The organism is Stappia taiwanensis (assembly GCF_014635285.1).
GTDB classification, from domain to species: Bacteria; Pseudomonadota; Alphaproteobacteria; order Rhizobiales; family Stappiaceae; genus Stappia; species Stappia taiwanensis.
In genome coordinates, this window is the sequence record NZ_BMCR01000001.1 from 685,275 (window position 1) to 742,945 (window position 57,671).

Sequence of the window (57,671 nt, forward strand, 5' to 3'; positions counted from 1 at the left end):
CAGCACCGCCGCTCCTTCCGGCTTGCACTCGGCCAGGAAGGTGAAGTGATGCGCCGGCTTGACCACCACGCGATGGGCATTTGCAAGACGTCCGGCGAGATTGCTTCCCGCCGGCCCGACATCCGCCGCCTTCCAGAGGTTCTTTTCCCCGAGGCTGATCAGCAGCACCGGCATGGAGAGATCCGCAGCGCTCGCCTCGGTGATCGCGTAGCTCATGCCCGGATCCACGGCGATGGCCGCGCTGATACGCGGATCGCGCATGTCCGCCGCAAACCCTTCCGGCAGGGCCGCCACATCCACGCCCCCCTTGGCGAAGAAGGCGCAATCCTCGGCCAGATCGCCCATGCGCGCGCAATAGGCCCGATAGGCCTCCCGGTCCCACCGGGCGCCGGCCAGATTGAGCGCCGTCGCTCCGCCGAGCGAAAACCCCAGCGATGCGATGCGGGCGGCATCCACATGGGCCGCGAAGTCCGGCTCGGCCAGAAGGTGATCCAGCGCGGCGGTCAGATCCGCCGCACGCTCATCAAGCCGCAAGGAGCGGCGCGGCGAGGAATCGCCGGAGGTGCTGCCCGGGTGATTGACCGCAAGCACCATGGCACCGCGCAGCGCCAGCCCCGACGAGATCCAGGAGATTGCATCCATGTTGCCGCCGGACCCATGCGACAGCACCACGAGCGGAAACCGCCCCTCGGCAATGGCCGCGCCGACCAGCCCGGACGTCCCCTTGAACACTGCATTGTCGCCGATCAGCCCGCGATAGGTGCGCCGGCCCGCCGGATACCAGAGGGAGGCGTCGAGCGGCCGGGCCCGGTGCGGCGCGTCGATCTCCAGCCGGTCGTATCCGGCAATCGGCGCCATCGTCGGCTCGGCGGCGGCGGACGGCAGGGCGAACCCGCAGGCAAGGGAGACAGCAAGCAGAAGACGTTTCATCGGGACATCCTTTCGACTGAAAAAACTCCAGCGAAAGAACCCCATCCCATCATTTTGGCGTCCTCAAACCGGTATCAGGTCGCCCGAAACCGGATTTCGGACTATTCAAGCGGAAACAACCGAAGGCCGCCCATGCTTGCCCTGCCGATCCCAATGATCGTTGCCCTCGTTCTGGGCTTTCTGTTTATACGCGCCGTGCTAAGCGGCGACCGCCCGTACCTCTTTTGCGCGCTGCTCGCCATCTGCGCCCTGCAAGGTGTGGTGGTGTCGCTGCATCAGCATTACGGGATTGCCGCCCTGTTGGCGGTTCAGCCGATCACGGCGACGGTGATCCCGCCGCTTGCCTGGGTCGCCTTTCAGGCAACCGCCATTCGCCGCTTCGATCTCGCGCGCGATGCCGTCCATCTCGCCGTGCCGGTGTTCACCGCCTTCTGCATGGCCTTCGCACCGGACACGCTGGATGTGGTCGTCCCGGCGGTCTTCCTGGTCTATGGCGGGGCGATCCTGCTGCGGCTCCGGCAGGGGCCGGACGGGCTGCCCTTGATGCGCCTTGAAACCGGCCCTCTCCCCGGCCTCGTCTGGAGTGCCATTGCGCTCGCGCTGATCCTGTCAGCGGTCAGCGATGGGCTCATCGCCGTTGCCCTCGCCACCGGCCGGGGCTGGCTTCAGCCCTGGATCGTCAGCCTCTTGTCTTCCGCCGCCCTCTTCAGCATCGGCCTGCTCAGCCTGTCACAAAGCGTCGTCGGCGCACCGGAAGAGCGCACGGCCCCGCAAGCCCCGCGTCCGGATACGGGCGACCCGGCCGCCGAAAAGGACTTGATGGCCCGGCTTGATACGCTGCTGCGCGACAGCGCGCTTTATCTCGACCCCGGCCTGACTCTCGCGCGCCTTGCCCGCCGGCTGCAGGTGCCGGCCAAGCAGCTTTCCGCCACCATCAACCGCGCCACTGGCGACAACGTCTCACGCTATGTGAACGGCTTCCGCATCGCCCATGCCTGTGAGCGCCTGCGGGCCGGCGACAGCGTCACCGCCGCCATGCTGGCCAGCGGCTTCAACACGAAATCCAACTTCAACCGCGAGTTCGCCCGCGTCACCGGCATGAGCCCCAGCGCCTGGCAGACCCGGGACACCACCTGACATTCGCGGGCGGGCGAAAGGCGCGGGCGCTTAGGCCAACCGCACCCACACCGCGGTGTCGTGAAAGGCGGCCCCGCCATAGGGCGCGACGGCATCGCCGCCGGTCAACGTGTTGATGCCCCGACCGTCCGGATAGGCCTCGTTCGGCCAGATGCCTTCGGCGATCACCACCCCCGGCTTCAACCCGTCGAACAGCCGGGCCTGCAGCCGAACGGCGCCGCGCCGGTTGCCGACCAGGATCGCCGCGCCGTCCGTGATACCGAGCCGTCCGGCCTCATCAGGCCGCATCATCAGTGACGGTTTCCCTTCTTTGGCAAGGGATTCGGCCGTGTTGTTGAAGGTTGTGTTGAGGAAAGACCGTGCCGGCGCCGTGACCAGCCGGAACGGATGAGCGTCGTCGGCCTCTTCGATCACCGGCCAGAAATCGGGCAAGGCCGGAAGGTCGGCCCAGGGGCCCATCGGCCCGTCATTGGGCGCCGGAATGCTCGGCCAGTCGGGCTTGAACCGGAACCGCCCATCCGGCCAGGCAAAGCCCTTGAGGTAATGCGCGGTCTCGAAATCCGGCTGGCAATCGATCCAGCGGTCCGCCTCGATCCGCTCCAGCGTGCCCAGACCGGAGGCTTGCAGCATCCAGTCGATATGGGCGCGGGCGTCCATCTCGAAGCCGGGATGCTCGGCGGCACCGACCCGGCGGGCGAGCTCGTTGAGAACGACGAGATTCTCCCGGGTCTCGCCGGGGCCGTCGGTCAGTTTCGGTCCGAGGATCAGATACTGGTGCCCACCGCCCTTGTAGATGTCGTCGTGCTCAAGGAACTGGGTCGCCGGCAACACGATATCGGCCATCTTCGCCGTTTCGGTCATGAACTGCTCATGGACGCAGACGAAGAGATCGTCCCGGGCAAAGCCCTGCTTCACCAACTCCTGCTCCGGGGCGACGGAGACCGGATTGGTGTTCTGGATCAGCATCGCCGTCACCGGCGGTCCGCCCTGCAGGGCCGCCGCATCGCCGGTCAAGATCCGTCCGATCTGGCTCTGATCGAGCTGGCGCGTGCGCCCGTCGCACAGCTCCGGCGCCTCCACCCGGCTCTTGTCCAGCTCATAGATCGCGCCGTTGTTGTGGAACGCCCCGCCGCCTTCCACGGCCCAGGCGCCGGTCACGGCCGCGATCGAGGAGGCCGCATGCATGGACACCGCCCCGTTGCGCGACCGGGTGAAGCCGTAGCCAAGCCGGAAATAGGTCCGCTTGGTCCGGCCGACCATGGCCGCGAACTGTTCGATCTCGTCGGTGGAAAGCCCGGTGATCCCCGCCGCCCATTCCGGGGTGCGGGTCGCCAGATGCGCCTCCAGCTCCTGCGGGCAATCCGTATGCGCGGCGAGATACGCCCGGTCGGCCAGATCATCACGGAAGAGAACATGCATCACCGCGCAGGCAAGCGCCGCATCGGTTCCCGGCTTGAGCACAAGTCCGAGGTCCGCCTGCTTCACCGTTTGCGTGCGATAGACATCCACGGCAATGATCTTCGCGCCGCGTTTCTTGCGCGCGGTCATCGCATGGGTCATCACATTGACCTGGGTTGAAACCGGGTTGGTGCCCCAGATGACGATCTGGTCGGACAGCGCCATCTCGCGCGGATCGGGGCCGGCAAGCCGGCCCGTGCCGGCAATGAACCCGGTCCAGGCCGGATTGGTGCAAATGGTGTCGAATTGCCGCGAATAGCCCTTGGCGTGCCGCAATCGGTGAATGGAATCGCGCTGCACCAACCCCATGGTCCCCGCATAGTGATAGGGCCAGACCGTCTCCGCCCCATGCCGGGCTTCGGCGGCGAGAAAGCGCTCGGCGACCGTATCCAGCGCCTCGTCCCAGGAGATCGGCTCGAACCGTCCTTCCCCCTTGGCGCCAACCCGCCGCAGCGGCGTCAGCAGCCGATCCGGATGATAGAGCCGGTCCGCATAGCGCGCCACCTTGGCGCAGATCACGCCGGCGGTATAGGCATTGCCGCGCGCGCCCCGCAGTCGCCCGACCCGGCCGTCGGCCAGAAGCTCCACATCGAGCGCGCAAGTGGAAGGGCAATCATGCGGGCAAGCGGAGGATTTCAGGACGGGCGCGGTCATCAAGCCACCTTGCGTAAACGGAATGCGGGGATCGGCAAGGTCATCGGCACACCCCGCCCTGTCAAGCCCCGGCGCCCCGCGGTGCGCCCGCCCCCTGAAACGCAACAAGGCCGGCTTGCGGGCCGGCCTTGTGCATATCAGATAGGTCCGGCGGCAAACCGCCGGAGAAGACGAGTGGCCTCAGCCGACGATCTCGGTCTCGGAGAACCAGTAGGAAATCTCCTCGGCAGCGGTCTCCGGAGCGTCGGAACCATGTACCGAGTTCTCACCGATCGACAGGGCGAAGGTCTTGCGGATCGTGCCCTCGGCGGCATCGGCCGGGTTGGTCGCGCCCATCACTTCGCGGTTCTTGGCAACGGCGTTCTCGCCTTCCAGCACCTGCACGACGGTCGGCGCGGAGGACATGAACTCGACCAGTTCGCCGAAGAACGGACGATCCTTGTGCACCGCATAGAAGCCCTCGGCCTCGCGGCGGGACATCCACACGCGCTTGGAAGCGACGACGCGCAGGCCGGCCTCTTCCAGCTTGGCCGTGATGGCGCCCGTCAGGTTGCGCTTGGTGGCATCCGGCTTGATCATCGAAAAGGTGCGTTCAATCGCCATAATCTGCTGTCCTGTGGTCTGTTGCGCCCGGACCGGCGGTCCGGCGCGGGTATCCGTGAATTCCAGATCCGGCGGGCCGCGCCGCCGGGCGCGAAGCCACGGCGAACGGCCAGCGGCCGGTTGCCGCATGCGTATAGCGGCGCAGCCGCCTCCCCGCAAGGGCATGCCGAACGCGATCTCCAGGAAACACGCGCCTGTTTCCGGCAAGCAAACCTTGGGTCCAGACCATCCGCGCGGATGGTCGCCGGGTCGCAAATCGGCTCCTTTGAACCCGCCCGGCAGCGCGAAATCCGCGAACCAGATCCATCGCCTTACGCAACACACCAGGCAAAGACGCACCCTTACGCAGAGGCAGATTGCGCCAAGCAGGTTTTCAAGGCCCTGCCCCGCCCCGCCCTGCCGCGCTCCGAACGTCCGCCAAAACAAATCTCCCCTGCAACACGGCTATAGAAACCATTTCTTAACCGCAATTTATCAACTGATAAAAATCATTTTGGGAATTGAAAGCGAAAAGACATGCCGCAGGCGCTCCCACCATGAAGAGCGCGGAAAAACAGCTTGCGTAGGGAAATTTCCGGAGAGACCCGAAGTAGTTACAAAATTCATCATTCTGAAATTTTACCAAAGATTTAGAAGAAACCGGTTCTCTGGCGACATAGCTCGTTTCAAGAGGTCGCATTTCCATGTCCATCAAACAGAAAATGCTGGTGCTGGTTGCCGGCTCGCTTGCCGCGCTCCTTCTGGTGCTCGGCGTCCAGACCTACACGTTTTACGGATCCATGATGGAAGGCCGCCGCGACATGGTGCGCTCCCAGGTCGAGACCGCCCATTCTCTGGTCACCAAGCTGGCGGAGGACGCAAAGGCCGGCAAGATGACCCTGGAAGAGGCACAGGAGGCCGCGCGCGAAACGCTGCGTGTGCTGCGCTACAACGAGACAGACTACTTCCTGGTCATCGACTCCAGCCCCGAGCGGGAAGGCTTCGTCGTGATGCATCCCAGCCCCAGCGTCGAGGGCAAGAGCCTCTTGAGCATGAAGGACGCCAATGGCGTGGAACTCGTCGTCGGCCAGCTTGAGGCGGCCCGAAAGGGCGGCGGCTATACGGAGTTCGTCTTCCCCCGGCTTGGCGAGACCGAACCCGCGCCGAAGGTGAGCTACTCGCTGAATTTCGCCCCCTGGCAGTGGACCATCACCTCGGCCCTTTACGTCGATGATGTGAACCAGGCATTCGCGGCGGAGATGACCCGCACCGCCATGTGGGTGGTGCCGATGCTGGCGCTGATCATCGCCGCCGGGCTTTTCCTGTCGAACAGCATCACCCGTCCGCTGGCGGCGATCACCGATGCCATGCGTCAGCTCGCCGATGGACAGATGAACATCGAAATCCCGGGTGAAGGCCGCAACGACGAGATTGGCCACATGGCCTCGGCGACCGGTGTCTTCCGCGACAACATGATCCGCGCGCAGGAACTGTCCGCCGCCCAGGCCGATGAGCAGAAGTCCCGCGATGCCCGCGCCCTGCGCATCCAGTCCCTGACCCAGAGCTTCGATGAAAGCGCCGCTGCCCTGCTGCGGACGGTGACCGCCTCCGCCGACGACATGGAGCGCAACGCGCGCAACATGTCCGATACCGCCGACGACACCAACGCCCGGGCGACCACCGTCGCCTCCGCCGCCCAGCAGGCGGCCGCCAATGTGCAGACCGTGGCATCCGCGACGGAGGAACTCAGCTCCTCGATTCTGGAAATCGGGTCTCAGGTCTCCAAATCCTCCGAGATCGCCTCGCAGGCCGTTTCCGAGGCCGAGCGCACCAACCATCAGATCCACGGCCTCGCCGAGGCGGCGGAGAAGATCGGCCAGGTCGTGAACATGATCGCCGCCATTGCCGAGCAGACCAACCTTCTGGCGCTCAACGCCACCATCGAGGCCGCCCGCGCCGGCGATGCGGGGCGCGGCTTCGCCGTGGTTGCCGCCGAGGTGAAGGAGCTCGCCAGCCAGACCTCGAATGCCACGGAGGAAATCACCGCGCAGATCGGCTCGATCCAGCGGGAGACGGAAACCGCCGTCGGCGCGGTGCAGTCGATCGGCAAGACCGTCGAGGAAATGAACGCCATTGCCTCGGCCATTGCCGCAGCGGTTGAGGAACAGGGCGCGGCGACCGGCGAGATCGCCCGCAACGTGGAAGAGGCCGCGCGCGGCACCCAGGACGTGACCGGCAACATCCTCGGCGTCTCCGATGCCGCCAACGAGACCCGGGCGGCGGCAAATGATGTCACCAACGCGGCGACCGCCGTCAGCCGCGATGCCTCCGCCCTGAAAACCGAGGTGGAGCGCTTCCTGCAAGATGTGCGCGCCGCCTGATCGGATCAGCGCGACCTTTTCGGCAAACCTGAACCGCCGGCGCCCAATGGCGCCGGCGGTCTCGTTTCGGGCTCTTCGTGGCATCGGCCGATTTCGAGGTCGCCCTCGTGCTGTTCGCGCTCGCTCCGCCGCCCGCGCCGGGCTATTGTGCGCCCCTCACCTGACACCCTTTTTCAAAACACAGAACGAGCGAAGAGGACTGGCATGGACCCGTCGACCGATGACTTGCTGACTGGATTGCTGAGATGGGTTCGTATCGAGACGCACACACCGGATGTGGCCGGCATCAACAGCCTGATGGATCTGGTGACCCAGGAGGCCGAGGCCTTCGGCGCCACCTGTGAGCGGTTTCCCGGCGCCACCGGCTATGGCGACCATCTGCTGGTCCGCTCGCCCTGGGGCGATCACAGCCAGCCCGGCATCCTGTTCCTGAGCCATCTGGACACGGTGCACCCCAAGGGCACCATCGACAAGGATCTGCCGATCCGCATCGACGGCGATGCCTGCTATGGACCCGGCATCTGCGACATGAAGGGCGGCGCCTACAACGGGCTTGCGGCCATGCGCACCATCACGGCGGCAATTGCCGGCGGCGCCCAGGCCCCGGCCCTGCCGATGCGCATTCTCTTCACCTCCGACGAGGAAGTCGGCAGCCCGACCTCCCGGGGCCTGATCGAAGAGCAGGCGAAAACCGCGAAATACGCGCTCGTCACCGAGCCGGCGCGCAATGGCGGCCATATCGTCACCGCCCGCAAAGGCGTCGGCCGCTTCACCCTGCGCGCCGAAGGCCGCCCGGCCCATGCCGGCGCCCGTCATTGGCAGGGACGCAGCGCGGTCACCGAACTGGCCCATCAGATCATCGCCCTGGAAGCGATGACCGACTATGACCGGGATATCACCATCAATGTCGGCCAGATCACCGGCGGCAGTGGAACCAACGTAGTGCCGCAGCATGCCAGCGCGGAAGTCGACCTGCGCGTGCCGACCGTTGCGGCGGCGGAGGAAATGGTCGCCCGTATCACCGGCCTGACGCCGAAGACCCCGGATGTGACCGTCACGGTGACTGGTGGCATGAACCGTCCGCCGTTCGAGAAGACGCCGGCCATCACCGCCCTGTTCGACCATGCGGCGGGGCTTGCCGCCGAGATCGGTTTCGAGCTGATCGACGAGACCACCGGCGGCGGCTCAGACGCCAACTTCATCGCCGCCAACGTGCCCACCCTCGACGGGCTTGGGCCCGACGGCGACCATGTGCATACGCTCAACGAGCACATCTACATCTCGTCGCTGCTGCCGCGGATGCAGCTCATGCGCCGGCTGGTCGAAACGCTCGACTGACGCCATTCCGGCGGCCGCGACACAACGCGGCCGCCGTTTTTTGGGCGACCTCAGTCGATGCGCTTTTCGTCGGTGCCGAAGAAATGCAGCTTGTCGGCCTCGCAAGTGACATGCACCCGGCTCTCGCCCACCGGCGCGGTCCGGCCACCATCCAGCCGGACGATGATCACCTCGCCATCGTCGAGCCGCACATGGGCCAGCGTTTCCGCCCCCAGCGCCTCGACGATCACCAACTCGCCGCTCCAGGCCGCCTGCCCCTCGCCGCAGAAGCTCAGATGCTCCGGCCGCACGCCGACCGTCTTTGCCAAGGTCGGCGCCGCCTCGCCGAAGGAGGCGGCAAGACCGCTGCCCTGCAAGCGCTCCACCGACAGGAAATTCATCGGCGGCGAACCGATGAAGCCGCCCACGAAGGTGGTCGCCGGCTTTTCGTAAACGGCGAGCGGCGTGCCGATCTGCTCCGCCACACCGCCGTTCATGACGATGATCCGGTCGGCCAGGGTCATGGCCTCGACCTGATCGTGGGTCACGTAGAGCGAGGTCACGCCAAGGCGCCGTTGCAGGGTCTTGATCTCCACCCGCATCTGCACCCGCAGCTTGGCATCGAGGTTCGACAGCGGCTCGTCGAACAGGAACACCGCCGGCTTGCGCACGATTGCCCGGCCCATGGCCACGCGCTGACGCTGGCCGCCGGAAAGCTGGCGCGGCTTGCGCTCCAGGAAGGGCTCCAGCTCCAGCATCTTCGCCGCCACAGCCACCCGCTCGCGGATCTCCGCCTGCGGCACCTTGGCGATCTTCAGCCCGTAAGCCATGTTGTCGAAGACGCTCATATGCGGATAGAGCGCGTAGTTCTGGAACACCATGGCGATGTCCCGCTCGCGCGGCTCCAGATCGTTGACCACCCGGCCATCGATGCGGATCTCGCCGGAGGTCACGGTCTCCAGCCCCGCGACCATGCGCAGCAGGGTCGACTTGCCGCAGCCGGACGGGCCGACGATGACGATCAGCTCGCCATCGTTGATATGGGTGTCGACCCCGTGGATGACCTCGGTCTTGCCGTAGGACTTGCGCAGGTTGGAAAATGCGATTTGCGCCATCGGAACCCTATTTCTCAGTATCCACGAGGCCCTTGACGAAAAGCCCCTGCATGAAGACGACAACGGCGACCGGCGGCAGCATCGCCATCAGTGCGGTTGCCATGATGACCGGCCATTCGGCCACATCGTCGCCGGATGGGAACATCTGCTTGATGCCCATGACGATGGTGTTCATTTCCGGCTTGGTGGTGATCAGCAGCGGCCACAGGTACTGGTTCCAGCCGTAGATGAACAGAATGACGAACAGCGCCGCGATGTTCGTGCGCGACATCGGCAACAGGATATCGATGAAGAAGCGGATCGGCCCCGCCCCGTCGACCCGCGCCGCCTCGATCAACTCATCGGGCACCGTCAGGAAGAACTGGCGGAACAGGAAGGTCGCCGTCGCCGAGGCGATCAGCGGCAGGATCAGACCGGAGTAGGAGTTGAGCATCCCGAATCCGGCGGCGACCTCGTATGTCGGCACGATCCGCACCTCCACCGGCAACATCAGAGTGAGGAAGATCAGCCAGAAGAACACCATCCGGAAGGGGAAGCGGAAATAGACGATCGCATAGGCGGACAGGATCGAGATGGCGATCTTGCCGATGGCGATGCCGAGCGCCATGATGCTGGAATTCATCAGCATCAGCCACACTGGCGAGTTGATGCCCTGGGACAGCGCCGTGCCGTAATTTTCCAGGAAATGCGATCCCGGAAGCAGGGGCATCGGCGGCCGGGCGATTTCCGGCTGGGTCACCGTCGAGGCGACGAAGGCCACATAGATCGGGAAACAGATCGCCGCGATGCCGGCGATCAGGCTCAGATGGGTCAGCCAGGTGCCGATCCCGCGTTTTTCGACCATGCCGCTCATCAGTAATGCACCTTGCGTTCGACGTAGCGGAACTGAACCACCGTCAACAGGCCGACGACGACGAGCAGAACCACCGACTGGGCGGCGGAGGAGCCGAGATCCTGGCCGACGAACCCATCCGCGTAGACCTTGTAGACAAGGATCGTCGTCGCCTGCTGCGGCCCGCCGCCGGTGATGGTGTGGATCACGCCGAAGGTCTCGAAGAAGGCGTAGACGATGTTCACCACCAGGAGGAAGAAAGTGGTCGGCGACAAGAGCGGAAAGACAATGGTCCAGAACCGCTTCCAGAAGCTTGCCCCGTCGATCGCCGCCGCTTCGATGACGCTGCGCGGGATCGCCTGCAGGCCGGCGAGGAAGAACAGGAAGTTGTAGCTGATCTGCCGCCAGGCCGAGGCAACGACCACCAGCCCCATGGCCTCGCCATCGTTCAGCACGTGGTTCCAGTCATAGCCGATGGCGTTGAGGTACCAGGCGACAAGCCCCACGTTGGGGTTGAACATGAACAGCCACAACACGCCGGCAATCGCCGGGGCGACCGCATAGGGCCAGATCAGGAGCGTGCGATAGGCGCCCGAGCCCTTGATAATCCGGTCGGCCATCACCGCCAGCCACAACGCCGCCCCCATCGACAGGAGGGTGACGGCGGCGGAAAACACCGCCGTGGTCTGGAAGGAGGCCAGATAATAGGGATCGGAGAACAGGAATTCGAAATTTCCGAAGCCGACGAACTGCGACTTCAGCCCGAACGGATCAGGAATGAAGGCTGACTGGTAGATCGCCTGCCCGGCCGGCCAGAAGAAGAACACCGCCGTGACCAGGATCTGTGGCGCCAGCAGGGCATAGGGCAACAGGCGATTGTTGAATACGACGCGTTTTTGCATGTCCCGATCACCGGAAGCGGTCGCGGCGCGCCTGAGCGGGCCGCGCCGGAAAATGGGAAGACGCGCGCCCCGGGAAGCCCCCGGGCCGCGCGCGCTGTTCTCGGGGCCGCTGGCGTCAGGCCGGCCGGAGACCGGCCACCGTCAACGGCGATCCCGCGTCCCGCCTCAGCGGTTGGCCTGCTCGAAGCGGCGCAGCAGCTGGTTGCCACGGGCGACCGCGTTGTCGAGGGCGGCCTGGGCCGTCTTGTCGCCGGACCACACAGCCTCCAGTTCCTCGTCGATGATGCCGCGGATCTGGTCGAAGCTGCCGAGACGCAGGCCCTTGGAGTTGGCCGTCGGCGCCTTGCCGGTCATCTGCAGAATGGCGATGTCGGTGCCCGGGTTCTCCTTGTAGAAACCGGCGTCCTTGGTCTGCTCGTAGGCAGCCATGGTGATCGGCAGGTAGCCGGTGTTCTGGTGCCAGGAGGCCTGGATGTCGGCGCTCGACAGGAAGTTGAGGAACTCGGCGACGCCGGCGTATTCCTCATCCTTGTGACCGGCCATCACCCACAGCGACGCACCGCCAATGATGGTGTTCTGCGGTGCACCCTCGGTGCCCGCCCAGTACGGCAGCGGACGAATGTCGAAGGCAAAGTCGGCTTCCGCCTTCACGCCCGCGTAGCCGGCGGAGGATTCGGTGAAGAAGGCGCATTCGCCAGCGCGGAAGCGGGCGCCGCCCTCATTGCGGCGGCCGGCATAGATGAACTTGCCGTCCTTCGCCCACTGGCCCATGGCCTCGATGTGCTTCACCTGAACCGGACCGTTGAACGACAGCTCGGTGTCGAGGCCGGCAAAGCCGTTTTCCTTCGTCGCAAAGGGCACGTTGTGATAGGCGGAGAGGTTCTCAAGATGCACCCAGCTCTGCCACGCGGTGGTCAGCGGGCAGCTCGACCCGGAGGCCTTCACCGCATCCATCGCCTCGTTGACCTTGTCCCAGGTCGACAGATCCATGTCCGGATCGAGGCCGGCCTTGGTCAGTGCATCGCGGTTGACGTAGAGCACCGGGGTGGAGGAGTTGTACGGCAGCGACAGCATCTTGCCATCGGTGGTGGTGTAGTAGCCCTTGACGGCGGCCAGATACGTCTCCGGATCGAACGGCTTGCCGGTCTCTTCCATCACCTCGAACACCGGCTTGATGGCGCCCTTGGCCGACATCATCGTCGCGGTACCGACCTCGAACACCTGCAGGATATGCGGCTGCTCACCGGCGCGGAAGGCAGCGATGCCCGCATTCAGGGTCTCGGAATAATTGCCCTTGTGCGAAGCCACGACCACATAGTCGCTCTGCGAGGCGTTGAACTTCTCGACCTGCTCGGTGAGCAATTCGGCTAGACGGCCGGAGAAGGCATGCCACCACTGGATTTCGGTCGCGGCGTAGGAAACGCCGGTGCTGCCAGCCAGGATCGTCGCTGCGACGAGACCGGCGAGTGTCTTGCGATGTGCCATGTTTGTTTAACTCCCAAGGCTCGGGAAACGACCCGACATGCGGTTGAACTGAGACCCATGACCGGAAGGCCCGGATCATGTCGAACGAAAACGCCCGCATTTCGTATTGTTTTCATATGAACGCGAAATGTCGCTCACATGAACATTAAGCGACAGTTCCATGACGTTCGCAACCCCGGAACGGCAACACCCACACCTCTCCTTCCCGCCCGGCGGCATCACAACCGGTGAATGCAGGCGCATTCGCGGATATTCTGGCGGAGAAGCAGCGTGATATATCGATTAAATCGATGGAATATTTCATGAAACTGTCACGAACCCACCGCATCAATTTCCCGAGCGGCATGTGAGCCCGCCAGTTATCCACGCAACCTGAAGCGTGTCCTTGAGGGAGAATGGCAATGACCCGACTGCGCCAGACGGATGATTTCGGAAACAAGGCCGAGGCTTTCGAAGAGGCCGACAACACGGTGTTGAGCCCGGCCGAAGCGAAAACCTTCGGCGACATCGTCAATGCCCGCTACGGCCGCCGCGACGTGCTGCGCGGCGTTCTGGGGGTGAGCGCCGTCACTGCCCTCTTCGGCACCACCGCGCTGACCGCAGCACCCGGCACCGCCCGCGCGGCCAACGGCAGCTTTGCCTTTGCCGAGCTGGAAAGCGGCAATGACGAGCGCCACCATGTCGCCGAGGGCTATGATGCCGATGTGCTGATCCGCTGGGGCGATCCGCTGTTCGATGACGTCGGGCCGTTCGACCCGCAGAACCAGAGTGCGGCGGATCAGCTCCGCCGCTTTGGTTATAACAACGACTATGTCGGCTTCCTGCCCCTGTCGGAAGACGGCAAACGCGGCCTGCTTTGCGTCAATCACGAATACACCAACGAGGAAGTCATGTTCCCCGGCATTGGCCGGCAGGACAACAAGGACTTCGCCGACATGACCCGGGCGCTGGTGGACATCGAGATGGCGGCCCATGGCGGTTCGGTCTTCGAGATCGCCCGGGACGACGCCGGCAAATGGTCGGTGGTCGCCGGCTCCAGGTACAATCGCCGCATCAGCATGCTCGACACGGAAATGACCGTCGACGGCCCCGCCGCCGGGCATGCGCGCCTGAAGACCGCCGCCGATCCGGAAGGCACCCGGGTGATCGGCACCTTGAACAACTGCGCCGGCGGCATGACCCCCTGGGGCACCTACCTGATGGCCGAAGAGAACTTCCACGGCTACTTCTGGACCGACAAGCTGAACGCCGACGGCAAGCCGGTGATCGAAGGGCCGCAGGCGGCCAGCCTGAAGCGCTACGGCGCGCCGGGGCGCTGGTACAACTGGGGCCAGCATCACGACCGGTTCAATCTCGACAAGGAGCCGAACGAGGTGAATCGCTTCGGCTGGATCGTCGAGGTCGACCCGCTGGATCCGGCCTCCACGCCGGTCAAGCACACCGCCCTCGGACGTTTCCGTCATGAAGGCGCCGAGGCGATCGTCAATGGCGATGGCCGGGTCGTGATCTACAGCGGCGACGATGCCCGCTTCGACTATGTCTACAAGTTCGTCTCCAGCGGCACGGTGTCGGACGACCGCGAGGCCAACAAGAAGCTCCTGTCCGAGGGCACGCTGTATGTCGGCCGGTTCCATGAAGATGGCCGACTCGAATGGCTGCCGCTGATCCATGGCGAAGGCCCGCTGACGGCGGAAAACGGCTTTGCCAGCCAGGCCGACGTCTTGATCGACACCCGCCTTGCCGCCGATGCCCTCGGCGCCACGCCGATGGACCGGCCGGAAGACGTCCAGCCGGGGGAGAAGGGCCGCGTCTACATGATGCTGACCAACAACACCCGCCGCAAGGAAGGCCAGGAGGATGCGGCCAACCCGCGCGCCGACAACGCCTTCGGCCATATCGTCGAGATGGTCGCCCCACAGGAAGACCACGCAGCCCGGGAATTCACCTGGAGCATCCTGGTCAAGTGCGGCGATCCGCGCATTGCCGAGGTCGGCGCCCAGTGGGGGCCGGAAACCTCCGAGCACGGCTGGTTCGCCTCCCCCGACAACTGCGCGATCGACGCCGCCGGCCGGCTCTGGGTCTCCACCGACCAGGGCTCCAACTGGGGCAAGACCGGCAAGTCGGACGGGCTTTATGCGGTCGAGACCGAGGGCGCGCTGCGCGGCTCCTCGAAGCTGTTCTTCCGCTGCCCCGTCGGCGGCGAGCTGTGCGGCCCCTACTTCACGCCGGACCAGAGCGCCCTGTTCCTCGCCGTCCAGCATCCGGGCACGGACGGAACCAAGAACTTCAAGGGCTTTGAGCGGAACTCGACCTTCGAGGATCCGGCCACCCGCTGGCCGGATTTTGTCGAGGGCATGCCGCCGCGCCCCTCGGTGGTCGTGGTCACCCGCAAGGATGGCGGCAAGATCGGCGGCTGACGCCCCCGGACGCGCCGACCGGATGCCCCGCCGTTTCGGCGGCGGGGCAATCCTGAGCCGGCCAAACTCTTTGCGTGGTCAACGTCAACCTTGATTCACAGGTTATCCCGGTGATTCACGGGCGCTTCACGCTTGCAGGGAATCCCGCGCCACACCCTTCCCTCGCCCGCCCGCCTCCGCTACGAGAGAGGCAGCAGCGAGGAAACGAGATGAACGGTCCGGCACCAGCGCCCGACAAGAACGATGCAACCGTGATGCGCGTGGCGCCCCATAACGCGGAAGCCGAACGGCAGCTTCTGGGCGCGATCATCGTCAACAACGAAACCTACTACCGGGTCTCGGATTTCCTCGAACCGGGCCACTTCTATATCCAACCCCATCGCGAGATCTACGAGAAGGCCGGGCAGCTCATCCGCGCCGGCAAGATCGCCTCGCCGATCACGCTGAAGACCTTCTTCCCGCATGACGCGCGGATCGCCGACCTGCCTGCGGCGCAATACATCCTGCGCCTGACCGCCGATGCCGCTTCGATCATAAACGCCGAGGATTACGGCCAGGCGATCTATGACCTTGCCATTCGCCGCAATCTGATTCGCATCGGCGAGGACATGGTCAACATCGCCTATGACGCGCCGATCGAAATGCCGCCGGAAGCGCAGATCGACGATGCGGAACGGCGCCTGTTCGAACTGGCGGAAAAGGGGCGCAGCGACGCGGGCTTCGTCTCCTTCGGCGATGCCCTGTCGGCCACCATCGAAATGGCCGCCGCCGCCTACCAGCGCGAGGGCGCCCTGTCGGGCATTTCCAGCGGGCTGAAGGATCTCGATGCGCTGATGGGCGGCTTGCAGCCCTCCGACCTTATCGTCCTGGCCGGACGTCCGGCCATGGGCAAGACCTCGCTCGCCACCAACATCGCCTACAACGTCGCCGAGGCCTACCGGGCGGAAGAACAGCCGGACGGCTCGCTCAAGACCACCAATGGCGGTGTGGTCGGCTTTTTCTCGCTGGAAATGTCGGCCGAACAGCTCGCCACCCGTATCATTTCCGAGCAGACGGAAATCTCCTCCTCGAAGATCCGCCGTGGCGACATCAGCGAGCATGACTTCGAAAAACTCGCCGCCGCCGCCCAAACCATGCAGGTCGTTCCCCTTCATGTGGACCAGACCGGTGGCATCTCCATCGCCCAGCTCGTCGCCCGCGCCCGGCGCCTGAAGCGCCAGCGCGGTCTCGATCTCTTGATCGTCGACTACATCCAGCTTCTGTCCGGCTCGCAGAAGAACCAGGGCAACCGCGTCCAGGAGATCACCGAGATCACCACCGGGCTCAAGGCGCTGGCGAAGGAGTTGAACGTCCCGATCATCGCCCTGTCCCAGCTCTCCCGTCAGGTCGAGGCGCGCGACGACAAGCGGCCGATCTTGTCGGACTTGCGCGAATCGGGCTCCATCGAGCAGGACGCGGACGTGGTGATGTTCGTGTTCCGTGAGGAATATTATCTGGCCAAGGCCATCGGCAACGAGGCAACGCCCGAGGATATGGAAAAGCTGGAACGGGTGCGGAACCGGGCGGAAGTCATCGTCGCCAAGCAGCGTCACGGCCCAACCGGCACCGCCAACCTGCACTTCCAGGGCGAGTTCACCCGCTTCTCCGACCTTGCCGAAAGCGACCGTTTCCCCGAACCTCACGAGTAGGTTACCAACGCGCCATCCGATTCTGGCGCGCGAAGCCGGGACGTTAGAGGGCGCAGCCGCGCCCACGGCGACAAACGAACTGATGGATCAGGATGTGAAGGTCTCGCAAGGAACGGGCGACCGGGACGGGGCGGAGTTCCCGGAAAACGGTCGGATTACGGTCGACCTCGGCGCACTGGCCGACAATTGGCGCACGCTGGCCGCACAGCTTTCGGGCGGTGCCCGCTGCGGTGCCGCCGTCAAGGCCGACGGCTACGGCCTTGGCGCGGGTGAAGCGACCCGTACCCTGTGGCGCGCCGGCTGCCGCAGCTTCTTTGTCGCCACCCCGCAGGAAGGGGCAAGGCTGCGCGAGGACCTGGCTCTCGTCGGCCCCGAGGCAACCGAGGCGGAAATCTACGTGCTGAACGGCCTCTACTCGGGCGCTGCCCCCGCCTACAGCCGCCACGGGCTGCGGCCGGTTCTCGCCAGCCCCGCCGATGTGGCGGAATGGGCCGATCATGCCCGCCGCACCGACGCCCCCTGCCCCGCCGCCCTGCATGTGGACACCGGCATCAGCCGGCTTGGCCTCTCCCCGGACGAGGCGCGGGCGGTTGCCGCCTCCGGCTTTTGCCCCGCGCTGGTGATCTCGCATCTGGCCTGCGCCGACATGCCGGGAAACCCGATGAACGACCGCCAGCTCGGCCGCTTTCGCGAACTGGCCGGGCTGTTCCCGGATGCGCGCAAGTCACTGGCCAATTCCGCCGGCATCTTCCTTGGGCCGGAGTATCATTTCGACCTCGCCCGCCCCGGCATCGCCCTTTACGGCTCGCAGGCCTCGGCGAACGAGGAAAGCCTCCTCAAGACCGTCGTCACGCTGGAAGCGCGCATTCTTCAGGTGCACCCGCTGAAAAAGGGCGACACCATCGGCTATGGCGCGGCTTTCGCCGCCGAGCGGGACATGCAGGTGGCCATGGTGGCCGCCGGCTACGCGGATGGCTACATGCGGCGCGCCGGCTCCGCCAGCGGACAGCCTGGTGCCCGCGCCTGGCTCGCCGGTCATTATCTGCCGGTGCTTGGCCGGGTCTCCATGGACATGACCGCTTTCGACGTCACCAACGTCCCGATGGACAAGGCCGTCCCCGGCGCTCTGGTCGAGCTGTTCGGCCCGCATGTCTCCGTCGATGAGACCGCCGCCTGCGCCGGCACCATCGGCTATGAGTTTCTCACCTCGCTGGGCGCACGGTTCGCCCGGCGGTACCTGCCGGACACCGCCGCCGGTACCGCCCCCCTTTCGGACGCGGCCAACTGATGGCCAAGCGCGGCACGTCCTTCGTCTGCCAGTCCTGCGGTGCCACCACCGGCAAATGGGCGGGCCGCTGCGATGCCTGCGGCGAATGGAACAGCTTGGTTGAGGAACGCACCGGCGGCGGCGTCGGCGGCACGCCCAACCCGGTGGCCGGGCGCAAGGGCCGGATCGTCCCGCTCGTCGGCCTGACCGGCGACACGGAAGAAGCCCCGCGCATCGCCACCAAGGTCGGTGAACTCGACCGGGTGACCGGCGGCGGCTTCGTGCGCGGCTCCGCGCTCCTGGTCGGCGGCGATCCGGGAATCGGCAAATCGACCCTTTTGATCCAGGCGGCCGCCCGGGTCGCCCGGCTGGGGCACAAGGCGGTCTACATTTCCGGCGAGGAGGCCATCGGCCAGGTGCGGCTGCGCGCCGCCCGCCTTGGTCTTGCCGATGCACCGGTGGGGCTGGCGGCGGAAACCAGCGTGGAGGATATCCTCGCCACCCTGACCGCCGGGCCGCCCCCGGCGCTGGTGATCATCGATTCGATCCAGACTCTCTGGACCGAGACCATCGATTCCACCCCCGGTACGGTTTCCCAGGTCCGCGCCTCGGCCCAGGCGCTGGTGCGCTACGCCAAATCGAGCGGCGCCACGGTGATCATCGTCGGCCATGTCACCAAGGACGGGCAAATCGCCGGCCCCCGGGTGGTCGAACACATGGTCGATGCGGTGCTCTATTTCGAGGGTGACGGCGCGCATCAGTATCGCATCCTGCGCTCGGTGAAGAACCGCTTCGGCGCCACCGACGAAATCGGCGTCTTCGAGATGTCCGACGCAGGCCTGCGCGAGGTCGCCAACCCGTCGGCAATGTTCCTCGGCGAACGCAGCGGGCGATCCCCGGGCGCGGCGGTGTTCGCCGGCCTTGAGGGCACCCGGCCGCTGTTGATCGAGATCCAGGCGCTGGTCGCCCCCTCGCCCCTCGGCACCCCGCGCCGCTCGGTGCTGGGATGGGACAGCGCCCGCCTGTCGATGATTCTGGCCGTGCTGGAAGCGCGCTGCGGCGTCCGCTTTTCCCAGAACGACGTCTACCTCAACGTCGCCGGCGGCTTGCGGATTACCGAGACCGGCGCCGATCTTGCGGTGGCCGCGGCGCTGATCTCCTCGCTCAGCGGGGTTGCCCTTCCAGCCGATTGCGTCTATTTCGGCGAGGTCAGCCTTTCCGGGGCGGTACGACCGGTCTCGCAAGGGCAAAGCCGGTTGAAGGAAGCACGCAAGCTCGGGTTCTCGACGGCGGTCGTGCCGGAGGCAAACATCAGTGACGGCAAGGTCGATGAAGCGGCGGTTACCGGGCTTTCGGAATTGGCCGAACTCGTAAGCCGTATCGCAGCCGGCTCTGCCGGAGATCCCGCGTCATAGGATCGAACCGCGCCCGGCTCACGCGGATTTATGGGCCGACCACGCCGTAATGGCAGCGATCAGGGACTGTGCGGAGCAATGCCGATCACGCTTCTCGACGGAATCCTCCTCGTCATCATGCTCATGTCGGCGGTCCTCGCCATGATCCGCGGCTTCGTCCGCGAGGTCCTGTCGATCGCCTCATGGGTCGCGGCGGCTGTGGCCGCCTATTTCCTTTATGGCCAGGTCCTGCCCTTCGCCAAGCAGTATATCGGCCATGAGCAGGTGGCGCTCGGCGTCTCCGTGGCCGGTGTTTTCCTCGTCACGCTGATCATCGTCAGCTATATTACAATGCGGATTTCGGATTTCGTGCTCGACAGCCGGATCGGCGCGCTGGACCGCACCCTCGGCTTTGTCTTCGGCGCGCTGCGCGGACTGCTCTTGGTGGTGGTCGCGATGCTGTTCTTCAACTGGTTCGTCCCGGCCACGGAACAGCCCGGCTGGGTGGCCGGCGCCAAGTCGAAGCCGATGCTGGACACGATCGGCGACAAGCTGGTCGCCACGCTGCCGGAAAATCCGGAAAAGGAGATCCTTGACCGGATCCGCAATCGCACCGGCCAGGCCCCGTCGCCTGCGCAAGGTGGCGCGGTTCCGGCGGAAGAGCCGGCCTATTCGGATTCTGAACGTCGCGGTCTCGAACAGTTGACCGCGCCCGGTTCGACCAACAACTGAACGGCGCGCCGGACCGGCTTCCGGCATCCTTGATGCGACATCTGCCCAGGAGCAAAGCGATGATCAGCGACACCACGCTGGAGCTTTCACAGGATGATTTGGACGGCGATACCCTGCACGAAGAATGTGGGGTGTTCGGCGTTCTCGGCCATGACGACGCGGCCGCCATCACGGCGCTCGGCCTTCATGCCCTGCAGCACCGCGGGCAGGAAGCGGCCGGCATCGTCACCTTCGACGGCAGCCAGTTCCGCTCCGAGCGCCATCTCGGCCTCGTCGGCGATCACTTCTCCAATGCGGAGACGATCAGCCGCCTGAACGGCCCCTACGCCATCGGCCATGTGCGCTACTCCACCTCCGGCGAGACGATCCTGCGCAATGTGCAGCCGCTGTTCGCCGAACTGGATGGCGGTGGCATCGCCGTCTGCCACAACGGCCATTTCACCAATGCCATGACCTTGCGGCGCAAGCTGATCAAGGAAGGCGCCATCTGCCAGTCGACCTCCGATTCGGAAGTGGTGCTCCAGCTTGTGGCGCGCAGCCGCAAGGACAAGATCGTCGACCGGTTCATCGACGCCATCACGCAGATGGAAGGCGCCTATTCGCTGGTAGCGCTGACCCGCAAGAAGCTGATCGGCGCCCGCGATCCCTTCGGCATCCGCCCGCTGGTGCTCGGCGATCTCAATGGCGCGCCGATCTTCGCCTCGGAGACCTGCGCCCTCGACATCATCGGCGCCACCTTCATCCGTGAGGTGGAAAACGGCGAAGTGGTGGTCTGCAGCCCCAGCGGCATCGAAAGCTACTTCCCCTTCGGCCGCCGGCCGGCCCGCCCTTGCATCTTCGAATACATCTACTTCTCGCGGCCCGATTCCATCCTGGGCGGGCGCAGCGTCTACAATGTGCGCAAGGAGTTCGGTCGTCAGCTCGCGCAGGAAACCCCGGTCGAGGCCGATGTGGTGGTGCCGGTGCCCGATTCCGGTGTTCCCGCCGCGCTCGGCTACGCCGATGCCTCCGGCATTCCCTTCGAGCTCGGCATCATCCGCAACCACTATGTCGGCCGGACCTTCATCGAGCCGACCCAGCAGATCCGCACCCTCGGCGTGCGGCTGAAGCACTCCGCCAACCGCGCCCAGATCGAGGGCAAGCGGGTGGTTCTGGTCGATGACAGCCTGGTGCGCGGCACCACCTCGGTGAAGATCGTGCAGATGATCCGCGACGCCGGCGCGCGCGAGGTGCATTTCCGGCTGGCCTCGCCGCCGATCCGCTTCTCCGACTATTACGGCATCGACACGCCGGTGCGCGAGAAGCTGCTGGCCGCCAAGTACAGCCTTGAGGAAATGCGCAATTACATCGGCGCCGATTCCCTGGCCTTCCTGTCGGTCGACGGCATCTACAAGGCCATTGGCTACGAAGGGCGCGACAACGACGCTCCGCAGTTCACCGATCACTGCTTCACCGGCGACTACCCGACGCCGCTCACGGACATGGCCGAGGAAGGCGATGTCACCCACCTCCCGCGTCTGGTCGAAGTAGGATAAATCACGAATGACGAAACGGTTTGAAGGACGGGTCGCCGTCGTCACCGGCGCCTCGCGCGGTATCGGCTATTTCACGGCCCGCGCGCTCGCGGCGGAAGGCGCCCATGTGGTGGCGGTCGCGCGCACGGTCGGCGGGTTGGAGGAGCTCGACGACGAGATCCGCGCCGACGGTGGCCAGGCAACGCTGGTGCCGGTCGATCTGACCGACTACGAGGCGCTCGACCGGCTCGGTGCCGCACTCTACGAACGCTGGAAGAAGCTCGACATCCTCATCGGCAACGCCGGCATCCTCGGCGGCCTGTCGCCGCTCGGCCATGTCGATCCCAAGACCTGGGACAAGGTGATGGCGATCAACGTCACCGCCAACTGGCGGCTGATCCGCTCGCTTGACCCGCTGCTGCGCCAGTCCGATGCCGGGCGTGCCCTGTTCCTGTCCTCCGGAGCAGCTCACAAGTGCAAGGCCTACTGGGGCCCCTACTCCGTGTCGAAGGCGGCCCTGGAAGCCTTGGTGCGCACCTATGTCGCCGAGACCCTGACCACGCCGATCACCGGCATGCTGGTCAATCCCGGCCCGATGCGCACCGCCATGCGGGCGCAGGCAATGCCCGGAGAGGATCCGGAGACCCTGCCGCACCCCTCCGAGCTGGTACCGCATCTGCTCGACCTCGTGGCGCCGGAGAACACGGCGAACGGCCAGCTTTTCGACTTCCCGTCGAAGGAGTTGCGGGACTTCGTGCAAGTCTCCTCATAAGGAAAACGCTCCGCCAGACGCACTCTCGCGGCACCCCGGAGCGTTTCCCAAGCTCACCGACCATCACGAAAAAGCCCGCCCTGCCAAATGGCAGCGGCGGGCTTTTTGATGGTTCCTGCGGGACAGCGCGTCCGGCTATTGGATCTTGCGCTTTTGCGCCTTGGCCGCGTAGGGGTTGTCGCCCTTGCGGTAGCTCAGCCGGATCGGCGTGCCCGGCATGTCGAAAGTCTCGCGCAGGCCATTCACCAGATAGCGGGTATAGCTCTCCGGCAGGGTTTCGGGCCGCGAACAAAACACCACGAAATGCGGCGGCCGGGTCTTCGGCTGGGTCAGATAGCGCAGCTTGACCCGACGCCCGGCGACCGCCGGGGGCGGATGATGGATCAGCACGCCATCCAGCCAGCGGTTCAGCCGGCCGGTCGACACACGCCGGTTCCAGACCTCATAGGCGCTGAAGGCGGCCTCCATCAGCTTGTCGATGCCCCGCCCGTGCAGACCGGACATGGTGACGATGCGCACGCCGCGAATCTGGTTGAGATAGCGTTCGGAGGCGTCACTGATCACCTGCATCGCCGCCGCGCGATCCTCGACCAGATCCCACTTGTTGATGGCGATCACCAGCGCCCGCCCCTCGCGGGCGACCAGATCGATGATCTGCAGGTCCTGCTTCTCGAACGGGATGGTGGCATCGAGCGTGACGATCACCACCTCGGCGAACTTGATCGCCCGCAGCGCATCGGCGACGGACAGCTTCTCCAGCTTTTCCTGCACCCGCGCCTTGCGGCGAATGCCGGCGGTATCGAACAGCTTCACATGCCGGTCGTTCCAGACCCAGTCGACGGAGATGGAATCCCGCGTGATGCCCGCTTCCGGACCGGTCAGCAGCCGGTCCTCACCGAGAATCCGGTTGATCAAGGTGGACTTGCCCGCGTTCGGCCGGCCGACGATGGTCACCCGCAAGGGCCGTTCCCGACTACCGGCGGGCGCCTCGTCCTCGGCGTCCTCCACATCCACATCGGTCTTGGCCTCGGCGCCGGTATCCTCGGCGGCCTCGACCCCATCGATGATCGGCAGCAGCGCGTCGTAAAGATCCGCCAGCCCTTCGCCGTGTTCAGCCGACATGGCGATCGGATCGCCGAAGCCGAGCCCGAAAGCCTCGTAGAGCCCGCTCTCGCCGGCCCGCCCCTCGGCCTTGTTGGCCAGAAGAATGATCGGCGTATCGGTGCGGCGCAGAAGATTGGCGAAATGGGCGTCACTGGGTGTCACCCCGGCGCGCGCGTCGATGACGAACAGCACCGCATCCGCATCGGCAATCGCCTCCTCGGTCTGCGCCCGCATCCGCCCTTCCAGCGAGCGCTGATCGGCTTCTTCCAGTCCGGCGGTGTCGATGATGGTGAATTTCAGATCGCCGAGGCGCGCATCGCCTGCGCGCCGGTCCCGGGTGACGCCGGGCGTATCGTCGACAAGCGCCAGGCGTTTGCCGACGAGACGGTTGAACAGCGTGGACTTGCCGACATTCGGTCGGCCGATAATCGCGATGGTCGCAGGCACGGTATTACCACTTCATGGTCGCCCGCCGACAAGCGGCGCGGCGGGCGCGAGCAGGACGAACGGTCCTGGGTCAATTGAAGGCGACGACGTCGCCCTTGCTGGTGATCGTGATCATGCGCCCACCAGCGATGATCGGAGTGACGTAGATGTCCTCCGAGGTCGATGTGGTCGCCAGGATCCGGCCGGAGGTCGCGTCGACACGCACGAGGCGCCCGTCGCTCGATACCGCCACGAGAACCCCGTTGGCAAGCACCGGTCCGGCCCAGTTGATGCGCTTCTTCTTCTCAAGGCTCGGCAGCGCAGTCCGCCACAGCGGCTCGCCGCTCTTGCGGTCGATCGCCACCATCCGGTCCTCGATGTCGACCAGGAACACCGCTCCGCCAGAGACGACCGGCGTGTGTACCGAGCCGACATTCTGCTCCCACAGGCGCTCGCCGGTCCTCAGCTTCGATGCGACCAGCCGTCCGGACACGCCAGAGGCGTAGACCACCCCATCGGCGACCACCGGGCTGGCGGACACGTCGGAAAAGCCGGAAACGGCGCGGGTCCGGAAGGAGCGCGTTACGCCCTCGATCCACTTCGGCTCGCCACTCTTGATATCGACGGCCATCACCTCACCGGAGGTGAAGGGAACGATCACGAGACCGCCAGAGATCGCCGGATTGGCGAAGGCAAGCAGACCGCTGCTCTCGGCAATGCCGGAATAGGTCCAGCGCTCCGCGCCATCCTCCTGGGCGAGCGCATGCACTTCGCCGGTCTGGGTGACGGCGAACACCGTGCCATTGGCCGCGGCCGGGGCCTGACGCGCCGGAGCGCCGATGTCCTTGGTCCACAGCACCCGGCCCGAGCCGGCATCCAGCGCGGCGAGCTGGCCATAGCCGGTGGCGGCGAAGACCCGGCCGCCATCGACGACGACACCGCCGCCGGAGGCCACGTCATTCTCGCCTTCCGGACGCAGCGAGCGGCGCCAGGCGCGCCCGCCGTTGGTCGACAGGGCCACCACGTCGCCATTCTGGGCATAAACGAAGATCCGGCCGCCAGCAGCCACCGGGCGTGCGGCGATCCGCACGGCGCCGGAGAACAGGCCGCCGCCGCTGCCACCGATCGAGGCGCGCCAGGCGCGTCCGCCGGAAATGTTGGTGGCGACATTGCCCGGGTTGTTGGCGGCATTGCCGCCGCCATGGGTCCAGGACCCGGCCGAGGTTGCCTTGCCGACCCGCGCGGTCTTGCCGGTGGTCTCGGCGAGCGGATCCGCCCCTGCGAACAGCGCCTCGCGCTCGCCCGGCAGGATCTCGTCATCCTTGGAGAACGGGTTGAGATCGGAAACGGTCTCGCATCCCGCGAGCGCCAGCGCACCGCACAGCAGCGCGGCGCGGATCATGAAACCACGGGTCATTGCGATTCGGCCTTCTTGTCGGGGGTCCCTTCCGCCGCGTTCAGGAGATCGAGAACGGTACCGACGCGCGCCACCACATCGCTGGGGGCCTCCGCGCTCTCGGTGATTTCCTCGATCCGGCGGCGTGCCTCGGCGCTGTTGCCATTCTTCCAAGCGGCGAGTGCCAGCGCTTCGCCGGCCAGGAACCGCCAAGCGCTGTCCGGACCGGTGAGCGGCTCCAGACGATCCGCCGCGCCGGTGAAGTCGCCCAACTCCAGCGCCAGATAACCGGCCCGCAGCCGGGCCACGTTGCGCAGCAGCGCATCCTCGCCGGAGCTGGCGGCAAAGGCATCGAAGGCGGCCATGGCTTCGGCCTTGTCGCCGGCCTCGGCCTGAACGCCGGCGGCCCGCAGGGTCGCGAGGGCGGGATATCCGCCCTGGGCATCGGTCAGGCTGGCGAGCAGCTCCTGTGCCTCGGCCAGCTTGCCGTCCTCGGCCAGTTCGGAGGCCTTGATGAACACATCGCCCGATTTCTGCGCCTCGGTTTCGAGCCAGTACAGCCAGCCCCGATAGGCAGCCGTGCCGACGACCACGACAAGTGCGAGGGCGATCAACCAGGGCCCGAAGCGATCCCACAGGCGCTTGTAGCGCTCGTGCCTGATTTCCTCGTCGACCTCACGAAAAATGTCCGACATACGCAGCGATTTCCTGACGAAAAGAAGAGAAAGTGATGCGAGCGGCGCCCGCGCGGCGCCACCTTATCCATTTGCCATCCCACTGGCAAACGCCGTTCGCGCCCTCCTCGCGCCTCTTCATGGCGCAAGTGAGGCAAGGGCGCCCGCCAACCAGCGGTTATCAGACCACCGGCACGCCGATCAGCCACTCATGCAGCACGACGATGAAGGCGGCATAGAGGGCAAGACCGGCGAGAATGGCGATCGCATCACCGCTTTTCGATGGCACGGCAATCGCCGCCCCGCCAATGTCGCCGCGCCGCTTCAGGGAGATCCGGTCGACGATGCCCCAGACGAGAAACGCACCGAACAGCAGCACCGAGGCCTGGTCGCCATTGGCCAGCAGATGGGCCACGGCCCAGATCTTCACCGCCAGCACCATCGGATGCTTGACGCCGGCCTTGATCCGCCCGCCCGGCGCATAGGCCGCGACCAGCAGCACAAACACCGGCACCATCACCAGCATGGTCACATGCCGCAGCCACACGGGCGGGTCATAGAGCAGCGGAGAGCCGGCCATGCGCGCTTCGCCATAGCCATAGACGATCAGCGCGAATCCGGTCAGCGAGACCAGCGAAAACGCCGCCTTGTAGCCCATCTCACCCAGCTTGGTGCGCAAGCCGGCGCGCAAGGCCGGACGCATCGGCACGACATGCGCTGCGAAAAACAGGATCAGTCCTGAAATCAAGATGCTCATGTCCTTGGTCCATCCCTCTCAACCGGAAGAGCAATTGCTGGCTGTGGATTGCATGACGCAGCGTGCAGGGTCAAGCATGATGGCCCGCGCCCGGGCTTTCACGTCTACGCGTTTCCCACAGTCCACGGGTCCCTTGCGGCAGGTCGCCCGCCCGCTTATTCACAAGCAAGGTATTCCCCCGGCCGACCAGCGGCAGGGATTCTGTGCTATATACACGTTGACGTGGAACTTCGAGGTCGACACACGCCATGACCGGTCCGGAACGACGCAGCTCTCCCCGACATCGCACGCTCAAGAGCGGCAAGATCGTCATCAATGGCCAGAGTTCGGTCTTCGATTGCCGGGTTCGGAACCTGTCGGAGAACGGGGCTCTTCTGAAGCTTCCCTCAACGGTGTCGATCCCGGACCGGTTCGAGCTGCGCGTGGTAAATGACGACATTCGCGTCATCGCCGTGGTGCGCTGGCGCACGGGCACCGACCTCGGCGTCCAGTTCGAGGGTCCCGCCCCCGGTTAAGGGCGCGAGACCGAAGATCCGCAAGGGTCAGAGCGCGGCGATCGCGCGGTCGACCGCATCGCCGAGACGATCAACGATCTCCCCGACCATCTGCGCGTCGATGTTATAGGGCGGCGCCAGCAGGATGTGATCGCCGCAGGTGCCATCCACGGTTCCCGCTCCCGGATAGACCAGAAGACCCAGGTCCATCGCCTCGCGCTTGATCCGCGCGCCAATCCGCAGCGACGGGTCGAACGGGGTCTTGCCCGCCCGGTCTTCCACCAGTTCGATGGCCTGTAACAGGCCGCGCCCGCGAATATCGCCCACATGGGCATGATTGCCGAACCGGGCCCCGAGCCGCGCCGCAAGATCGGCGCCACGGGCGGTGACATTGTCCATCAACCGGTCGTCGCGGATCACCTTCTGCACCGCCAGCGCCGCCGCACAGGCCACCGGATGGGCCGAATAGGTGTGCCCGTGCACGAAGCTGCCGCTGCCCTTGGCGAAGGTCTCATGAATGGCGCTGGTGCACATCACCGCGGCCACCGGCTGAAAGCCGCCGCCCAGCCCCTTGGCCAGCGTCACGAGGTCCGGAGCAACGCCCTCTTCCTCGCAAGCGAGGAAGCGGCCGGTTCGACCGGCGCCACACATCACCTCATCGAGGATCAGCAGAACACCGTATTTGTCGCAGATTTCGCGGATGCGCCGGAAGTAGCCCGGCGCGGCCTCCACCGCCCCGGAGGTGGCCCCGACCACGGTTTCGGCCAGGAATGCCATCACCGTGTCCGGCCCGGCGGCGAGGATTTCCGCCTCCAGCAGATTGGCGGCACGCTGACCATACTCCTCGGGCGTTTCCTCCGCCTGCCGGTAGCGATAGTCGAAGCAGGGCTCGATCTTGCGCTGTTCCAGAAGCAGCGGCGCATAGGGCTTCTGCCGCCCTGGATTGCCGCCGAAGGACAGGGCACCAAGCGTGTTGCCGTGGTAGCTCTGGTGCCGGGAGATCAACACCCGGCGCTGCGGCTCGCCCCGTTCGACATGATACTGGCGGGCCATCTTCACGGCGGTCTCCACCGCCTCCGAGCCGCTGCACACGTAATAGACCTTCTCCAGCGGCAGCGGCGTCGCCGCGCACAGGTGCTCGGCCAGTTCCTCCGCCCCTTCCGTGGTAAAGAAGCTCGAATGGGCATAATCGAGGGTGGAAAGCTGGCGCTGGATCGCCTCCAGAACGCGCGGCTCGCCATGGCCCAGACAGGAGACGGCGGCCCCGCCGCAAGCGTCGATATAGCGGCGCCCCTCGGTGTCGATGATTTCGGCGCCCTGGCCCGAGGCGGCAACCGGCAAGCCGCCAAGTGCGGTGCGATGGAAAACGTAGCTCATGGCAGTTCTTCTTTATGACTTGCTGCGGCGCGAATGCTGATAGGATCCGGAGGCGTAAAGCTGCTCCTCGATCCGGTTGATACGATCCGTCGCCGTGTCGCGCAGTTCGGCGAGAATTGCTCCGGCCAGGCTCTCCACCAGCGCAACGGCGGAGACGATGGACGGGAAGAAGGACGGGCTTTCGGCGGAGTAGAGCAACACGGTCCGCGCCTGGGCCTGAAGCGGCGTGGCGCGGCTGTCACTAAGGCTGATCAGATCCGCGCCCGAACGCTGCACCGCCTCGGCAACCTGCGCGATCTCCCGCCCATAGGGCTGGAAGTTGATCGACAGCACCGCATCGCCCGGCTCCAGCATGGACAGATCGGCAACAAGGGACGAGCCTTCGCCGCCGAGCAGTTCCACATTCGGCCGCAGCATCTTGCACAGATAGGTGAAGGTCAGCCCCGGCCCCCGGCAGCTCATGAAGGCGGCCACATAGACCCGCTTGGCATGGGCCAGGGTGCGGGCCGCCTCGGTGAAGGCTTCCGGTGGATTGACCTGGGCGGCAAAGGCAAGGCTTGCCTCCTGCGCCCGGAAGGTCTCCGCCATCAGCCCGCCGGCCTTGTCGCTTTCCACCGCCGCCCGCGCCTTGTCCGCATAGCGCGCCGGAACGGTGCGCAGATGCTCGGTGTAAAGCGCGCGCATCTGCGACCAGTCGGCGAAGCCGAAGCTGCGGGCAAGCCGCACCAGCGTGGCCGGTGCGACGCCGGCCCGCGCCGCGATCTCGCGCATGGAGCTGATCACCACATCATCGGGATGATCGATCAGGTAGCGTGCCCCATCGGCCAGCCGGCGCGGCAGCGCGTCCATCTCCGCGATCATGCGCGCGGTCAGCGCATCGAGGGTCGTTGGTGTGGACGCCGGTTCGCTCATGGCCCTACCCCCGTATCAGTTCCGGCAGCCACAGCACCGTCGCCGGGAACGCGATCAGTATGGCGACCGTCACCACGTCGGCAAGCAGGAACCAGCCGACCCCGCGGAACACGTCGCTGGTGGATACCTTGCCGGACACCACGTTCTTGATGACGAACACGTTGAGCCCGACCGGCGGGGTGATCAGGCCGATCTCCAGATACTTGGTGATGATCACACCGGCGTAGATCAGGCTGATGCCCGCGTTGTCGAAGATCGGCAGCAGCACCGGCAGGGTCAGCAGCATGACCCCGATCGGATCGAGGAACATGCCGAGCAGCAGGTAGATCAGCGACACGGCCAGGATGATGGTCAGCGGCGACAGGTCATCGCCGATCAGGCCTTGCACGTAGTCGGGGAAACCGGCGAAGGCGAACAGCCGGGTCAGTAGCGCGGCGGCCACCGCGATCAGGAAGATCGCCGAGGTGGAGCGGATGGTCTCCAGCGCCGCCTGCACCAAGGCCTTCCAGCTCAGGGTCTTCTTGGCAAAGCCGATCAGGATCGACACCAGCGCGCCAATCGCCCCGGCCTCGGTGGCCGAGAACAGCCCGCCGAAGATGCCACCGAACACGGTGACGATCAGCAGGAACAGCGGCCAGGTCTGACCCAGCGAAACGAACCGCTCGCGCCAGTCGACGGCGGTCTCGCGCGGCGCCAGCGCCGGGTTGTACCGCACCCGCAACAGGATCATGGCGCTGTACATCACCGCCGTCAGCAGCCCCGGGATCACCGCGCCGATGAAGAGTTCGCTAACCGGCACCTCGGCGAAGACAGCGTAGAGCAGCAGGATGGTGCTCGGCGGGATCAGCGAACCCATGGTGCCGGCGGCGGCAATGGTGCCGACCGCCAGCTTGGGATCGTATCCCCGCTCCAGCATGGCCGGCACGGCGATCTTGCCCATCGCCGCGGCGCAGGCGACCGAAGATCCGGTGACCGAGGAAAACAGCGCCGCGCCGCCAACGGAGGAGATCGCCAGCCCACCCGGCAGAAAGGTCAGCCAGGCGCGCGCCACCCGGAACAGCCCGTCGGTCAGCCCGGCGGAGAAGCAGATGTAGCCCATGAACAGGAACATGGGGATGGCGCTGAGGCTCCAGTGGGCGGCGAAGGCATGCGGCACCGAGCGCAACACGCCCCAGGTCGCCCGCTCGCCCATCAGGATATAGATGCCGACGATGGCCACCAGGCCGAGGGCCGCGGCCACCGGCACGCGCAGGGCCAAAAGGACCAGCAGCGCACCGAGAGCCCAGTAAACGAGAGTGATGCTATCCAAGGTGCGACCCCTTCGAATCGAGCGTGTTCGGCAGATATCCGCCCCGGCCGGTCACCGCGACCCGCACCGCGCCAAGGGCGCGCACGAGGCACAGGAGGCCGGTCAGACATCCGGCAACGGGCAGGAAGAAGCGCGGCGGCCAGGTGATCACCGGGATCATGCCGACGATGAACTCGCCCTGACGGGCGGCCCGCATCGCCTGTTCGAACCCGGCATAGGCGATCAGCCAGAGAAAGAGGCCGAAGCACAACAGCGCGAAGGCATCGCAGGCCGCGCGCCAGCGCGGGTTGAGCCGCTGGTGCAGGATGTCGACGGCGATGTTCTCGTCGCGCCATTCCACATTGAGCAGCGGCAGGAAGATGAGAGCCGGCATCCACCACTCGGAGACGATCTCAAGGGTCGAGGGCATCGGCATGGACAACAGGAACCGTCCGGCGACGTCCAGACAGACTTCCACCATCATCAGCACCAGGCAGGCCACGGCCGCCCAGGCCAGCCAGCGGCCGAGCCGGCCAAGGAAATTATCGAGTGTTTGCATGGGGTCCCCAGCTTGACAGGGCAAGGCGGCGGCAGCGGCGACCGGTCCTCTTCAGACCGGCAAACGCCCCGCCGGATCGGCGGAAACCGGGGCCGGAGCGGAAGGGCGCCGCTCCGGCGGACAAGAAAGGTGGCGGCCCGGGCGCATCTCGCCCGGAGTCTCATTGACCGGATTCATCTTGCGAAGAACGCGCCGCAACCTCTTGTCATCATTGCAAATCCGCCCGGAAACCCGAAAGGCCGGATTTCCGGGGAGAGCCTTAGAGGCCGTAATCGGTCTCCGACAGCTTGTCGAAGATGTCCGCCTTCATGCGGGCAACCAGCTCCTCGCGCGAGGCGACCTCGGAGGTGATGCCCTGCCACTTGGCCAGAAGCTGGGTGTAGCTCTCGATCAGGCTCTTGGCGTCCTTCACCCCGTAGACGTTTTCGGCCTTTTCGATCACCGCCGAGATGTCCTGTCCGTTGAAGGCGGCGATCTCTTCTTCCAGCTTGGCGGGCTTTTCCACCAGCGTCACGCCGTGCTCTGGTGCCTCGGCCTTGGCGGCGGCGTTCTGCGTCAGGTAGGCCTCGGTGGTGGCGACGATTGCCAGCGCCATCTTGTCGAGCATCACCCGGCGGTTCTCCGGGGTGAGCTCGCCCCAAGCGTCCTTGTTGAACGACAGCAGCGGGCCGGAGTTGTAGACACCGAAGCTGCCGAGGGTGATCGAGTTGGCGACATCCCACAGCGAATGGGACTTCAGCGCGGCAGCGGGCTGCATGGCCACGTCGATCATGCCCTTGTCCAGCGCCTCGTACATTTCCGAGCTGGAGGTGTGCACCACGGTCGCGCCGCTTTCCGTGATCCAGCGATCCCAGGCACCGCCCGGCGAGCGGACCCGCTTGCCGGCGATGTCGGCCAGCGAGGTGATGTCGCCCTTGGAGATCAGCGCGTAAGGGGCGGTGGCATAGCTGCCGGTGTAAACGACATTCTGCGCCGAGAACTCGGTGATGCAGGGCTGGCAGTTGAGCAGGGTGAACTCGGTCACCGCCGCCGCCACGGCCAGGGAATTGCCGCTGAGCATGGCCAGCTCGGCCACGAGCTGGCTGGTCGGAAGCTGCGCCGGATTGTAGGTCAGCGCCAGCACCGACCCGTCGGCAACGCCGTCGCCAAGACCCGTGAGGGTTTCCTTGCCGCCGAGCAGCGCGCCACCGGAGACGAGCTTGAAGGACACCTCGCCCTTGGTCGCCTCTTCGACGGCGGGGAAGTAGGTCTCGTAACCGGCGAAAATCGTCGGATGCGACGGGGCGACCCAGGAGCTGATGGTCAGTTCCGTAGCCATTGCACCGGTCGTCAACGTGGCCAGCCCGGCAAGGGCGATGGGGAGCGTTTTTTTCATGATTCCCTCTGGTCTTCTTTCAGGGTGAGCCGATCCCGCGGAACGTGCCGGAACGGCAGTTGTGAGACGTCGGCCATAGCCGGACCGGGCGTCTCGCAATGGTGGATGTCATCGAACGCGTCGGCGAAGGCGGCCATGAAGTGGTTCTTCGCCTTGGCCAGCAGCAGCGGCACCTCGGCAAGGTCGATGCCATGCAGGTGGAAATAGCCATGATCGTTCGGCGACTGGCAGCCGGTGGTGACGATCACCCGCATCGGCCCGACCTCAAGCAGCGCCGTCGGACCGAGATTGACGGTCATGCCGCGTTCCATCGGCCCGACATTCCGGAATTGCCCGTCGGTCACCGCCCGCACCACCGCCTTGCACGGCACGGCTGCGCCGAAACGCTCATCGAGCCGCCCGCCGAGCGTCACGTCGAGCGCGGCGTCGGTGCCGGCCGCATGGGCCCGAACCACAAGATCAGGGTCGCAGAAGAAGGCGAACACCGTGCCCTCAGGCACCGCCCCGTCCAGCCCGGCGGCAAAAAGACCGGGCGTGTCGCCGATCCCGCCCGAGAGGGGATTGTCGGAAGGCTCCAGCAGCGCGATCCGCCGGCCATTTGCCCACGGGCGCCCGGCGATCAGCGCCCGCGCTGGCGGCAGGTCGGGCCGGAACGCCGCCTGCCGGGCCAGCATTTCCGCCGCCACCTGATCGGCAAGGCGCGCACCCGCCTCATCATCCTCGCAGGTGACCAGAACGCCGGCATTGGTCGCCGGCACATCCGCATAGCCGAAGCTGGCGAAAGGATAAGCGGCCAGCAGCGGCGCGCCCGGCTCTTCCTGTGAGGCCGCCCGGGCCAGATCCTCGATCTCCCGCATCGGGCCGGGAGAATCCGTGCGCATGTTGAAGCTCGGCAGCACCCGGTCGATGGTGCGCAGGAGAACGCGCGGGCGGCAGCCGGTCTCGATCATCCGCGCCAGCATCTCCAGCGCGCTTGCCGCTGCCTTGTCCATGTCCACATGCGGATAGGTCCGGTAGACGGTGGCGCCGTTCAGGCAGGCGACCAGCTCTTCGGAGATGCAGGCATGCATGTCGAAGGAAGCGACGATCGGCAGATCCGGGAACCGACGCCGCAGCGCCTGAAGCAAGGTCGCCTCCGGATCAAGGTCTTCGGTACCGATTGAGGCGCCATGCAGCGACAGGTAGAGCCCGTCGAGCCGATCAAACGCCGGTTCGCCGGCGATCTCGGCAACCACCCGGTCGAGCACCGCCTGCACCACCGGGCCGGCCGGCGCCGCCGAGGCGCAGCGAGAGAACACCAGCTCCACGTCGCCGCGCGCCTTCGCCCAGGCCAGTGCGCCGCCCGGCTCGGTCGCCGTGCCCTCGTAAAGGCCACGCGCCGCCTCGCCGCGCACCCACTCACGCGCCTCGAATTCAGCCAGATCCGTCGCTGAAACCGAAAAGGAATTGGCCTCGTGCCAGAGCCGCCCCACACCAATTCGCATATCCACCCCATGAAACATTCGTTTCGTTTTTTAAACGGTAGCTTATATGTTTTTTCTGTCAACCGGTCACATACGGGTTTTCCCGGGCAAGATCGGCATGGATCCGCACAGCAGAGGAAAGCCGCACCTGCGCTCACGCAGCGCTTCAGGAGGGGTTTTCCTGTTCAAAATGAATTGCTTGGAAAAAGTCTCTGAATCAAAACCTGCAACAGCTTTGCAGCGCGGACCTTCACAACCGCCCGCGCCTCAAGCTGTTTCGCGTCGCATCAGAGCACGTCAGCGCGCGGTGTCTTCGCCGCGATTCGCGAAGGTCAGGCTGGCGTCCAGCCCATGCGGCGTTCGGTTGACGAGCCGCAACGCCCCGCCCATGCGCTCCATCGCCAGCTCGACGATTGCCAGCCCAAGGCCGCTTCCCAGGGCGCTGCGATTGCTGCCGCGAAAGAACCGCTCGGTGGCAAGGGGCAGTTCCGCCTCGGCGATCCCCGGCCCGTCATCCCGCACATGAAGGGACACCCGGCCATCCGGGGCGCGCCGCAGCTCGCAGGAGGCTTCCCCGCCCGATGGCGCATGCAGCACGGCGTTTTCGACCAGATTGCGCAGGGCCAGTTCCAGGAAATGCGGCTCCATCGTCACGCGCAACGGCTCATCCGGCACGGTGACGGAGAGCGACACCTCACGGCTGCGCGCCAGCGGCTCCAGTGCACTGATTACGGACCGGACGACCGGCACCGGATCGGCCTCGACCAGCTTTGGCGCCGCATCATTGGCCTCCAGCGCGGCCAGGTCGAGAAGCTGCTTCACCAGCCGAGCGGTGCGGTCGACGCCGGAGGAAATCTGCCGCAGCGCATTGGCGTGCACCTGCCGGTCGTCGCTCGCCAGGGCGATCTGCGCCTGGGTCTTCAGCCCCGCCAGCGGCGTTTTCAGCTCATGCGCGGCAAAGGCGGTGAAGCTGCGCTCGCGCTCGCGGGCATCCTCCACCCGTTTGAACAGCCCGTTCAGCGCCCCGACCAGCGGCGCCACCTCGCGCGGCAATTTCCCGTCCGGCACCGGCCGCAGATCACGCGCCCGCCGGCTCGCCAGATGGGCCGCGACCGTGTTCAGAGGCGACAACCCCTGCCGCACACTCAGCCAGATCAGGCCGATCATCACCGGCAGCACCAGCACCGTCGGCAGCAGCATCCCCTTGATGACATCGCCGACGAGCCCATCGCGAATGCGCAGGTTGTCGCCGACCATCACCCGAACGCCGAGCTCCGGGTTCGCCACGGTGAAGACACGCCAGGTCTCGCCGTCGATGTCAGACAGGGAGAAGCCGGCCTCCGCCGTGCTGAGGCGCATCTGCGGCGCGCTTTCCGAGCGGCCGACCAGCGCCCCGTCCAGCGACCAGATCTGGCAGGAAAGCTGGCGCTCATAGGCCCGGGGTTGCCGCTCGAACTCACCGAACAGGGTGTCCGTGGGCGGCAGACCGCCGCCCGGCTCCTGCCGCCGTTCGCTGATCAAGGAATTGACCATGCGCGCCGCCTCCATCAGCCGCGCATCCAGCACCTCCTCCACCTCCGCCCGGGTGCTGAGGAAGATCCAGGCCATGGCGGACAGCCAGACGGCGGCGGTGCCGGTAATCAGGATGAGCAGCAGCCGGGCGCGCAGCGAGGTCATGCCCCCTCCTCCGCCAGCCGGTAGCCGACACCGCGCACGGTCTCGATCACGCCGGGGCCGAGCTTGGCGCGCAGGTGGTGGATATGCACCTCCACCGCGTTGCTCTCCACCTCTTCCTGCCAGCCGTAGAGCGCCTCTTCCAGCATCGCCCGGGTGACGATCACCCCCGGCCGTTCCATCAGCAGGCTGAGGATGGAAAACTCGCGCCGGGTGAGTTTCAGCGGCGCACCGTCCTTCGTCGCCGACAGGCTGCCCGGCTCCAGTGACAGGCTACGCCACTCCAGCCGCGCCGAGGCCCGCCCCTTGCCGCGCCGGGCAATCGCCCGCACCCGGGCGGCCAGTTCATCGAGATCGAACGGCTTGCCGACATAGTCATCCGCGCCGGCATCGAGCCCGCGAATCCGGTCCGGGATCTGATCGCGCGCGGTCAGGAGCAGCACCGGCGTGTCCGATTTGCGCGCCCTGAGCTCCGCCAGCACATCGAGGCCGGAGCCGTCCGGCAGCATCAGATCGAGCACCACCGCATCATAGCCCTGCGCCCGCAGGGCGCTGCCTGCATCGGCGCAGCTCGACACCGCATCGCAGGTAAAACCGGCAAGCCCGAGCCCGACCGTGAGACCGTCGAGCATCATCGGGTCGTCCTCGACAATCAGTATCCGCATTTTCGCTTCATTCCTTGGCTCTACCGGCCTTCGGCCACACCGGCTCCGGTCTACCGGACCGCCTGTCACGTCAATCGCACAAGTCCAGCTTAAGGCTGCCTTAAGACTGGCTGGCGATCAGGCGGACATGATCCGCGATTCACACACTGAAAACACCGCCTTGAGGACCATCGTGAGACGTCTGGCATCGCTTTTACTCTGTCTTTTCGTCTGGACCCTGCCGGCCGGCGCCGCGCCGCTGCCCGTGGACGAAGCCTTCGCGCTGCATGTCAGTGAGGCCCCGGACGGCGGCCTTGCCTTCCAGTGGAAGATCGCGCCGGGCTATTATCTCTACCGGGAGCATATCGAGGCGAAAACCGCCGATGGCGGCGCGCCGCTGCCCCTTGAGACCGGTGCCGGCATTGCCAAGGACGACCCCAATTTCGGCACAACCGAGATCTACTATGCCAGCGCCGAGGCCACCCTGGCCGCGCCCGGCGATGCGCCCATCGCCCTCACCTATCAGGGCTGTCAGGAAGACGGCATCTGCTACCGGCCGGAAACGCGCGTCATCGATCCGCTGACCCTTGCCGTCACCGCGCAAGGCGGCCTTGTCGCGCCGAAGCTTTCGCTCTGGACGCCGTCGCCGACGGCCACGACCGCCGACCCAGCGACCGACCGCGCCCCGGAGAGCACCGCGGCCGCCCCCGCCTTCGAGCTTGCCGAGGACCCGGGGCTGATCCCCTCGCTGATGGCGCGCGGCGGGGTGATACTCGTTCTCGCCGCCTTCCCGCTGTTCGGCCTGCTGCTGGCCTTCACCCCTTGCGTCTTTCCCATGTATCCGATCATGGCCGGCGCCCTTGCCCGTGAAGGCGAACGGCTGACGCCCCGGCGCGGCTTCGTCTTGTCGAGCCTTTACGTGCTCGGCCTTGCCAGCGCCTTCGCCCTCTTGGGCGCCGCCGCCGGCTGGTCGGGCCAGAACCTGCAGATGGTGCTGCAATCGCCATGGATGGCCGGGGTGCTCGCGCTGCTGTTCGCGGTGCTGGCCCTGTCGATGTTCGGGCTTTACGAACTCCAGCTTCCGGCACGCTGGACCAATGCGCTCTCCCGTGGCACGGGCCAGGGTTCGGGTTCCAAGCGCGCCGCCGTGGTCCTGGGCTTTTCCTCCGCGCTGATTGTCGGCCCCTGCGTCACCGCCCCGCTCGCCGGCGCACTGCTCTACATCGCCCAGACCGCCGATGTCACCCTTGGCGCCGCCGCCCTTTTCGGCCTCGGCATCGGCAAGGGCATTCCGCTCATTGTCTTCAGCACCCTCGGCGGCGGCGTTCTGCCCCGGGCCGGCGCCTGGATGGACACGGTCAAGCAGGTGTTCGGCTTCGGCTTCCTCGCCACGGCGATCTGGATGGCCGCGCCGCTCCTGCCGGCAGGGCTCGAGCTCTTCTTATGGGCCGCGCTGCTGATCGGCTTCGGCACCTATGCCTTCGTGCACTGGCCGGCGGAGCGCCCGGGCGTTGTGCTCGCGCGCACCGCAAGCCTGCTTGCCCTCCTTTATGGCGCGGTGCTGACCGTCGGTGCGGCCGCCGGCTCCAACGATCCGCTGAAGCCGCTCGCCGTCTTCGCCGGCGGGGGGGCGGCCGGCACCTCGGCCCCGCCGCTGGTCTTCGCCCCGACCGGTTCGACCGAAACGTTCAAGGCACAGCTTGCCGGGGCACGCGGCGACCGGCCGACGATGATCTACTTCACCGCCGACTGGTGCGTGACCTGCTACACCATCGAGCGCTCGGTGCTGCCCGCGCCCGACGTCAAGCAGGCGCTTGGCGGGTTCCAGCTCGTCAAGGCGGATGTCTCCGATGTCGACCCGGCCAACACCGAGCTGATGGCCCGGCTGAAGGTCGCTGGACCGCCGACCATGATCTTCTTCGACAAGGACGGCAAGGAAACCGCTGGCGCGCGGCTCGTCGGCGACATAAACCGGCAGACCCTTACCGCCTCCGCCGGCCTGGCGATGGAGCGCTGACATGGGTGCCGTTTCTCTCGGACCGCTGGTGTTCTCCGCCGACCGTTTCGCGGCGATCCTCGGCCTTGCCGTGTTCTTCATCGCCGCCTCGATCCTCGCCCGCAAGGTCGATCCGCGCTTCAACACCTGGTCCTGGCGCACGTTTGTCGCCGCGCTCATTGCCGGGCGCCTCGGCCATGTGGCGCTCTACTGGCAGAACTTCTCCGCCGAGCCCTTAAGGGTGTTCGCCCTGTGGGAAGGCGGGTTCTTCTGGCCGCCGGCGGCGGCCGCGGTCATCCTGATGATGCTGTTCGGCCTCAAGACCACGCCCTTGCGCCTGTGGGCCACCGCCCCGCTCGCCGCAGCGCTGATGACGGCGAACATCGCCTGGCAACTGACCGGCGCAACGCCCGCAACTCCATTGCCGGAGGGCGCCTTCAAGACCCTCGCCGGTCCCGTTCACGACTTTGCCCAGCCCACCGGCCGGCCGATGGTCATCAATCTGTGGGCAAGCTGGTGCCCGCCCTGCCGGCGCGAAATGCCGATGATGGCCGAGGTCGCCGGAGAGGTGGAGGGCGTCGATTTCATCTTCGCCAACCAGGGCGAGGATGGCGGCACGGTCAACGCCTATCTCGCCGGCGAGGGCCTCACCTTGCGCACCGTTCTGATCGACGGGTTCTCCGACCTGTCGCGCCACTACGGCGCCCCCGGGCTGCCGGCCACTTTGTTCATCGGCGCCGATGGCAAGGTTCGCGACACCCATCTCGGCGAAATCTCGCGCGAGATCTTTCAATCCAACATCCAGCGGCTGACCGCAGCCCAATGAGGAGAGTTTCCTTGACCCAGGTTTCCAGCCACCGGACCCGTGCGCCGTATCGCGCCTTCCGGCTGCTGCTTGCGCTCTGCGCCCCCCTCGCTCTGGCCGCCTGCCAGACGACCGGCCAGGATCCGCAAACCTCAAGCCTTTCGTCCTATGCGCAGATGTATGGCGAGGTCGACGACAATGGCACGGTCATCAAGGCCATTGATGTCCGCAAGGTCGACAAGCGCAACCTGCGCCAGATCGTCGACTACAAGACCAATGAGCGGGTCGGCACCATCGTCGTCGATCCCCATGCGCGGTTTCTCTATCTGGTGATGGAGAACGGCAAGGCCATGCGCTATGGCGTCGGCGTGGCGAAATCCGGCCTGGAGTATCAGGGCGATGCGGATATCGCCCGCAAGGCCTCCTGGCCGGGCTGGACCCCGACGCCGAACATGATCAAGCGCGAGCCGGAGCGCTACAAGAAATGGGCCGGCGGCATGAAGGGCGGCATCGACAACCCGCTCGGCGCCCGCGCCCTCTATCTCTACAAGAACGGCCGCGACACGCTCTACCGCATCCACGGCACCAACAACCCGTGGTCGATCGGTAAGTCCGTGTCCTCCGGCTGCATCCGCCTGTTCAACCAGGACATCATTGACCTGCACAAACGTGTTCCCAAGGGCGCGCGCGTGGTCGTGCTCGACAAGCCGGACGAGGTCAACACGCCGAAGGAAGAGGAAATCTGACCATGATCACCAGACGCAACCTGCTCGCCGGCTCGGCCGCCGGCATCGCCGCCAGTGCCGCCGGCTTCACCCTGCTGCCGGCTGCGCTGCAGGCGCAAGGCATGCCCACGGTCAAGGAAGTGCTGTTCGATCCGGAAATTCCGGTGCTCGGCAACCCGAAGGGCGATGTCACCATCGCCGAGTTCTTCGACTACCAGTGCCCCTATTGCAAGAAGGCCCATCCCGACCTGATGGAGGTGGTGAAGGCCGATGGCAACATTCGCCTGGTCATGAAGGACTGGCCGATCTTCGGCGCCCCCTCGTTCCACGCCGCGACCATGGCGCTGGCCGCGCAGAAGAGCGGCGCCTATCCGGCCGCCGTCGCCGCGCTGATGGCCACCGACGGGCGGCTCAGCCTGGAGGAAATCAACACGGCGCTGCGCGGCGCCGGCCTCGACCCCGCCGCCCTGCAGGCCGCGCATGACAAGAAGCCGGACTGGATCAACGGCATTCTGCGGCGCAACGATGCCCAGGCCGAAGCCTTCCGCTTCGGCGGCACGCCGTCCTATATCGTCGGCACCCGGATCTACAATGGGGTGATGGACAAGAAGGCGCTGCTTTCCGCCATCGCCGACGCGCGCAAGGGCTGACCCCGCCCCTTTGCACAGACCTCACTGCGTGGCCGCCGCCAAGCTCCTCCGGGGCACCCCGCGCGGCGGCCACACGGCGGGCACCGCGCATCACCGCGCGGAAAAGCCCGTCGTCTCTCGGACGGCATCCGCGCGTCCCTGCCCCCGCCAACCGTTGGCGTCCGCGCCCTTTCCGCCGTCGCCACCGCCGCCCCGAACGCCACCACCACAAACGCCGCCACCGGTGTTTCCCCGCGACAAAGGTGCTTGCCATCCCTCTCCTCGCTTCGTAATGTTATTTTATAACGTATCCGTTTCAGCGAAAGGGACCCATGTCTTCCTCCTTCAGTCGCCTGCCCGTGACCGTCCTCTCCGGCTTCCTCGGTGCTGGCAAGACCACCCTCCTCAATGAGATCCTCGGCAACCGTCAGGGCCGCAAGGTCGCGGTGATCGTCAACGACATGTCCGAGGTGAACATCGACGCCGACCTCATTCGCCATGGCGCCGCCGATCTCAGCCAGACCGACGAAAAGCTGGTGGAGATGACCAACGGCTGCATCTGCTGCACCCTGCGCGACGATCTTCTGAAGGAAGTGGCCCGCCTCGCCGCCGATGGGCGTTTCGACTACCTCTTGATCGAATCGACCGGCGTCTCCGAGCCCCTGCCCATCGCCACCACCTTCGAGTTCCGCGACGAAGACGGCGTGAGCCTCGCCGATGTAGCCCGGCTCGACACGATGGTGACGGTGGTCGACGCGGTCAATCTGCTCCAGGACTACGCCAGCCGCGACTTCCTGCGCGATCGCGGGGAGACCGCCGGCGAGGGCGATGACCGCAACCTCGTCGATCTGCTGGTCGATCAGATCGAATTCGCCGATGTGGTGGTGCTGAACAAGGTCAGCGATGCCAGCCCCGACCGGCTGGATGCCGCCCGCAAGATCATCCGCAGCCTCAATCCGGACGCCCGGCTGATCGAGACCGACTTCGGCCGGGTGCCGGTGGACAGCATCTTCGACACCGGCCTGTTCGACTTCGAGACCGCGCACCAGCATCCGCTCTGGGCCAAGGAGCTTTACGGCTTCGCCGATCATGTGCCCGAGACCGAGGAATACGGCGTCTCCTCCTTCGTCTACCGCGCCCGTCGCCCCTTCGATCCGGCGCGGCTTCACGCAGTGCTCGGCGGCGCACTGCCGGGGGTGATCCGTGCCAAGGGGCACTTCTGGCTCGCCACCCGCCCCGACTGGGTCGCCGAATACTCCCTCGCCGGCGCCCTGTCCTCGGTTCAGCCGCTGGGCCGCTGGTGGGCCTCCGTCCCGCGCGAGCGCTGGCCCGGCGGCCCGGAGGCCCGGGACCACCTGAAGCGCGTGTGGCATCCGGTGTTCGGCGACCGGCGGCAGGAACTGGTGTTCATCGGCGCGGGCATGGACAAGGCGGCCATCACCGCCGCGCTCGACGGCGCGCTGGCCGGCGAGGACACCCGCTTCGATCCGGCGGAATTCCGCGATCTTTCGGATCCATTCCCGCTCTGGCGCCGCAGCGAAGAGGCCGCCTGACCGCCATGTGACGAATTTATGTCATTTGGTTATAAGTACATCTGCTATTGCGATAGGACATCATCGGGACGCCGGGATACGCTGAGGCGAAATGTTCCCGATTGAGGTCTCACAGTGTCAGATGAAACACGAGAGACGCGGATAGAGGCGCAGAATCCTCTTTCCGCTTCTCAGAAGAATCCAGAGAAAACGAGCCATATCAAAAGCTTGATTTGGGGAGGAGTGGTCACACTGATCATTCTCGCCTTCCTGCCGGTTCCCCTGTTCACCACAAACCTGTCCTTCATGTTCTACATGATGTTGTGGCTGACCATGGCGACGTCGTTCAACTTCGTCGCCGGCATGGCCGGGTATATGCCTTTTGGTTATGTGGCATTTTACGGCATCGGCGCCTATGCCACCGGCGTTCTTTACAAGACCTTCGGTCTGCCAATCCCCATCGCCCTCGCCGGCGCCGCCGCCGCCGGCGTCGCCATCGGCCTGCTGCTGGCCCCGACCCTGCGCCTCAAGGGCGTTTACTTCGGCATCGTCAGCCTCGCGCTGGCCATGGCCATGAAGCTGATCATCTCCCTGATGCCTGCCAAGATCACCGGCGGCAGCCTCGGCCTGATCCTGTCCGGCGCCAACGATCCGACCATGGCCTACTATGCCATGTTCATCGTCCTGCTCGGCGCGCTCGCCGCCGGCACCTGGCTTTCCATGTCGCGGCTCGGCATCGCCCTCAGGGCCATCCGTGACGATCGGGAAGCGGCGGAAGTGGTCGGCGTCAACGTGGTCCGCACCCGCCTCAAGGCCTGGGTGATGGCAACCATGTTCCCCTCGCTCGTCGGCGGCGTCGAGGCCTGGTACACCAACGCCATCGACCTGGAATCCTCGTTCAACCTGCTGGTGACCGCCAAGAGCATCGTCTACGCGATGGCCGGCGGGCTCGGCTTCCTGGTCGGCCCGATCGTCGGTGCCTCCGCGCTCTATGGCATCGACCAGTTGATCTGGCGGCATTTCCCGACCCTGAACCTGCTGATCCTCGGCGTGGTCATCATCGCGCTGATGCTGCTGCTGCCGCGCGGCATCGTCGGGGCCTTCGCGCAGCGTTTCTCGCGCTTCCGCCGCTTCATTCCGTAGTCGCACAGGGTTGAAACAAAGATGAACGAACTTCTGCTTCAAGGCCTGGTCAACGGCATCGTCGTCGGTCTGATCTACGCGCTGATCGGCGTCAGCCTGAATGTGATCTTCGGCGTGCTCCGGGTCGTCAACTTCGCCCATGGCGAATTCATCGTGCTCGGTGCCTATGGCGCCTATTTCGCCCAGCAGCTTCTCGGCCTGTCGCCGCTCTTGGCCATGCCGCTGGTCTTTCTCGTGTTCGGCCTGATCGGCTACGGGCTCTACTTCCTGCTGGTGCAGCGGCTCAGCCGCTCCAACGATCCCGAACACGCCTCGCTCCTGGTCATGTTCGGCCTGTCGCTGGTGCTCGGCGCGTTGATGCTGCTGGCGTTCGAAGCCGACAGCCGCTCGCTGAACTTCTCGCTGGAGCCGCCGTTCCTGATGTTCGGCAACGTCATCCTGCCGACCACCAAGCTGCTCGGTCTCGGCGTCAGCGTCGTCATCACCGGCTGCCTTGCCTACTTCCTCTACCGGACCATGCCGGGCAAGGCGCTGCGGGCGATCATCATGAACCGCGATGCCATCCAGATCGTTGGCGTCGACCTCAACCACCTGTCGGCGCTGACCTTCGGCCTCGGCCTCGGGCTGGCGGGCATCACCGGCATCATCGTGTCGATGATCTTCCCCTCCTTCTCGCCCTTCATCGGCCAGGATTACACGCTGATCGGCTTCATCGTCATCGTCCTGGGCGGCCTCGGCCATCCCATCGGCGCGGTCGCCGGCGGCATCCTGTTCGGTCTCGCCGAACAGACCGCCATGGTGTTCTTCAGCGGAACCGTGGCGATGCTGCTGGGCTTCGTCCTGCTGATCGCCGTCATTCTCATCCGTCCTGCCGGCCTGTTCGGCGTCCAGAACCTTCGGTGACGCCATGTTGAAAGTCGATCAACTCGTAAAAACCTTCGGTGGCATGACGGCGCTTGCCGGCATCAGCCTCACCGTCCCGGACCGCTCGATCCTCGGCGTTCTCGGCATGAACGGCTCCGGCAAGACCACGATGCTGAACTGCATCAACGGCATCTACGAAGCCACCGCCGGGGAAATCAGCCTCGATGGCGTCAGCCTCATCGGCAAGGCCCCGCATGCGGTGTTCTCCGAGGGCGTCGGCCGCACCTTCCAGGTGCCGCGGATCTTCCCCCAGATGTCTCTTCTGGAAAACCTTGCCGTCGCGCTGCTCAACAAGGGGCTGAGCAACGCGCAAGTGGCGGAGATCAGCGCCCACTGGCTCAACAAGGTGGAGCTCTACCGGCTGCGCCACAACTACGCGGAGGAGCTGTCCGGCGGACAGCAGAAGCTCCTGGAGCTGGCCCGCATCATGGTCGCCAATCCCAAGCTGGTGCTGCTCGACGAGCCCTTTGCCGGCGTCAACCCAAGCCTTGCCCTGCTCCTGATCGGCATCATCCGCGAGATGCCGCAAGAGGTCGGCTGCTCGGTCATGCTGGTGAGCCACGACCTGACCTCCGTCTACGAGCTGTCTGACAACATTCTGGTCATGCATGAAGGTCATGTGCTTGCCGAAGGCAACGCCGAGGCCATCCAGAAGAACCCCGACGTCATCGAAGCTTACCTGGGAGCCTGATCATGGATGGCGTTGAACTCAGCATGGAAAACATCAGTGTCGCCTACAACGGGGACATCACGGTGTTGCAGGGCGTGGCACTGCGCGCCCAGCCGGGCGAGGTGACCGGCATCATCGGCCCGAACGGAGCCGGCAAATCGACGGTGCTGAAGACCATCTTCGGCCTGCTGACCACCCGCACCGGCGCGATCCACATGGGCGGGCGCGACATCACCGGCCTGAAGGCGTTTCAGCGGGCGCTGGAAGGCATCGCCTTCGTGCCGCAGAACCGCAGCGTGTTTCCGGGCCTTTCGGTCTACGACAACCTGCTGCTCGGTTGCTGGCCGTTCCGCAAGGACAAGGCCCGGATCACCCGCGCCATCGCCGCGACCTTCGACAAGTTCCCGGTGCTCAAGGAACGTTCCGCCAGCCCGGCCAGCGCGCTCAGCGGTGGCCAGCAGCGGTTCCTCGAGATCGCCCGGGCGCTGGTCACCGACCCGAAGGTCATTCTGCTCGACGAGCCGACGGCAATGATCGCGCCGAAGATTTCCAAGGACATCTACGCCCTGACCCGTTCGCTGGCGGACCAGGGGGCGACCATCATCCTGGTCGACCAGAACGTGCGCCAATGCGCCGCCATTTCCGACCGGCTCCACATCCTGGAGCTGGGCCGGAACAAGGCGGAGGGCACCAAGGAGGATTTCGCCACCGACGGCCAGCTCAAGGAGATGGTCGCCGAATGGATGAACTACAGGATCGACGTCTGACGGCGTCGGGACGCAACCAACCGGACCCAAGAGGGAGGATACCTATGTGGACCATTACCAAGCGTAGTTTTCTGGCCGGCACGCTGCTGGCGTGCATGAGCCTGCCGCTGACCGTGGCAGAGGCGGCGGAGAAGATCCGCATCGGCATGACCGTGTCGTCATCGGGCAACTTCGCCCTCGCCTCCCAGTCGGGCGTGCGCGGCGTGGAGATCTGGGTCGACGAGATCAACAAGCAGGGCGGCCTTGAGTTCGGCGGCGAGAAGCGCCTCGTCGAACTGGTCAAGCGTGATGACCGCAGCGACAAGCAGATGGTCGCCCGGGTGTACGAAGACCTCATCGTCAACGAAGACGTGGACATTCTGCTCGCCCCCTTCGGCTCGACCCTGACGGCGGCGGCGGCCACGGTGACCGAGCGGCTCGGCAAGTTCATGGTGATCTGGTCGGCGGCCTCCGATGCCCTTTACGACCAGGGCTTCAAGAACATCGTCTCCGCCACCCAGATGCCGGTCTCGCGCATGCCCTCCGCCGGCCTTGAGGCAGCCCATGCCCTCGGCGGCAAGAAGGTCGCCATCGTCAATGTCGACGAGCCCTTCCCCGCCGGCCTTGCCGACGGTGCCGAGGCCATTGCCGAGAAGCTCGGCATGGAAGTGGTTCTGAAGGAAGACTACCCGAAGGGCACCAAGGACTTCAGCCTGTTGCTGCAGAAGGCGCGGGCCGCCGGCGCGGACGTGTTCTTTCCCACCAGCTACGAGGGCGACCTCATCTCCATGGTGCGGCAGATGCGCCAGATGAACGTCAACTTCCCGTTCTCGTTCATGGTCTACGCCTCGACGCCTCAGTTCATCGAGATCGGCGACGATGCCCAGTACATCTACAGCCACACCAACTTCCATCCCACCATCAACTGGGAAGTGAACGCCGGCCTCGACCGCGCGGGCTTCATCAGCGCCTACGAGACGATGTTCCCGAACGTCTCCTATGAGCCGGACTTCCAGACGGTGCTCGCCTATGGCGCCGCCGTCATCGCCGGCGAGATCATCGAGAAGGCCGACAGCTTCGAAGCCGACAAGCTGAAGCAGGCCGCCCTCGACCTCAGCGACAACCTCACGGTTCTGGCCGGCCCCTATGCGGTCGACGAGACCGGCAAGCAGCTGAAGATGCCGTTCCCGGTCGTCCAGCTTCAGCCGGAAAAGGGCCTGGTCACCGTCTGGCCGGAAGAGGTCGCCGTCGCCAAGCCGGTGTACCCGATCCCCGCCTGGGACCAGCGGAACTGATCAATCGCGCTCGGCCCGGGGGCGCACCCCGGGCCGGACGTATCTCCTGTGAAAAGAAAGAAGACATGGACCTGTCATTTGCCTCCCTTGCGGATCTGTCGAAAGCCCTCGATGAGGGGGCTCTAACCGCAACCGATATCACCCGGCATTTCCTCGACCGGATCGCCGCGCATGACACGAAGCTGGGTGCATTCGTCCATGTCGATGCCGACAAGGCGATGGCCATGGCCGAGGGCCATGACAGGCTGCGCGCCTCAGGTGTCGTTTACGGCCCGCTGCACGGCCTGCCGATCGCCATCAAGGATCTGGTGGACTGGCAGGACGACATCTGCACCGTGGGCAGTGCCGCATGGTCGGATCGTCGCTCGGTGAGCGATGCCACCGTAATGCGGCGCCTGCTGGCCGCCGGCATGATCCCCATCGGCCGCACCGCCATGGTCGAGTTCGCCTTCGGCGGCTGGGGCACCAACCCGATCTGCGGCACCCCGCACAATCCGTGGGACCTTGACACCCATCGCATTCCCGGCGGCTCCTCCAGCGGGTCCGGCGTTGCTGTCGCCGCCGGCCTGGCCCCGGCAGCTCTTGGCAGCGACACCGGCGGCTCGGTCCGCATCCCGGCGGCGCTCAACGGCCTTGCCGGTCTCAAGCCGACCTACGGACGCATCAGCCTGAGCGGCTGCTTCCCCCTCTCCTCGACCCTCGATTCCGTCGGGCCGATGACCCGCACCGTCGAGGACGCGGCGCTGTTGTTTGAGGCGCTTGCCGGCGCCGACCCCGCCGACCCGGCGACCCTTGCCGCCCCCGCGCGTATCGCTAGCGCCTGGCGCCAGCTTTCGGCGGACGGCATGCATGTGGCGGTGATGCGCGAGGAGGATTTCCCCGCCCCGCTCGATCCGCCCATGCAGGCCGCTTTCGAACGGGCGAAAGAGGCCCTGCGCTCCCTTGGCGTGAAGCTGGTGCCGGTCAGCCTGCCCTTCAGCTTCGACGAGCTGACGGCGCGGAACGGCCGCATCATCGCCGCCGAAGCCTATGCGGTGCACCGCGACTACATCGCCGACGACGCCCGCGCCTTCGGCCCTTACGTCCGCCAGCGCATTCTCGCCGGGGCCGGGGTCAGCGCCGACGATTACATCGACACCCTGGCGCATCACCGCCACATGAAGGAGGTCTATGCCGACTTCATGCGGCCGTTCGATGCCTTCCTGACGCCGGCCATCCCCTTCCCGGCGGTGCCGGTGGCCGAGGTGGATGAAACCACCGTCCCGCTGGCGCTTTATGGCCGGCCGGCCAACTACGTCGGCGCCTGTGCGCTGGCGCTGCCGGCCGGGTTCAGCGACGCCGGCTTGCCGCTTTCCGTGCAATTGATGGGCCGCGCCTTTGGCGAGGACAGCCTTCTGGCCCTTGGTGCCGCCCTTGAGCCCCGCCTGTCGCCGGATCGGCGCACCCCGGCAGGCCTTTCCGCATAACCACCGCCGCCCAGCGCCACGCCCACCAACCGAAGGACCCACCGATGACACGGAAACAGTGCGACACACTGCTGATCAACGCCGAGCTGTTCGACGGTCTCGGCGGTCCTCCGGTGACCGGCGGCGTGGCGATTGGCGGCGGGCAACTGCTCGCCATCGGCGATGTCTCCGACTGGTCGGCGCCGGACACCCGCGATCTGGACGGGCTCTGCCTCGCCCCCGGCTTCATCGACGTGCACACCCATGACGACCTCGCCGTTCTCAACGACAGCGCCATGGAGCCGAAGATCACCCAAGGGGTGACCACCGTGATCGTCGGCAATTGCGGCATCAGCCTCGCGCCCTACAAGCATCCGCCAAAGCTGGTGCCGCCGCTGGGCCTGCTCGGCGATGCCGACGACTACCGCTTCGGCTCCTTCGCCGCCTATCGGCGAGCGGTCGACGATGCCGGCGTTGCGGTCAATGTGGCCGCGCTCGCCGGTCACGGCACGTTGCGGGCCATGGTGCTCGCCGACACGGACCGTCCGGCCAGCCGGGCGGAAGTCGACGCCATGCGCGGACATCTCAACGAAGCGCTCACCGCCGGCGTGCTCGGTCTCAGCACCGGCCTTGCCTATCCGGTCGCCAAGGCCGCACCGACCGAGGAAATCGTCGCCCTGTCGCAGGAGCTGGCCGCCTTCCCCGGTGCGCTCTACGTCACCCATATGCGCGACGAGCGCGACGGGGTGGAAGAGGCGGTCGGCGAGACCATCGGCATCGGCCGGCAGGCAGGCGTTCCCGTGGTGATCTCCCACCACAAATGCATCGGCAAGCAGAACTATGGCCGCTCGGTCCGGACCCTGTCGATGATCGACAAGGCCCTGCGCCATCAGGACATCGCCATGGATGTCTACCCTTATGAGGCCAGTTCCACCGTGCTTCTGCCGGAGCTGACCCGGCACGCGGAACGCATTCTGGTGATCAACTCCCGGCCCCATCCGGAATTCAACGGCATGGAGCTCTCCCGCGTTGCCGAGCAGATGGGCTGCGATGACGAGGAAGCCGCCCGCCGGCTCAGCCCCGCCATGGGGGTCTATTTCCAGATGTCGCCGGAGGACATCCGCCGCATCATGAGCCACCCGCGCACCATGATCGGCTCCGATGGCATTCCCGGCCCGCAATCCCATCCGCGCCTCTGGGGCACCTTCCCCCGCGTGCTCGGACGCTACGTGCGCGAGGATGGCGTGCTACCGCTGGAAGAAGCCATTCGCAAGATGACCTCCCTGCCCGCGCAGGTGTTCGGCATGGCCCGCCGCGGCCGGCTGCAGACCGGCTTCAGCGCCGACCTTGTCGCCTTCAACGCCGAGACCGTGCTGGACCTTGCGGACTATGACACGCCGGACCGTCCCTCGACCGGCATCGAGCATGTGTTCGTCAATGGCCGACCGGTTCTCACCGATGGCCGGGTGACGGGAACGCGCGGCGGCCGCTTCCTGGCGCGCGGCGCCGTCTGAGCGCAAGGAAGCGACGGTTTGCGGACCGGCGCGCCTTCCTCCAATCAGCTTTCCTGGTGCAGCTCCGTGCAGGCGGATTTCAGGATCTTGATGAACATGTCTTCCGCGTTCGAGATCGGCCGGTTTTCCGCCGTGAGCGCGGTGATGGTGAACTGAAGCGGCGGCGTCAGCGGACGCAGCCGCACCCCGCGCGTGAACCGGGCGGAAAACTCATCGACGATGGCGCAGCCTACCCCCTGGCTGACACAGGCGGCGGCCACCGAATAGGTGTGCACCGAGATGCGCGGCTCATAGGCAACGCCCACCCGCTCGAACGCATCCTTGAGGAACACCCCGACCGGCGATTCCCCTTCCAGCCCAACGAAGCTGTTCATGTCGATCTCGCGCAGATCCATCGGCGAAGGATCGACCACCGCCCCCGGACCGTCCGTTTCCAGATAGGTCAGGCTCATGGTGCCGACGGTGGTGCTGTTGATGCCGGGCGTCTCGACGATGGAAAACCCCACCGCCAGATCCAGGTCGAGCGCCAAGAGCCGTTTCACCAGCACATCGTAGTGATGGGTGAAAAGCTCCAGCTTGAAGCCCTCCCAGTGCTGCGGCAGCTTGGACACCACCTTCGGCGCCAACCCCACCCCGAGGCTGGGCAGAAAGCCGACCCGCAGCACATTGTCCGGATTGCGCCCCAGGTTGCGCGCCAGCGTGCGGAAGCGCTCCAGCGCGACCTGCACGTCCTTGGCTTCGGCAAACAGCAGTTCGGCTTCCTTGGTCGGCACCAGCCGCTGTTTCACCCGGTCGAACAGCTTGAACCCGAGCAGGGATTCGGCGTGCTTCAGGGTCCGGCTGAGCGCCGGTTGGGACACGTTCAGCCGGTCGGCGGCGGCATTGATCGAACCGGCCAGCCGGATTGCGTGGAAAACCTCGATATGGCGAAGATTCATCTGGTCAGGTCAGGGTCTCGCGTTCGCTTCCGGGCCGCGGGACTTCCGCGCCACGGACCTTGCGGAAAGAATACACGGACGCCGCGCCCGAATGCGAGGTTTTCCTGGCGCCGGCTCCTCATAGGAGCGAGCGACCGCCCCATCACCCGACTGGAGACGCGGCCGGCAAACCTGCTATGTTCGGTGACAAAGGGTCGAAAGAGCCCCAACACGTGCAGATCATTGGGGGGGGGAACAGTCGGATGATGCCAGGCATTCGGTCGGCGCCGCATGGGATGCGCCGGTGGCGGCGCGGCGCTGAGCCCGCAGGCGGCTGATGGACCTTCCGCACCTGCCCGCGCTGCGGTCCTATCACTCCTGGATCGCCAACGAGACGTTGGAGGATTACTCGCTGCGCTACGCGGCGCGGTCGTTCCGGCGCTGGTCGCCCTTCGTCATCGCCAACACCGCGCTGGGCGGCATTTCCTTTCTCGCGCTAGAGGCCATCGGCGGCGCCATCACCCTCAGCTACGGCTTTGCCAACGCCTTTCCCGCCGTGCTGGTGACCTGCCTGTTCGTCTTCATCACCAGCCTGCCGATTGCCTATTATTCCAGCCGCCACAACATCGACATGGATCTGCTGACCCGGGGCGCGGGCTTCGGCTACATCGGTTCCACCATCACCTCGCTGATCTACGCCACCTTCACCTTCATCTTCTTCGCGCTGGAAGGCGCGATCATGGCCCAGGCCCTGAAGCTGTTCGCCGATGTGCCGCTGGTGCTCGGCTACATCATCTCCTCGCTGATCATCATCCCGATCACCTTCATGGGCGTCACCATGATCAGCCGGCTGCAACTGATCACCCAGCCGCTGTGGATCATGATGCTGTTGCTGCCGTTCATCGCCATCGCCATCGGTCATCCGGAGACCGCGCGCGACTGGGTCGCCTTCGCCGGCAGCGAGAAGGGCGGCGGCGGTTTCAACATGCTCTCCTTCGGCGCGGCGCTGGGCATCCTGTTCGCCCTGTCGATCCAGATCGGCGAGCAGGTCGACTATCTGCGCTTCCTGCCCGACAAGACACCGGAGAACCGCCTGCGCTGGTGGGCCGCCGTCATTTCCGCCGGGCCGGGCTGGATCGTCATCGGCGGCTTCAAGATCCTGTGCGGCAGCTTTCTCGCCGCCATCGCCATCACCTCGGGCCTTTCCAGCGAAACCGCGCTGGAGCCGATCCATATGTACATTCAGGCCTATGGCTACGTCAGCTCCGATCAGGTGGTGGTGCTGGCGGCGGCGGCGATCTTCGTGCTGGTCTCGCAGGTGAAAATCAACGTGACCAACGCCTATGCCGGCTCGCTCGCCTGGTCGAACTTCTTTGCCCGGGTCACCCATTATCACCCGGGCCGGGTGGTCTGGCTGGTGTTCAACATCCTGATCTCGCTCTTGTTGATGCTGCTCGGCATCTTCCAGACGCTGGAACTGGTGCTGGCGGTCTATTCGGTCATCGCCGCCGCCTGGATCGGGTCGATCTTCGCCGATCTCGCCATCCTCAAGCCCCTTGGCGTCAGCCCCGCCTATCCGGAATTCCGGCGCGCCTACCTGCCCGATTTCAACCCGGTCGGCTGCGGCTCGATGGCGCTCGGCGCATTGGTGGCGGTGATCTGCTTCACCGGCACGCTGGGCACCATGGCCCAGGCCTATGCCGCGCCCATCGCCTTCCTCACCGCCCTTGCCAGCGCGGTCGCCATCGGCGTTCTCACCAAGGGCAAATACTACCGCGCCCGCCCGGTCACCCCCTTCGCCGATCCGAAGCGCCGCATCCTGCGCTGCGAGCTTTGCGGCCTCGATTACGAGCGTCCGGACATGGTGCATTGCACCTTCTACGAGCGGCCGATCTGCTCGCTGTGTTGCAGCCTCGATTCCCATTGCCACGATGTCTGCAAATCGCCCGGCGGGGTGCTGGAGGAATCGCGCGCCAGCTACCTGGGGCGGGGCCTGCGCAACAAGATCGCCCCGCACATGCAGCAGCGACTGTTCAAGGTCGGCGGCATCCTGTTTGCCCTGGCCATCGTCACGGCGGCGGCGATCCTCCTCGCCTATCGCCTGATCGAACCCGCCGCCGGTCAGCCGCGTCTAGACAGCGGCTCGCTGCTGCTCGGGGTGTTTCTGGCGCTCTTGCCCCTTCTGTGCATCGGCGCCTGGTGGATCGTCCTGTCCCATGAAAGCCGGGAACTGGCCGAACGCGACCTGATGGCCTCCATGGAGAAGCTGCGTCAGGCACAACAGGATCTGGCCAGCAACGAGCGGCTGGCCGCCATCGGCAAGGTCACCGCCACCGTCAGCCATGAATTGCGCAACCCGCTCGGCACGCTGGTCACCTCCTCCGATATCCTGCGCCGCTCGCTCAAGAACGCCGGCGAACCGGTGTCCGGCGAGCTGGAACGGATGCAGCGCAATGCCTGGCGCTGCGTGCGCATCATCGAGGACCTGCTCGACTTCTCGCGCAAGCATCGCTTCGCCCCCGCCCCGCTGGCGATCGACCGCTGGGCGGAAAATCAGGTCAATGAACTCGACGACCGGACCCGCCCCCTGATCCACCTCGACCTTGCCGCCGATTGCGAGTTGATGGCCGACGGCGAACGGCTGCACCAGGCCTTCTCCAATGTGCTGACCAACGCGCTGCAAGCCTGCGAGGCGGTGCAGGATCGCGATACCGCGATCCGTGTCGCCACCCGGCGCGAGGGCGACCGGGTGTGTCTGTCCATCGCCGACAACGGCGGCGGCATGTCGATGGAGGCGCGCCGGCGCGCCTTCGAGCCGCTTTACAGCACCAAGGCGTTCGGCGTCGGCCTCGGCATGCCGCTGGTCAAGCGCATCATTGAGGCCCATGGCGGCGAAATCCGCATCGACAGTATCGAGGGCGAAGGCAGCACCGTCACCCTTGTGTTGCCGGGGATGGGAGCATGAGCCAACCGGAGGATGGCAACATGACAGCACAGGAGGACAACCGCTTGACGAGACAGGGCGCCGGCGGGCGGGCGCTGCTGATCGTCGATGACGACACGGATTTCGCCGCAAGCCTCGCCGGCCTGCTGCGGCTCGAGGACTACCGGGTGTTTCAGGCCCATGACGGCGAGACCGCCCTTGGGCTGATCGACCGGCAATCGGTCTCCGTCGCCCTTGTCGACGTGCGGCTTGGCACCGGCGATGGCATCGAGGTGGTGCGGGCCTTGCGCAAAAAGGATCCGGACCTCGTCTGCGTGATGATCACCGCCTATGCCTCGGTCGAAACGGCGGTCGAGGCGCTGCAGGCGGGCGCCTACGACTACCTGATGAAGCCGTTCCACTGCGAGGATCTGCTTGCCACCTTGAACCGGTGCTTCGAGCGCATCCAGCTTCTCAAGGACAAGGCGCTGGCCGCCGCCCGGCTGAGCCAGAAGCAGCGCATGGAGGCGATGGGGCAACTGACCAGCGGCATTGCCCATGACTTCAACAACATCCTCGCCGTTCAGCTCAGCAATCTGCGCCTGCTGGAAGAGCGCGTGCGGCACCAGCCGGAGTTGGCGGAACTGGTCGCCGACGCGCTCGCTGCCACCCGGTCCGGCTCCGACCTGACGACCCGGCTTCTCGGCTTCGGCGCCGCGCCATCGGAAAACATCGGTCTGGTCCGGCTGGACGAAGAGCTTCCCGCCCTCATCCGCATGCTCGAACGCACCCTGGGGGATACGCTCGTCATCCGCCTGCGCATGGAGGATGGGCTTTCCCCGGTCGAACTCCTGCCCGGACGGCTGGAAACGAGCCTGCTCAACCTGGCGCTCAACGCGCGCGATGCCATGCCCGCCGGCGGCACCCTCGATTTCGAGGCGCGCAACGTCCGCCTCGGCCTCGACGGGCATCAGGGCCCGACCGATCTGGTCCCGGGCGACTATGTGGTGATCTCGGTCGCCGACAGCGGCGAAGGCATGAGCCCGGCGGTGCGCGCCCGCGCGCTTGATCCGCTCTTCACCACAAAGCCGCCGGGCGAAGGCTGCGGCCTTGGGCTGCCGATGGTGGACAATTTCGTGCGCGGCTCGGGCGGGCGCCTTGCCATCGACAGCGCCCCGGGGCGCGGCACCCGCATCAGCCTCTATCTGCCACGCGCGGTTCAGTGGCCTTCGGGCGGCGCGAACATGTAGCCGATGCCGCGAATGGTCTTGATGAACTGCATCTCGCGGGCACTGTCGTTGAGCTTGCGGCGGATCTTGCCGATCAGCACATCGATGCTGCGGTCATAGGGGGTCCAGTTGCGGTTGGCGACGATCTCCAGGATCTGCTCGCGCGACAGGATGCGGCCGCGCCGCTGCACCAGTGCTGTCAGAACCTGAAACTCCTGACTGGTCAGCCGGACCGCCTCACCCTCGGGCGACTTCAACTGGTAGCAGGTGGGGTCGAGCCGCCAGCCGGCGAAACACATCGGCGCGACCTCCGCCTCCCCGTTTGCCGCCGGCTCGATCCGCCGCACCGCCCGGCGCAGCACCGAGCGCACCCGCGCCAGCAACTCGCGCGGCTCGAACGGCTTGGTAATGTAGTCATCCGCGCCCAGTTCCAGGCACACCACCTTGTCGATGGTGGTGCTCTTGCCCGACAGAACGATCACCGGGAAATCGTATTGCGCCCGCAGACCGCGTGCCAGCGTGATGCCATCGTCGCCGGAGGAAAAGGTCAGGTCGAGAATCACCAGATCGAACGGCTGGTCGGCCAGCGCCCGCCGCATCTCCCGCCCTTCATTGGCGCAAGTGACGCCGTAGCCCTCGCCCGACAGGAACTTCTGCAGGAAATTGCACAACAGCCGGTCATCATCGACGACGAGTATGCGGGATCGTGTTTCTTCGCTCTGCATGGCGATACGATAAGCGCATTTCCCGCCGCCGGTCGAGCGCTTCAGCATCGGTATTTGTCGCGAGCTCCCCGCAACTATTGGGAGGGAGAGCCAATTGCCGCACCATGGCGCAGGCACCACCCTGGAAAAATAATACAAATGATTGATCGAAAAGGGGAAACAGGGGTCTAAAAGGCTGCTTAAGCACACCCCTAACGCCTTGGCCCGATTACAAAAAATTACAATCCGGCCGATCACCGCCCACAGTGAAATTACACAAGCTGCCTAACCTTGCCCCGCACGGTTCGCAATCCCGCACAAAGACGGAATGCGGATGGCGATCCTGGGGGGGAACGGCTGCGGCAGGCTCCTCCCGTTTTCGAGACTAACCGGAGGAGGAGCTTCCATGCCCAAGACAGTATTTTCGGTCGACCTGAACAAGGCGCCGGAAGATCACGACATCAAGACGCACAACCGATGGCATCCGGACATCCCCCTCGTGGAAACCTTCAAGCGGAACGAAGTGATCCGCGTTGAATGTCACGACTGGACCGGTGGCCAGATCGGCAACAACGACAGCGCCAATGACGTGCGCGACGTCGACCTGACGCGGGTGCATTACCTCAGCGGACCGTTCGGGTTCGAAGGCGCGGAGCCGGGCGATCTGCTCGTCGTGGACATTCTCGACCTTGGCGCCAAGCCGGATTCCGAATGGGGCTTCAACGGCCTGTTCGCCAAGGAAAACGGCGGCGGCTTCCTGACCGAGCATTATCCCAACGCCAGCAAGTCCTGCTGGGACTTCCAGGGCATCTACACCACCTCCCGCCACATTCCCGGCGTTCGCTATCCGGGCATCATCCACCCCGGCCTGATCGGCTGCCTGCCCGATCACAACCTCCTGGCCGAGGCCAACCGGCGCGAGGCGGAACTGGTCGCCACCGACCCCAACCGGGTGCCGCCGCTCGCCGCCCTGCCCTATGCCGACACCGCGCTGATGGGCCAGCTCACCGGCGATGCGGCCCGTAAGGCGGCCGAGGAAGCCTGGCGCACCGTGCCGCCGCGCGAACATGGCGGCAACTGCGACATCAAGAACCTGTCGCGCGGCTCCAAGGTCTATTTCCCGGTCTATGTGAAGGGCGGCGGCCTTTCCATGGGCGACATCCACTTCTCCCAGGGCGATGGCGAGATCACCTTCTGCGGCGCCATCGAGATGGCCGGCTGGATCGACATCAGCGTCGATGTCATCAAGGGCGGCATGGCCAAATACGGCGTCGTCAATCCGATCTTCAAGCCGAGCCCGATCGACCCGCATTTCGACGACTATCTGATTTTCGAAGGCATCTCGGTCGATGAGCATACGGGCGAGCAGTACTATCTCGACGCCCATGTCGCCTACCGGCGCGCCTGTCTCAACGCCATCGAATATCTGATGAAATTCGGCTACTCGGGCGAGCAGGCCTACATGATCCTCGGCACCGCGCCAGTGGAGGGGCGCATCGCCGGCATTGTCGATATTCCAAATGTCTGCGCCACCCTGGCGATCCCGACAGGGATCTTCGACTTCGACATCAATCCGAACTCGACCGGCCCGACACGGCAGGACATCGGCGCGGATGTCGCCAAGACGAGCTGACGCTTCGTCTCAAATACCCAGAACAACAAGCGAGCCGGCCGGGGGGCGAACCCCGGTCGAGCCCGCCACTTGGGGGGAACCGCCCATGCTGCTCGGGTTTGCACTTTTATATGTCGGCGCC

Annotated in this window: 48 protein-coding genes (2 of these 48 cut by a window edge); 27 read left to right on the forward strand and 21 right to left on the reverse strand. The window is 65.8% G+C overall.

Annotation, left to right across the window (positions count from 1 at the left end; translation table 11 throughout):
- On the reverse strand, positions 1 to 930 hold the 5' portion of the coding sequence (locus IEV83_RS03055; protein ID WP_181761514.1) for an alpha/beta hydrolase family protein. 105 nt of this gene lie to the left of the window's left edge; the window shows 930 of its 1,035 coding nt (coding positions 1-930); it begins with the start codon at positions 928 to 930; the stop codon falls past the left edge of the window.
- Positions 931 to 1,062: 132 nt separating this feature from the next.
- On the opposite strand from IEV83_RS03055, the gene IEV83_RS03060 reads away from it, so the two are divergent.
- Complete coding sequence (locus tag IEV83_RS03060; protein WP_181761515.1) at positions 1,063 to 2,067, forward strand: helix-turn-helix domain-containing protein; 1,005 nt, start codon at positions 1,063 to 1,065, stop codon at positions 2,065 to 2,067.
- A 30-nt stretch (positions 2,068 to 2,097) separates the two neighbouring features.
- On the opposite strand, the gene IEV83_RS03065 is transcribed toward IEV83_RS03060, so the two are convergent.
- Positions 2,098 to 4,179: a molybdopterin oxidoreductase family protein gene (locus tag IEV83_RS03065; protein ID WP_181761516.1), complete on the reverse strand. Its 2,082-nt coding sequence runs from the start codon at positions 4,177 to 4,179 to the stop codon at positions 2,098 to 2,100.
- A gap of 180 nt (positions 4,180 to 4,359) precedes the next feature.
- Positions 4,360 to 4,782 (reverse strand): nucleoside-diphosphate kinase, encoded by a 423-nt coding sequence (ndk, locus tag IEV83_RS03070; RefSeq protein WP_181761517.1) that lies wholly within the window; start codon positions 4,780 to 4,782, stop codon positions 4,360 to 4,362.
- Between the two features lie 683 nt (positions 4,783 to 5,465).
- On the opposite strand from ndk, the gene IEV83_RS03075 reads away from it, so the two are divergent.
- Both IEV83_RS03075 and IEV83_RS03080 read left to right on the forward strand, forming a co-directional pair.
- Complete coding sequence (locus IEV83_RS03075; protein WP_181761518.1) at positions 5,466 to 7,142, forward strand: methyl-accepting chemotaxis protein; 1,677 nt, start codon at positions 5,466 to 5,468, stop codon at positions 7,140 to 7,142.
- Between the two features lie 204 nt (positions 7,143 to 7,346).
- On the forward strand, positions 7,347 to 8,480 hold the full coding sequence (locus IEV83_RS03080) for a M20 family metallopeptidase (protein WP_181761897.1): 1,134 nt from the start codon (positions 7,347 to 7,349) through the stop codon (positions 8,478 to 8,480).
- Between the two features lie 50 nt (positions 8,481 to 8,530).
- On the opposite strand, the gene IEV83_RS03085 is transcribed toward IEV83_RS03080, so the two are convergent.
- The 4 genes from IEV83_RS03085 to ugpB form a co-directional block, all read right to left on the reverse strand.
- Positions 8,531 to 9,574, reverse strand: a complete 1,044-nt coding sequence (locus tag IEV83_RS03085; protein ID WP_181761896.1) for a sn-glycerol-3-phosphate import ATP-binding protein UgpC — start codon at positions 9,572 to 9,574, stop codon at positions 8,531 to 8,533.
- A 7-nt stretch (positions 9,575 to 9,581) separates the two neighbouring features.
- On the reverse strand, positions 9,582 to 10,418 hold the full coding sequence (gene ugpE / locus IEV83_RS03090; protein ID WP_181761899.1) for a sn-glycerol-3-phosphate ABC transporter permease UgpE: 837 nt from the start codon (positions 10,416 to 10,418) through the stop codon (positions 9,582 to 9,584).
- A gap of 8 nt (positions 10,419 to 10,426) precedes the next feature.
- A complete protein-coding gene (gene ugpA / locus IEV83_RS03095; RefSeq protein WP_181761895.1) occupies positions 10,427 to 11,308 on the reverse strand; it encodes a sn-glycerol-3-phosphate ABC transporter permease UgpA in 882 nt (293 codons plus the stop codon).
- Positions 11,309 to 11,473: 165 nt separating this feature from the next.
- The gene (gene ugpB / locus IEV83_RS03100) at positions 11,474 to 12,793 is read right to left on the reverse strand and encodes a sn-glycerol-3-phosphate ABC transporter substrate-binding protein UgpB (protein ID WP_181761894.1); all 1,320 of its coding nucleotides are present in this window, start codon (positions 12,791 to 12,793) and stop codon (positions 11,474 to 11,476) included.
- Positions 12,794 to 13,194: 401 nt separating this feature from the next.
- Here ugpB and IEV83_RS03105 point away from each other — a divergent pair, with 401 nt between their 5' ends.
- From IEV83_RS03105 to IEV83_RS03135, 7 genes are all read left to right on the forward strand, one after another.
- Positions 13,195 to 15,210, forward strand: a complete 2,016-nt coding sequence (locus tag IEV83_RS03105; RefSeq protein ID WP_181761893.1) for a PhoX family protein — start codon at positions 13,195 to 13,197, stop codon at positions 15,208 to 15,210.
- Between the two features lie 209 nt (positions 15,211 to 15,419).
- Positions 15,420 to 16,898, forward strand: a complete 1,479-nt coding sequence (locus IEV83_RS03110; RefSeq protein ID WP_181761892.1) for a replicative DNA helicase — start codon at positions 15,420 to 15,422, stop codon at positions 16,896 to 16,898.
- 82 nt (positions 16,899 to 16,980) lie between these two features.
- The gene (gene alr / locus IEV83_RS03115) at positions 16,981 to 18,186 is read left to right on the forward strand and encodes an alanine racemase (protein ID WP_181761891.1); all 1,206 of its coding nucleotides are present in this window, start codon (positions 16,981 to 16,983) and stop codon (positions 18,184 to 18,186) included.
- Entirely contained in the window at positions 18,186 to 19,580 is a 1,395-nt protein-coding gene (gene radA, locus IEV83_RS03120) for a DNA repair protein RadA (RefSeq protein WP_181761890.1), read from the forward strand. Before alr ends, radA begins: the two co-directional genes overlap by 1 nt.
- 78 nt (positions 19,581 to 19,658) lie before the next feature.
- Entirely contained in the window at positions 19,659 to 20,291 is a 633-nt protein-coding gene (locus tag IEV83_RS03125) for a CvpA family protein (protein WP_181761889.1), read from the forward strand.
- Positions 20,292 to 20,350: 59 nt separating this feature from the next.
- A complete protein-coding gene (gene purF / locus IEV83_RS03130) occupies positions 20,351 to 21,826 on the forward strand; it encodes an amidophosphoribosyltransferase (RefSeq protein WP_181761888.1) in 1,476 nt (491 codons plus the stop codon).
- A 7-nt stretch (positions 21,827 to 21,833) separates the two neighbouring features.
- Positions 21,834 to 22,577, forward strand: a complete 744-nt coding sequence (locus tag IEV83_RS03135; RefSeq protein WP_181761887.1) for an SDR family NAD(P)-dependent oxidoreductase — start codon at positions 21,834 to 21,836, stop codon at positions 22,575 to 22,577.
- 135 nt (positions 22,578 to 22,712) lie between these two features.
- Here IEV83_RS03135 and der read toward each other — a convergent pair whose 3' ends face one another.
- The 4 genes from der to IEV83_RS03155 all read right to left on the reverse strand — a co-directional run bounded on the left by der (position 22,713) and on the right by IEV83_RS03155 (position 26,934).
- The gene (gene der / locus IEV83_RS03140) at positions 22,713 to 24,128 is read right to left on the reverse strand and encodes a ribosome biogenesis GTPase Der (protein ID WP_181761886.1); all 1,416 of its coding nucleotides are present in this window, start codon (positions 24,126 to 24,128) and stop codon (positions 22,713 to 22,715) included.
- Positions 24,129 to 24,198: 70 nt separating this feature from the next.
- Entirely contained in the window at positions 24,199 to 25,524 is a 1,326-nt protein-coding gene (locus IEV83_RS03145; protein WP_181761885.1) for an outer membrane protein assembly factor BamB family protein, read from the reverse strand.
- Positions 25,521 to 26,198, reverse strand: coding sequence for a tetratricopeptide repeat protein (locus IEV83_RS03150; RefSeq protein ID WP_181761884.1), 678 nt, complete (start codon positions 26,196 to 26,198; stop codon positions 25,521 to 25,523). Before IEV83_RS03150 ends, IEV83_RS03145 begins: the two co-directional genes overlap by 4 nt.
- A 160-nt stretch (positions 26,199 to 26,358) precedes the next feature.
- Entirely contained in the window at positions 26,359 to 26,934 is a 576-nt protein-coding gene (locus tag IEV83_RS03155) for an NnrU family protein (protein ID WP_181761883.1), read from the reverse strand.
- Between the two features lie 248 nt (positions 26,935 to 27,182).
- Between IEV83_RS03155 and IEV83_RS03160 the strand changes: the two genes are divergently transcribed.
- Positions 27,183 to 27,449 carry a PilZ domain-containing protein gene (locus IEV83_RS03160; protein ID WP_181761882.1) on the forward strand — a complete coding sequence of 89 codons (267 nt, stop codon included), beginning with the start codon at positions 27,183 to 27,185 and terminating at the stop codon, positions 27,447 to 27,449.
- Positions 27,450 to 27,476: 27 nt separating this feature from the next.
- Here IEV83_RS03160 and IEV83_RS03165 read toward each other — a convergent pair whose 3' ends face one another.
- The 8 genes from IEV83_RS03165 to IEV83_RS03200 all read right to left on the reverse strand — a co-directional run bounded on the left by IEV83_RS03165 (position 27,477) and on the right by IEV83_RS03200 (position 36,741).
- Positions 27,477 to 28,805: an aspartate aminotransferase family protein gene (locus IEV83_RS03165; RefSeq protein WP_181761881.1), complete on the reverse strand. Its 1,329-nt coding sequence runs from the start codon at positions 28,803 to 28,805 to the stop codon at positions 27,477 to 27,479.
- A 12-nt stretch (positions 28,806 to 28,817) separates the two neighbouring features.
- Positions 28,818 to 29,717: a MurR/RpiR family transcriptional regulator gene (locus IEV83_RS03170; protein ID WP_181761880.1), complete on the reverse strand. Its 900-nt coding sequence runs from the start codon at positions 29,715 to 29,717 to the stop codon at positions 28,818 to 28,820.
- Positions 29,718 to 29,721: 4 nt separating this feature from the next.
- A complete protein-coding gene (locus IEV83_RS03175) occupies positions 29,722 to 31,026 on the reverse strand; it encodes a TRAP transporter large permease (RefSeq protein WP_181761879.1) in 1,305 nt (434 codons plus the stop codon).
- Entirely contained in the window at positions 31,019 to 31,564 is a 546-nt protein-coding gene (locus tag IEV83_RS03180) for a TRAP transporter small permease subunit (RefSeq protein WP_181761878.1), read from the reverse strand. The genes IEV83_RS03175 and IEV83_RS03180 overlap by 8 nt, the downstream gene beginning before the upstream one ends.
- 259 nt (positions 31,565 to 31,823) lie before the next feature.
- Positions 31,824 to 32,939, reverse strand: a complete 1,116-nt coding sequence (locus tag IEV83_RS03185) for a C4-dicarboxylate TRAP transporter substrate-binding protein (protein WP_181761877.1) — start codon at positions 32,937 to 32,939, stop codon at positions 31,824 to 31,826.
- Entirely contained in the window at positions 32,936 to 34,423 is a 1,488-nt protein-coding gene (locus tag IEV83_RS03190; protein ID WP_181761876.1) for a M81 family metallopeptidase, read from the reverse strand. Before IEV83_RS03190 ends, IEV83_RS03185 begins: the two co-directional genes overlap by 4 nt.
- Before the next feature lie 276 nt (positions 34,424 to 34,699).
- Complete coding sequence (locus IEV83_RS03195) at positions 34,700 to 36,079, reverse strand: ATP-binding protein (protein ID WP_181761875.1); 1,380 nt, start codon at positions 36,077 to 36,079, stop codon at positions 34,700 to 34,702.
- Positions 36,076 to 36,741, reverse strand: a complete 666-nt coding sequence (locus tag IEV83_RS03200) for a response regulator (RefSeq protein ID WP_181761874.1) — start codon at positions 36,739 to 36,741, stop codon at positions 36,076 to 36,078. Before IEV83_RS03200 ends, IEV83_RS03195 begins: the two co-directional genes overlap by 4 nt.
- Positions 36,742 to 36,913: 172 nt before the next feature.
- On the opposite strand from IEV83_RS03200, the gene dsbD reads away from it, so the two are divergent.
- The 12 genes from dsbD (at position 36,914) to IEV83_RS03260 (ending at position 50,144) form a co-directional block, all read left to right on the forward strand.
- Positions 36,914 to 38,737, forward strand: coding sequence for a protein-disulfide reductase DsbD (dsbD, locus tag IEV83_RS03205; protein WP_244628038.1), 1,824 nt, complete (start codon positions 36,914 to 36,916; stop codon positions 38,735 to 38,737).
- 1 nt (position 38,738) lies between these two features.
- Positions 38,739 to 39,542 (forward strand): TlpA disulfide reductase family protein, encoded by an 804-nt coding sequence (locus IEV83_RS03210; RefSeq protein ID WP_181761872.1) that lies wholly within the window; start codon positions 38,739 to 38,741, stop codon positions 39,540 to 39,542.
- An 11-nt stretch (positions 39,543 to 39,553) separates the two neighbouring features.
- The gene (locus IEV83_RS03215; protein ID WP_244628039.1) at positions 39,554 to 40,267 is read left to right on the forward strand and encodes a L,D-transpeptidase; all 714 of its coding nucleotides are present in this window, start codon (positions 39,554 to 39,556) and stop codon (positions 40,265 to 40,267) included.
- Positions 40,268 to 40,269: 2 nt separating this feature from the next.
- The gene (locus IEV83_RS03220) at positions 40,270 to 40,896 is read left to right on the forward strand and encodes a DsbA family protein (protein ID WP_181761870.1); all 627 of its coding nucleotides are present in this window, start codon (positions 40,270 to 40,272) and stop codon (positions 40,894 to 40,896) included.
- 311 nt (positions 40,897 to 41,207) lie between these two features.
- Positions 41,208 to 42,428, forward strand: coding sequence for a GTP-binding protein (locus IEV83_RS03225; RefSeq protein WP_181761869.1), 1,221 nt, complete (start codon positions 41,208 to 41,210; stop codon positions 42,426 to 42,428).
- A 222-nt stretch (positions 42,429 to 42,650) separates the two neighbouring features.
- Positions 42,651 to 43,550, forward strand: coding sequence for a branched-chain amino acid ABC transporter permease (locus IEV83_RS03230; RefSeq protein WP_244628040.1), 900 nt, complete (start codon positions 42,651 to 42,653; stop codon positions 43,548 to 43,550).
- Positions 43,551 to 43,571: 21 nt separating this feature from the next.
- Complete coding sequence (locus tag IEV83_RS03235) at positions 43,572 to 44,453, forward strand: branched-chain amino acid ABC transporter permease (RefSeq protein WP_181761867.1); 882 nt, start codon at positions 43,572 to 43,574, stop codon at positions 44,451 to 44,453.
- 4 nt (positions 44,454 to 44,457) lie between these two features.
- Positions 44,458 to 45,165 carry an ABC transporter ATP-binding protein gene (locus IEV83_RS03240; protein ID WP_181761866.1) on the forward strand — a complete coding sequence of 236 codons (708 nt, stop codon included), beginning with the start codon at positions 44,458 to 44,460 and terminating at the stop codon, positions 45,163 to 45,165.
- Positions 45,166 to 45,167: 2 nt separating this feature from the next.
- Positions 45,168 to 45,911, forward strand: coding sequence for an ABC transporter ATP-binding protein (locus IEV83_RS03245; RefSeq protein ID WP_181761865.1), 744 nt, complete (start codon positions 45,168 to 45,170; stop codon positions 45,909 to 45,911).
- Between the two features lie 44 nt (positions 45,912 to 45,955).
- Entirely contained in the window at positions 45,956 to 47,185 is a 1,230-nt protein-coding gene (locus tag IEV83_RS03250) for an amino acid ABC transporter substrate-binding protein (protein WP_181761864.1), read from the forward strand.
- Positions 47,186 to 47,250: 65 nt separating this feature from the next.
- Entirely contained in the window at positions 47,251 to 48,651 is a 1,401-nt protein-coding gene (locus tag IEV83_RS03255) for an amidase (RefSeq protein ID WP_181761863.1), read from the forward strand.
- Between the two features lie 44 nt (positions 48,652 to 48,695).
- A complete protein-coding gene (locus IEV83_RS03260) occupies positions 48,696 to 50,144 on the forward strand; it encodes an N-acyl-D-amino-acid deacylase family protein (protein ID WP_181761862.1) in 1,449 nt (482 codons plus the stop codon).
- A gap of 44 nt (positions 50,145 to 50,188) precedes the next feature.
- Here IEV83_RS03260 and IEV83_RS03265 read toward each other — a convergent pair whose 3' ends face one another.
- On the reverse strand, positions 50,189 to 51,082 hold the full coding sequence (locus IEV83_RS03265) for a LysR family transcriptional regulator (RefSeq protein WP_181761861.1): 894 nt from the start codon (positions 51,080 to 51,082) through the stop codon (positions 50,189 to 50,191).
- Positions 51,083 to 51,398: 316 nt separating this feature from the next.
- On the opposite strand from IEV83_RS03265, the gene IEV83_RS03270 reads away from it, so the two are divergent.
- Positions 51,399 to 54,026, forward strand: a complete 2,628-nt coding sequence (locus tag IEV83_RS03270) for an ATP-binding protein (RefSeq protein WP_181761860.1) — start codon at positions 51,399 to 51,401, stop codon at positions 54,024 to 54,026.
- Entirely contained in the window at positions 54,023 to 55,234 is a 1,212-nt protein-coding gene (locus IEV83_RS03275) for a sensor histidine kinase (RefSeq protein WP_181761859.1), read from the forward strand. The genes IEV83_RS03270 and IEV83_RS03275 overlap by 4 nt, the downstream gene beginning before the upstream one ends.
- Here IEV83_RS03275 and IEV83_RS03280 read toward each other — a convergent pair.
- Positions 55,204 to 55,986 (reverse strand): response regulator transcription factor, encoded by a 783-nt coding sequence (locus tag IEV83_RS03280; RefSeq protein WP_244628041.1) that lies wholly within the window; start codon positions 55,984 to 55,986, stop codon positions 55,204 to 55,206. The genes IEV83_RS03275 and IEV83_RS03280 overlap by 31 nt on opposite strands.
- A 337-nt stretch (positions 55,987 to 56,323) precedes the next feature.
- On the opposite strand from IEV83_RS03280, the gene fmdA reads away from it, so the two are divergent.
- Together fmdA and IEV83_RS03290 are read left to right on the forward strand one after the other, a co-directional pair.
- Complete coding sequence (fmdA, locus tag IEV83_RS03285; RefSeq protein ID WP_181761858.1) at positions 56,324 to 57,550, forward strand: formamidase; 1,227 nt, start codon at positions 56,324 to 56,326, stop codon at positions 57,548 to 57,550.
- A gap of 85 nt (positions 57,551 to 57,635) precedes the next feature.
- Positions 57,636 to 57,671, forward strand: partial view of an AmiS/UreI family transporter gene (locus IEV83_RS03290; RefSeq protein WP_181761857.1) — the 5' end (the start) only. Its footprint extends 477 nt past the window's final position; the window shows 36 of its 513 coding nt (coding positions 1-36); its start codon is at positions 57,636 to 57,638; its stop codon lies beyond the right edge, outside the window.

Coding starts and splice junctions, on each gene's coding strand:
- IEV83_RS03060 (WP_181761515.1), top strand. CDS start 1,063: ATGCTTGCCCTGCCGATCCCAATGATCGTTGCCCTCGTTCTGGGCTTT.
- IEV83_RS03065 (WP_181761516.1), bottom strand. CDS start 4,179: ATGACCGCGCCCGTCCTGAAATCCTCCGCTTGCCCGCATGATTGCCCT.
- ndk (WP_181761517.1), bottom strand. CDS start 4,782: ATGGCGATTGAACGCACCTTTTCGATGATCAAGCCGGATGCCACCAAG.
- IEV83_RS03075 (WP_181761518.1), top strand. CDS start 5,466: ATGTCCATCAAACAGAAAATGCTGGTGCTGGTTGCCGGCTCGCTTGCC.
- IEV83_RS03080 (WP_181761897.1), top strand. CDS start 7,347: ATGGACCCGTCGACCGATGACTTGCTGACTGGATTGCTGAGATGGGTT.
- IEV83_RS03085 (WP_181761896.1), bottom strand. CDS start 9,574: ATGGCGCAAATCGCATTTTCCAACCTGCGCAAGTCCTACGGCAAGACC.
- ugpE (WP_181761899.1), bottom strand. CDS start 10,418: ATGGTCGAAAAACGCGGGATCGGCACCTGGCTGACCCATCTGAGCCTG.
- ugpA (WP_181761895.1), bottom strand. CDS start 11,308: ATGCAAAAACGCGTCGTATTCAACAATCGCCTGTTGCCCTATGCCCTG.
- ugpB (WP_181761894.1), bottom strand. CDS start 12,793: ATGGCACATCGCAAGACACTCGCCGGTCTCGTCGCAGCGACGATCCTG.
- IEV83_RS03105 (WP_181761893.1), top strand. CDS start 13,195: ATGACCCGACTGCGCCAGACGGATGATTTCGGAAACAAGGCCGAGGCT.
- IEV83_RS03110 (WP_181761892.1), top strand. CDS start 15,420: ATGAACGGTCCGGCACCAGCGCCCGACAAGAACGATGCAACCGTGATG.
- alr (WP_181761891.1), top strand. CDS start 16,981: ATGGATCAGGATGTGAAGGTCTCGCAAGGAACGGGCGACCGGGACGGG.
- radA (WP_181761890.1), top strand. CDS start 18,186: ATGGCCAAGCGCGGCACGTCCTTCGTCTGCCAGTCCTGCGGTGCCACC.
- IEV83_RS03125 (WP_181761889.1), top strand. CDS start 19,659: ATGCCGATCACGCTTCTCGACGGAATCCTCCTCGTCATCATGCTCATG.
- purF (WP_181761888.1), top strand. CDS start 20,351: ATGATCAGCGACACCACGCTGGAGCTTTCACAGGATGATTTGGACGGC.
- IEV83_RS03135 (WP_181761887.1), top strand. CDS start 21,834: ATGACGAAACGGTTTGAAGGACGGGTCGCCGTCGTCACCGGCGCCTCG.
- IEV83_RS03145 (WP_181761885.1), bottom strand. CDS start 25,524: ATGACCCGTGGTTTCATGATCCGCGCCGCGCTGCTGTGCGGTGCGCTG.
- IEV83_RS03150 (WP_181761884.1), bottom strand. CDS start 26,198: ATGTCGGACATTTTTCGTGAGGTCGACGAGGAAATCAGGCACGAGCGC.
- IEV83_RS03155 (WP_181761883.1), bottom strand. CDS start 26,934: ATGAGCATCTTGATTTCAGGACTGATCCTGTTTTTCGCAGCGCATGTC.
- IEV83_RS03160 (WP_181761882.1), top strand. CDS start 27,183: ATGACCGGTCCGGAACGACGCAGCTCTCCCCGACATCGCACGCTCAAG.
- IEV83_RS03165 (WP_181761881.1), bottom strand. CDS start 28,805: ATGAGCTACGTTTTCCATCGCACCGCACTTGGCGGCTTGCCGGTTGCC.
- IEV83_RS03170 (WP_181761880.1), bottom strand. CDS start 29,717: ATGAGCGAACCGGCGTCCACACCAACGACCCTCGATGCGCTGACCGCG.
- IEV83_RS03180 (WP_181761878.1), bottom strand. CDS start 31,564: ATGCAAACACTCGATAATTTCCTTGGCCGGCTCGGCCGCTGGCTGGCC.
- IEV83_RS03185 (WP_181761877.1), bottom strand. CDS start 32,939: ATGAAAAAAACGCTCCCCATCGCCCTTGCCGGGCTGGCCACGTTGACG.
- IEV83_RS03190 (WP_181761876.1), bottom strand. CDS start 34,423: ATGCGAATTGGTGTGGGGCGGCTCTGGCACGAGGCCAATTCCTTTTCG.
- IEV83_RS03195 (WP_181761875.1), bottom strand. CDS start 36,079: ATGACCTCGCTGCGCGCCCGGCTGCTGCTCATCCTGATTACCGGCACC.
- IEV83_RS03200 (WP_181761874.1), bottom strand. CDS start 36,741: ATGCGGATACTGATTGTCGAGGACGACCCGATGATGCTCGACGGTCTC.
- IEV83_RS03210 (WP_181761872.1), top strand. CDS start 38,739: ATGGGTGCCGTTTCTCTCGGACCGCTGGTGTTCTCCGCCGACCGTTTC.
- IEV83_RS03220 (WP_181761870.1), top strand. CDS start 40,270: ATGATCACCAGACGCAACCTGCTCGCCGGCTCGGCCGCCGGCATCGCC.
- IEV83_RS03225 (WP_181761869.1), top strand. CDS start 41,208: ATGTCTTCCTCCTTCAGTCGCCTGCCCGTGACCGTCCTCTCCGGCTTC.
- IEV83_RS03235 (WP_181761867.1), top strand. CDS start 43,572: ATGAACGAACTTCTGCTTCAAGGCCTGGTCAACGGCATCGTCGTCGGT.
- IEV83_RS03240 (WP_181761866.1), top strand. CDS start 44,458: ATGTTGAAAGTCGATCAACTCGTAAAAACCTTCGGTGGCATGACGGCG.
- IEV83_RS03245 (WP_181761865.1), top strand. CDS start 45,168: ATGGATGGCGTTGAACTCAGCATGGAAAACATCAGTGTCGCCTACAAC.
- IEV83_RS03250 (WP_181761864.1), top strand. CDS start 45,956: ATGTGGACCATTACCAAGCGTAGTTTTCTGGCCGGCACGCTGCTGGCG.
- IEV83_RS03255 (WP_181761863.1), top strand. CDS start 47,251: ATGGACCTGTCATTTGCCTCCCTTGCGGATCTGTCGAAAGCCCTCGAT.
- IEV83_RS03260 (WP_181761862.1), top strand. CDS start 48,696: ATGACACGGAAACAGTGCGACACACTGCTGATCAACGCCGAGCTGTTC.
- IEV83_RS03265 (WP_181761861.1), bottom strand. CDS start 51,082: ATGAATCTTCGCCATATCGAGGTTTTCCACGCAATCCGGCTGGCCGGT.
- IEV83_RS03270 (WP_181761860.1), top strand. CDS start 51,399: ATGGACCTTCCGCACCTGCCCGCGCTGCGGTCCTATCACTCCTGGATC.
- IEV83_RS03275 (WP_181761859.1), top strand. CDS start 54,023: ATGAGCCAACCGGAGGATGGCAACATGACAGCACAGGAGGACAACCGC.
- IEV83_RS03280 (WP_244628041.1), bottom strand. CDS start 55,986: ATGCTGAAGCGCTCGACCGGCGGCGGGAAATGCGCTTATCGTATCGCC.
- fmdA (WP_181761858.1), top strand. CDS start 56,324: ATGCCCAAGACAGTATTTTCGGTCGACCTGAACAAGGCGCCGGAAGAT.